The following is a 57,188-nucleotide window of genomic DNA, read 5'->3' on the forward strand; positions in this document are numbered from 1 at the left end:
ATCGGCGCAGCCGGTCGTGCACCGGTTGCGTGGCCGCACCGCATGCCGGGCAGGCGAGCCTGCTGGTGTGGCAGCCGATCTCGAAGTCGATACGCCGCTTGGCGGTGTCGAGCCTGACGTCATCGACGACCCACGGCGGCTGCAAGCCCAGCGCGCTGGTGAACAGAGCTTCTACGGCAATGCCCATGGACTCATCCTCCTGATCAAACACGCCTCGTGGACATGTGCACAGGCCGGCCAGCGGCCTGCACACATGCCCACCGGGCTCGACGACCAGGAGTCATTGTGACTGTTGGGTTCCACACGAAATGACGAAGAGCCTCCAACGGGCGCTTACGCGCACCATTTGCAGTGATACATGAATAACGGAGTTTTTACCGCATGGCAAGCCCGAACCGGGCCTCGTTGCGGTGTCCCCGCGTTTTCCGTCCCGCTCGACTGACAGCAACGCCGCCGTTGCCACCAGCCGGCCACCCCCGTGGGCCGGTCGAAACCAGCGTCGCAATCATATACTGCGCGCCCTGGTTTCTTGCAATCGGTCATGCCCATGCCCCGTCTGCCCCGCCTGCTGCGCTGGTTCCTCATCGCCTGTCTGGCACTGGCTGTCGCGGGTATGGCGGCACTGGGCACGATGGCGTATCTGATCAGCGCACGCCTGCCAGACGTGCAGAGCCTGCGTACCGTCGAACTACAGGAGCCGCTGTACGTCTATGCCCGCGACGGCGGCTTGATCGGCCTGTTCGGCGAGATGCGGCGCTACCCGGTGCGCCTGGAGCAGGTGCCGCTGCGCGTGCGGCAGGCCTTTCTGGCCGCCGAGGACGCCAACTTCTACGAACACCACGGGGTCGATTTCACCGGCGTGGCCCGGGCGGTCTGGCTGCTGCTCAAGACCGGTGGCCGGGAACGAGTGCCGGGCGGCTCCACCATCACCCAGCAGGTGGCCAAGCAATTCTTTCTGAGCTCCGAATACAGCTTTCGCCGCAAGTTCGCCGAGATGCTGCTGGCGATGAAGATGGAGCGCGAGCTGAGCAAGGATGAGATCTTCGAGCTGTATCTGAACAAGAGCTTCTTCGGCAACCGCGCCTACGGGATCGCCGCTGCCGCCGAGTATTACTACGGCAAGACCCTGGACCAGCTCAGCCTGGACGAGGCCGCCACGCTGGCCGGCATCCCCAAGTTCCCGTCCAGTGGCAACCCGATCAGCAATCCGGAGCGCGCGCGCCTGCGGCGCGACAACTACATCCTGCCGCGCATGGCCGAGCTGGGGTTCATCAGCCGGGCGGAGCTGGACGCCGCCCGTCAGGTGCCGATGCACGCCGCGCCACACGAGCCGCGGGTCGCGGTGTACGCCCCATACGTGGCCGAGATGGTGCGCCAGCAGATGGTGGAACGCTTCGGTGGCGACGTGCTCAACAAGGGCTACCGGGTGACCACCACCCTTGACCCGGTGCTGCAGGCCGCTGCCGATCGCGCCGTCGTGGACGGACTGCGGGTGTATGACCGCCGCCACGGCTGGCGTCGGCCCGAGCAGAGCGTGCAAATCCCGGACGGCGCCGATGCGCAGACGATTGGCCGCCTGCTGCGTGCGATTCCGGCGCAGAACGGGCTGCTGCCGGCAGTCGTCACCGACACCAGCGGCGGCGTCCTGAAGGTTGTTCTGGCGGATGGTCAGGCGTTGACCCTGGGCGGCAACGCCCTGGCCTGGACCGGCAAACCGGCCGCCCAGTTGGCCAAGCGTGGCGACGTGATCCGGGTTCGCATGGTGACGCCGGCCTCCGCCACCGCACCAGCGCAATGGGAACTCGACCAGATCCCGCGCGCCCAGGCCGCGCTGGTGTCCCTGGACGCCGATACCGGCGCCATCCGGGCACTGGTCGGCGGCTACAGCTTCGCCGGCAACAAGTTCAACCGCGTCACCCAGGCCCGCCGCCAGCCCGGTTCCAGCTTCAAACCGTTCCTGTATGCTGCCGCGTTCGAGCGCGGCTTCAACCCGGCCTCGATCGTGCTGGATGCGCCGGTCGTGTTCCAGGACCGCAAGGGCCATGAGTGGCGGCCACAGAACGATACCGGCGATTTCGCCGGACCGATGCGTCTGCGCGAGGCGCTGGTGCAATCGCGCAACCTGGTGTCGGTGCGGCTGCTGGACGCCATCGGCGTGGACTATGCGCGCCGCTACATCAGCCATTTCGGCTTCGATGAGGCCAGCCTGCCGCCCAACCTGTCGATGGCGCTGGGCAGCGCATCGCTGACACCGCTGTCGATTGCCCGGGGCTACACCACTTTTGCCAACGGCGGCTATCTGGTGACGCCCTGGGTGATCGACAGCGTGCGCGACCGCAACGGCCATGTGCTGTACCAGGCCCAGCCTGCCGTGGCCTGCCTGACCTGCGCCGCCACCGCAGTCCCCGCTGGCGTGACCCCTCAGGCGCCAGCGGGCCAGGTCGATGGCTTCGACCTCAGCCCGGTCGGCGCCCCCGCGGCCGCCACCTCGACGCCCGCCCCTGCTGCCGGACCTACGGCCGGGAATGCTGGCGCTGCACCTGCCGGCACCACGCTGGCACCGCGGGCGATTGACCCCCGGGTGGCCTGGCAGCTGGCCTCGATGATGCGCGACGTCGTCCGGCGCGGCACCGCCACCGCCGCCCGCGTGCTCAACCGCGAGGACGTCGGCGGCAAGACCGGCTCCACCAACGACCACCGCGATGCCTGGTTTTCCGGCTTCGGCGGCCCCTACGTCACCACCGTCTGGGTTGGCCGCGATGATTTCCAGTCGCTGGGCTACCGCGAATATGGAGGCAAGGCGGCGCTGCCGATCTGGATCAGCTACATGCAGGTTGCCCTGAAGGACCAGCCGCTGCGCCTGCCCGATCCGCCCGCGGGCATGGTCCAGGTGGTGGTGGCTGCCAATGGCCGGTTGTTGCCACCCGGCAGCGAGGGCGGCATCGTCGAATGGATCAAGGCCGAAGACCTGCAGCGCATGCAGGAAGAGGCCCTGACCGAACCGACACCGGACACCCAGGATCCGGCCGAAGAAGAAAAAACCTTCGAGATCTTTTAAAGGAATCCCCGAAGGATTGAAGATTCCTGTCGACCCCGGACGGCTCATACGCATCAAGCGCGCCCAGCGGATGACGCGGCCCGACCCACTCGGGTAGAGTCAACGCAGACCACCGTGGAGGTTGCACCGATGCCGCCCCACCGACCGCCCACGCGCAGCGCCGCCCATGCCCGCACCCATGCCCTGACCCGGGTGCGCGAGCGCCGCCAGCATCTGGCCGCCGAGGCAGCCAGAGTGATGGTGGAAAGCGGCATCCGTGATTTCCAGCTGGCCAAGCGCAAGGCCGCCCAGCGGCTGGGCATCGTCGAAGACGCCGCGCTGCCGGACAATCGCGAAATCGAACAGGCCCTGCGCGAATACCAGCGGCTCTTCCTGGGCGAGCGTCAGCAGCAGGCGCTGCGCCGCCGGCGTGACGCCGCACTGCCGGCGCTGGAGTTCTTTGCGCCGTTTCAGCCCAGGCTGGCTGGGCCGGTCTGGGACGGCACCGCCGACGCCCACTCACCAGTGCTCTTGCATCTGCACAGCGACGACCCCGATGCGGTGTCGTGCTGGCTGAGCGAGCACGCCATCCCCGCGCGCCCATGCCAGCAAAGGCTACGCCTGGACCGCGAACGCGAAGGCGAGTTCCCGGCCTGGCGGTTTGTCGCCGACGGTCTGGAGTTTGATCTTTGCGTGCTGCCGCTGGATTGCCTGCGCCAGGCGCCACTGTCGGCCATCGACGGCCGCCCGATGCGCCGCGGCTCGGCCCGGCAGCTGCGCGAGCTGCTGCTGGCCGAGGACATCGCCCTGCACGAGGCCAGCCGGCACGGTCGCTGAGTGCCGTACGGCAAACGCCCCGCACGCGGCGGGGCGTCGACTGCCTTTAGTTGCTGCGTGGAAACGCCGTTTAGCGCTGCTCGACCGGCACGTAATCGCGCACGCCGTGGCCGACATAGAGCTGGCGCGGACGGCCAATCCGCGACCCCGGGGTTTCGTGCTGCTCGATCCAGTGCGCAATCCAGCCGGCGGTGCGGGCGATGGCAAACATCACCGTGAACATCTCGGTGGGGATCTTCAGCGCCTTGTAGATGATGCCCGAGTAGAAATCGACGTTCGGGTACAACTTGCGCTCAATGAAGTACTCGTCCTTGAGCGCGGCTTCCTCCAGCCGCATCGCCACTTCCAGCAGTGGGTCGTTGATCCCCAGCTCGGCCAGCACCTTGTGGCACATCTCGCGGATGATCTTGGCGCGCGGATCGAAGTTCTTGTACACCCGGTGACCGAAGCCCATCAGGCGGAAGTTGTCGTTCTTGTCCTTGGCACGCCGCACCGCCTTGTCGACCTGATCCGGAGTGCCGATTTCTTCCAGCATCTTGAGCACCGCCTCGTTGGCGCCACCGTGTGCCGGGCCCCACAGCGCGGTGATGCCGGCCGCGATCGAGGCATACGGATTGGCGCCGGTCGAACCGACCAGACGCACGGTGGAAGTGGAGGCATTCTGCTCGTGGTCGGCGTGCAGGATGAACAGCAGATCCAGCGCCTTGGCCGCGACCGGATTGAGGTTGAGCGGCTCGCTGGGCACCTCGAACATCATGTGCAGGAAGCGGCTGACGTATTCGAGGTTGTTGCGCGGATAGCGGAATGGCCAGCCGATCGAATAGCGGTAACAGGCGGCCGCGATGGTCGGCATCTTGGCGATCAGGCGAATCGCCGCCATCTTCCGGTCGGCCGGATCGTCCACATCCAGCTTGTCGTGATAGAACGCCGACAGCGAGGCCACCGCCGCCGCCAGCATGGCCATCGGGTGCGCGTCGTGATGGAAGCCCTGGAAGAAGTTCTTCAGGGACTCATGCATCATCGTGTGGTGGGTGATCTGGTCCTCGAAGGCGGCAAACTGCTCGCGCGTCGGCAGCTCGCCGTTCAGCAGCAGGTAGGCCACCTCCAAGAAGCTGGATTTTTCCGCCAGCTGCTCAATCGGATAGCCGCGGTAGAGCAGCACGCCAGCATCACCATCGATGAAGGTGATGGCGCTGCGGGTGCTGGCGGTGGCGCCGAAGCCCGGATCGAAGGTGAAGCAACCGGACTCCTTCGGCAGCGTGGCAATGTCCACGCAGGGCTGGCCCAGGGTGGGACGGAGCACGGGCAGATCGAAGGTCTTACCGCCGGCGCTCAAACTGATCTTGTCGAACTCGGACATGGCGCAACTCCAGTGTGGGGATGCAGGCACCACAGGCATCGCCTGCCATGCGCCTGCGCATGTGAAACAATGATTATCGCACAGCCTTTTGCAGGCCAACGCTGATCTGGATCACGCTGCGCGCAGCGAACACACCCCCGCCCCGCGCGCGATCACCCGACACCACCTAGCAAAACGGCCACCGCAGGGGTGGCCGTTTCCGGTACAGCAGACAGGCGCAACGCCTGCACGCTTACTTCTGGTAACGCTTGCGGAACTTGTCTACGCGACCCGTGGTATCGACGATCTTGTGCTGGCCGGTGTAGAACGGATGCGAGGAGGACGAGACTTCCAGCTTGTACAGCGGATATTCCTTACCGTCTTCCCACTTGATCGTCTCCTTGGTGGCGATGGTCGAGCGGGTCAGGATCTTGAAATCCGAGGTCACGTCCTGGAAGACGACTTCGCGATATTCGGGGTGGATGCCGGCTTTCATGGGCAGACTCTGGAAACGGAAGCGGGAAAGAGCCGGGTATTCTAGTGACTCCCCGAGCAGGATGCAATGACACCCTGCACTGGGCGCGGACGCCCCTTGTGCTCAGCCGCGCAAGGCGGACTCCAGCATGGCCTCGAACCGGGCTTGCTGATAGCGCAGCAGGATATCCACGTTGTCGGGCAGCCCGGTCTGCCGGTTCCAGTCCACCACGGTGGCGCCCCGGGTGTGCAGCCCGGCCACCTCCACCGCCAGCGGCCGCGTGACCGATTCCAGCACACCCTGCGGTTGCAGCGCCCGTGCCATTGCCAGCGCATCGGCAGCGTGCCAGTGCTCGCCGCGCCCAGCCCGCGACCAGGCCCGGGTATGGGCGGAAATGGCGGCATAGAACCGGGCCCGCGGCGAATCCACCGCCAGCCAGCGTTCCACTGCCACATGTGGCACGCCATGCGCCAGCACCGCCTCCCAGTCCACCAGCTCGATGCGCGAAAAGCTGGTGAACACCACATGCGCCGCCTCCGGGTCGAAGGCGATGTTGAACTCGGCTGCCGGCGTGATGTTGCCGTGGGCGGTGACCGCCGCACCCATCACCACGCAACGCGCCACCCGCTGCGGCAGGCTCGGGTCGAGCTTGAGTGCCAGCGCCAGGTTGGTCAGTGGCCCCAACGCCACCAGCAGCAGCCGCCCAGCGTACTGGTGCGACAGTCGCAGGATGGCCAGCGCGGCATGTTCGGCCTCGGCCTGGCGCGCCGCCGGGGCATACCCGGTATCACCAAACCCATCGCGACCATGTACGTAGGCCGCATCCCGGGCGGGATGCACCAGCGGGGCGTCAGCACCGGCAAAGACCGGAACGTCCACCGCGCAGACTTCGCACAGCTTGAGGGCATTGGCCACGGTGTGGCGCAGACCGACGTTGCCGGCGGCAATGGTCAGCCCGACCACCTGATGACGCGGGTCGGCAAAGGCCATCAACAATGCCAGCGCGTCGTCCACGCCGGGGTCGGTATCGATGAGCAGCGGGATGCGGGTGTCGTCCATCGAACGATTATGCGGCGACCTGCACGCCCAACGAAACCCGCCAACAAAAACGCCCTCTCCGCAACACGCGAAGAGGGCGCATACGGCCAGATGCGCGGATTGCGTCAGCCAGCCAACCGCTTGGCCATCGCAGCGCCAAGATCACCCGGCGAACGCACGGTGGTGACCCCGGCTTTTTCCAGCGCGGCGAACTTGCCTTCGGCGGTGCCGGAGCCGCCGGAGGCGATCGCACCGGCGTGCCCCATCCGCTTGCCCTTCGGCGCCGAGGCACCAGCGATGAAGGCGACCACCGGCTTGGTGACGTGGCGGGCGATGAACTCGGCCGCTTCCTCCTCGGCACTCCCACCGATCTCGCCGACCAGGATGATGCCCTCGGTCTGCGGGTCATCCTGGAACCAGCGCAGCGCGTCGATGAAGCTGGTGCCGTTGATCGGGTCGCCGCCGATGCCAATGCAGGTGCTCTGGCCGAGGCCGGCATCGGTGGTCTGCTTGACCGCCTCATAGGTCAGGGTGCCCGAGCGCGAGACGATACCCACCTTGCCGGGCATATGGATATGGCCGGGCATGATGCCGATCTTGCACTCACCCGGCGTGATCACGCCCGGGCAGTTGGGGCCGATCAGCACGGTGTGGGGATGCGCCTTGAGCACATTCTTCACCCGCAGCATGTCCAGCACCGGGATGCCCTCGGTGATGGCCACGATGACGCGGATGCCAGCCGCCACCGCCTCCAGGATGGCGTCGGCCGCAAACGGCGGCGGCACGTAAATGACCGAGGCATCGGCCCCGGTGGCCGCCACCGCCTGCTGCACGGTATCGAACACGGGCAGGCCCAGGTGCTGGGTGCCGCCCTTGCCGGGCGTGACCCCGCCGACGACCTGGGTGCCGTAGTCCAGCATCTGCTGGGCGTGGAAGGTGCCCTGTGCGCCGGTGAAACCCTGCACGATCACCTTGGTGTGTTTGTTGACGAGAACGGACATTGCGATTTCCTTCGTGCGTGATCAGGCGGCGTTCTTGACGGCTTCCACCGCCTTCTTCGCGCCATCGTTGATGTCATCGGCGGGGATGATCGCCAGCCCCGAGCTGGCCAGCAGCGCCTTGCCGGCCTCCACGTTGGTGCCCTCCAGACGCACGATCACCGGCACCTTCACGTCCACTTCCCGGACTGCGGCGATGATGCCTTCGGCGATCATGTCGCAGCGGACGATGCCGCCAAAGATGTTGACGAAAATCGCCTTGACCTTGTCCGACGACAGGATCAGCTTGAACGCCTCGGTGACGCGCTCCTTGTTGGCGCCGCCGCCGACGTCGAGGAAGTTGGCCGGCTCACCGCCATTGAGCTTGATCACGTCCATGGTCGCCATGGCCAGACCGGCACCGTTGACCATGCAGCCGATGTTGCCGTCCATGGTGACGTAGTTGAGGTCGTGCTGGCTGGCCTTGACCTCGGTCTCGTCCTCCTGCCGGATGTCGCGCATCGCAGTCAGCTCCGGATGCCGGAAGCTGGCGTTGTCGTCAGAGTTGATCTTGCCGTCCAGCACCGCCAGGCTGCCGTCGGTGAGGATCGCCAGCGGGTTGAGCTCGATCAGCGCCAGGTCCTTGTCGTTGAACAGCTTGTACAGGCCCAGCATGATCTTGGTCAGCTGGTTCACCTGGCGGGCATCCAGCCCCAGCGCAAAGCCCAGGTTGCGGCACTCGTAGGGCTGCAGCCCCTGCACATAGTTGACGTGCAGGGTCTTGATGGCCTCCGGCTTCTCGCGGGCGACCTGCTCGATGTCCATGCCGCCTTCGGCCGAGGCGATGAAGGTGATCGACTTGCTGGCGCGATCCACCAGCACCGACAGGTACAGCTCCTTCTGGATGTCGGTGGCCTGGGTCACCAGCACCGCATCCACCGGCAGCGCCACGCCGGCCGTCTGGTAGGTGGCCATCCGGGTGCCCAGCATGGCCTTGGCATGCTCGCGCACCTCATCGTACGAGCGCGCCAGCTTCACCCCGCCGGCCTTGCCGCGCCCGCCCGCGTGGATCTGGGCCTTGACCACCCAGAAATCACCGCCGATCGCCCTGGCCGCCTCGACAGCCTCTTCCGGCGTGCGCGCCACGCGCCCGGCCGGCACTGCAATGCCGTACTCGGCAAACAACTGTTTCGCCTGATATTCGTGAAAGTTCATGGATCACCCGGGGAGAGGATGGGGACACCGCCACAGACGGACATCGTGACCGTACGCGGACGGACAGTCCGGCATTTTAGCCTGCTGCGGCGCATCATGTGCTGATCACCGGCCGGCCTGCCGCATACTGCCCGCCATGCCGACCTCCACGCCCGCCACCGACAGCCCTGATCTGCACGCCGCAATGCGCCGCGAGCTGCATTTTTTTGCCCTGTACCGGGTATTCGAGGCGTCACTGCTGTGCCTAGTGGTGTTCAGCCCAGCCGCGGCGTTGTTTGCCGAACCACGCCACCCGCGGCTGGCCATCCTGCTGGCTGCCAGCTACCTGCTGCTGGCCTGCCTGCTGTTTTTGCTGCGGCGGCGCGGCGCGATCGCGACCCAAGTCAAGGCCGGGGTGACAGCCGACATCGTGGTGACGGCACTGGCCATGCACGCCCTGCCGGAACTGGCCGCAGGCATTGCCATGATGCTGCTGTTCAATATCGGTGCCGCCGCCCTGCTGCTGCCACTGCGCAGCGGGCTGATCGCGGCCGCCGGCGCCGGGCTGGCGCTGGCCGTGGAGTTTGTCGTCAGCACCCTGGCCGACACCCCGCAACGCCCACTGGCGGAAGTGCCGATGTTCGCCATGGGCTATCTGGCCATCGCCACCCTGACCAGCCTGCTGGGGCGCCAGCTCCGCGCCAGCGAAGCCCTGGCCGAGCAGCGCGGCAGTCAGGCCGAAAGCATGGCCGAGGTCAACGAGTTGATCATCCGCCGCATGCGCACCGGCGTACTGCTGGTGGATGCCGACGGCGAAATCCGGCTGGCCAACGAAGCCGCCATGGCCCAGCTTGGCCAGATTGACCAGGTTGGCGAGGGCCGCCGCCTGCTGGCCACCGCCGCTCCGACGCTGGCCGCGCGTCTGCAGCGATGGCGGCGTGATGGCCAACTGGATGCCACCCCGCTGCAACTGGCCCCGGGCCTGCCGGAGGTGTTGCCGCGCTTTGCCCGCCTGCTGGCCGACAGCGAGCAGGTGCTGATTTTTCTCGACGATGTCGAGCTGGCCTCGCGGCGCGCCGAAAGCCTGACCCTGGCCACCCTGGGCCGGTTTTCCGCCAGTCTGGCGCACGAGATCCGCAACCCGCTGGCGGCGATCAGCTATGCCACCCAGTTGCTGGAGGAATCGCGCGACATTCCCGACGCCGACCGCCGCCTGCTGGAGATCATCCACCAGCAAACCCAGCGCATGAACGCCATCATCGAAAACGTGCTGGCGCTGGCCCGGCGCGAACGCGCCCAGCCGGAGCCGGTGGAACTGACCGGCTTTGCCCGCCAGTTCGTGGCCGACTACCGGCAGAGCCACCCGCTGCACGACGACCAGCTGGAGGCCATGTGCCCGCCGCAGCCGGTGCATTGCCAGGTCGATCGCCGGCAGCTGCAGCAAGTGATCACCGTGCTGGTGGACAACGCGCTCACCTATGGCCGCTTTCCCGACGCGCCGGCGCGGGTGGCCCTGCGCGTCCACCAGGACGCCCGCGGCCAGCCGCTGCTGGATGTGCTCGACCACGGCCCCGGCATTCCCGAGGCGGTGGCCAGCCAGCTGTTCCGGCCCTTCTTCACTACCTCCGCCCACGGCACCGGCTTAGGGCTATACATCGCCCGTGAGCTATGCCTGGCCAACCAGGCCGACCTCACCTACGTGCCGCTGCCAGCCGGTGGCGCCTGTTTCCGGGTGCATCTGGCCCGCGCCCGCACCATCCAGACCACCTGACCATGATCACTGCCGTAGCGCGTCAGGCTTGGACGCGCCGCGGCAAGCGGGTATCGTGATCAGGCCATGAGCGCCCCGACCCGCACCTCCCCTGCCGCCGTCCTGCTCGTGGACGACGAGCCCGATATCCGCGAACTGCTGGTCCTCACCCTGGGCCGGATGGGTTTGCGCTGCGAAACCGCCGCCTCACTCGCGGACGCCCGCGCCCAGCTCAAGCGCCAGTCGTTCGCACTGTGCCTGACCGACATGCGCCTACCGGATGGCTCCGGTATCGAGCTGGTGCACGAAATCACCCAGCACTACCCAGCCACCCCGGTGGCCATGATCACCGCGTATGGCAACCAGGAAGCCGCAGTGGAGGCACTCAAGGCCGGCGCGTTTGACTTCGTCAGCAAACCGGTGGACCTGACCGTCCTGCGCGGACTGATCCAGCACGCGCTGAAACTGGCCCCACCGCCCGCCAGTGGCACCGGCCAGGCGGCAGCCGCCCCCTCGGCCGCGTCACGCCTGCTAGGCCGCTCACCAGCGATGGAGGCGCTACGCACCACCCTGGCCAAGGTCGCCCGCAGCCAGGCCCCGGTCTACATCAGTGGCGAATCGGGCAGCGGCAAGGAACTGGTGGCCCGCACCATCCACGCCGAAAGCGCACGCGCCAGCGGGCCGTTCGTGCCGGTCAACTGCGGGGCGATCCCGGCCGAGCTGATGGAAAGCGAGTTTTTTGGCCACAAGAAAGGCAGCTTCACCGGCGCTCACGCCGATAAAACCGGCCTGTTTCAAGCGGCACAGGGTGGCACCTTGTTCCTGGATGAAATCGCCGAACTGCCACTCCCGATGCAGGTCAAGCTCCTGCGCGCCATCCAGGAAAAATCGGTGCGTCCGGTGGGCGCCCATACCGAAGTCCCGGTGGACGTGCGCATCCTGTCGGCCACCCACAAGAACCTCGCGGCCCTGGTGGAGGAAGGCAAGTTCCGCCACGACCTGTACTACCGCATCAACGTGATCGAACTGCGGGTGCCGCCCTTGCGTGAGCGCCGCGAGGACCTGCCGCTGCTGATCGATGCGATCCTCACCCGGCTGGCCGGCGCCCAGGGCCGGCCGCGCCCCATGCTGCACGCCGACGCGATGGAAGCCCTGGCACGCTACCCCTTCCCCGGCAACGTGCGCGAACTGGAAAACATCCTGGAACGCGCCTTCGCCCTGGCCGACGACGACGGCATCCGCGCCGCCGACCTGCGCCTGCCGGAGCCCCGCCCCGCCGCCCCCCTGCCGCCGCAGGCCGCAGTCGCCGCCGCCACCCTCGACCCCAGCCAGATCGACCCGCGCCAATCCGCCAGCAGCGCCCTGCCCAGCTTCATCGAGGAAATCGAACGCAAGGCCATCGAGCAGGCGCTGATCGACAACCGCTACAACAAAACCAAGGCCGCCGCGCAGCTGGGCATCACCTTCCGCGCCCTGCGCTACAAGCTCAAGAAACTGGGCATCGACTGACCCGGCCACCCGCGCCCAACCACGTGACGCACACCACGCCCAGGGCGAACCATGACGCAGAACGTCAACAATTGACGCAAAACGTCGTAAACTTCCGCCGCGCCCGCCGCCACATTCCGTGCCAGCGGTCGCAATTCCGCAGCGAGCATCGCTCTGGCCGGTTTTGGCACAGATCCTGCGTTATCGTTGTCGCACGTGCAGCCCACCCGGCCCGGGACCGGTACCGGCGGATCAGGCGGCACGTGAACCACCCATCCACACACCCTAGGATCGCCATGACCGTGATGTAAGCAGCGGAGCAGACCCGGCCGATGGCATTCCTCGACGCGCACCCCGGCCTTGGCTATCCCGCCGCGGCCGGGCTTGGCCTGCTGGTGGGCAGTTTTCTCAATGTCGTGATCCTGCGCCTGCCGCGCCGGCTGGAGTGGCAGTGGAAGCGCGACGCCCGGGACATCCTGGAGATTCCCGAGCTGTACGAGCCGCCACCGCCCGGCGTGGTGGTCGAGCGTTCGCACTGCCCGCAGTGCGGCCATCAGCTGGCCTGGTACGAGAACATCCCGCTGCTGTCGTGGCTGGCCTTGCGCGGCAAATGCCGTCACTGCAAGACGCCGATCTCGCTGCAGTACCCGCTGGTGGAACTGCTCACCGGGCTGCTGTTTCTGGTCTGCGTCTGGCGCTTTGGGTTCGGCTGGAAAGGCTTTGGGGCGCTGCTGCTGACCAGCTACCTGATCGCGTTAGCCGGGATCGACCTGCGCACCCGGCTGTTGCCGGATACGCTCACCCTGCCCCTGCTCTGGCTGGGGCTGGTGGCGGCGGTCGAACATCTGTACGTCCCGCTCAAACCGGCGGTGCTGGGTGCGATGGCCGGCTACCTGAGCCTATGGTCGGTGTACTGGGTGTTCAAGCAGCTCACTGGCAAGGAAGGCATGGGCCACGGCGACTTCAAGCTGCTGGCCGCCATCGGTGCCTGGACCGGGCTGGCCGGCGTGCTGCCGACCATTCTGCTGTCGTCCCTGCTGGGGGCGCTGATCGGCACCCTCTGGCTGACCCTGAAGGGCCGTGACAAGGCCACGCCCATCCCGTTTGGGCCCTATCTGGCGGTTGCGGGCTGGATCAGTTTCATGTGGGGCAAGGATCTGGTGCAGTGGTACCTGCACTGGGCTGGGATGGCATAAGGGCCACACCGCCCTCCTCGATCAACCCACCCAGCCTGCCACCACGAACAAGGCCAACACGGCCAGCCACAGCAGCAGCATGCGCCAGATCAGGTTCATCGCCTCGCGCAGCTCCGGCAGCGGCCCGAACACGTCCTTCAGCGCCGCACCCTCGGGAATCCCCGCCGCGGTGTAATCGGCCACTTCCTCGGCAATGTCGGTGCGCACGCTGGCGCGGGCGGCCGCCGCCAGCACGCCCAGCCCCAGGCCGAACGCGTCGGGCGTTCGCCAGGCATTGACCACGCTGGAAAAGTCCCCAACCACGGCCAACGCCAGGGTCATCAGTTGCGCGACCGGCCAATCCAGCAGCGCCAACAGACGGACGGCGGCCGGCTGGAATGGCAGCGGCGGCTCCGATGCGTCCCCTTCCGCCGCCAGCGCCGTCAACCGGTACAGCAGGGCACCGGCCGGACCCAGCAGGCTGAACCAGAACAGCACCCCGAACCAGCGCCGCAATGCACTGCGGAACACCGCCTCGATGCAGCCGGCGCCGTCCTGCACGGTTGCCTGCGCAGACGGCCACAGGCGCTGCACCGCCGCCCGGCAACTCGCCTCATCGGGTGCCGCCAGCACCGCTTCGACATCACGATCCAGATCGCGCGGCCCCCAGCACAGAAACAGCACCACGATTCCCAACCCAAGCGCCGGCAGCCCCCACGCCAGCGGTCGCAGTGCAACTTGCACCGCCGTCAGCAGCAAGACCGGCGCGGCGATCGCCACCACCGCCTGCATGCCCGCAGGCAACGCAGCGGCCACCGTGCGGAACCAGCGATGGATCCCGCCATACCGGCGCACCGCGGCGGCCAGCCCCGGCGCAAGATGACCCAGGAACAGGGCGACGACGACGGCAAGCAAGGTGGTGGCCATGCCGGCAGTCTACGGCAAGGCCACCCCCTTGGCCCACGTCGGGGCCGAGTCGCGTGTCACGCCGTGGCTGACACCCGGCGATCCAGCCAAGTCTGGATGAGGTAGCGGGCGATCGACAGCGGTGGTGGCAATACGATGCCTTCGCCAGGCTGATCAGCCTGCCGCCAATCGCGCGCGAGCGCCGCCCGCACAGCCTCGACATCGAACCAGGCCGCCGCTTCCAGCTCCTGACCGGGGTGCGGCGTGTCCGGCTCGGCCTCGGCGATGAAGCCCAGCATCAGCGCGCCCGGGAACGGCCACGGCTGCGACCCCAGATAGCGGGCGGTCTGCACACGCACGCGCACTCCGGTTTCTTCCCGCACCTCCCGCACCACGGTCTGCTCCAGCGTTTCCCCAGGTTCGACGAACCCGGCCAGCACCGACCAGCGTCGCTGCGGCCAGCCGGCCTGCCGTGCCAGCAGCAGACGCGGCCCATCCGTGATGGCCGCAATCACTGCCTGATCGGTCCGCGGGTAGTGATCACTGCCGCACTGCTCGCAGCGCCCCAGCCAACCGGCACGGATAAACCGCAAGGCGCCCCCGCAACGCGGACAGAACCGGTATTGGCGGTGCCAGTGCTGCAACGCCCGCGCCTGGGCGAACAGGGTGGCCTGCCAGGCCGGCCACTGCAGGGCGGCCTGCCGCAGATCCAGGCGCGGCGTCTGCGTCTGTGCCGCTTCGGTCAAGAACCAGGCCCGCCCCGCGCCCAGCCCCAGAAACGTGCAGCCCTCCGGCCCCGCCCCATAGTCAGCGCCACTCCACACGTGCAGACCGCCGTGCGTATCCAGCGGGGCCAGACCGTCCGGATCAAGCACGATCACCCCCGCCGCCGGCCACAGCGCCGCCAGTGCCACCGGGTCATCCCGGAGATGATCGGCGCGATCCAGTGCGCCCTCGACATAGGCGTAGGGACACCCGTCGGCCGCCACCACGGCCATGGTCACACCGTGAAACTGCTGCCGCAGCCGCAAGTGGTCTTGGCGTTGGGATTGCGGATCACGAACTGGGCGCCGGCCAGCGACTCGCTGTAATCGACCTCGGCCCCGATCAGGTATTGCAGGCTGAGCGGATCGACCAGCAACGTGGCACCATCGGTGACGATGGCCAGGTCATCCTCGTTCTGCCCCTCGTCAAACTCGAAGCCATACTGGAACCCGGAACAGCCGCCCCCCTGGATGTACACCCGCAGCTTCAGCGCAGGGTTGCCCTCCTCGGCAATCAACTCCCGCACCTTGGCGGCGGCGGCAGGCGTGAAGCGCAAAGGAACGGGCGCGGAGGCGTGACCCGAATCAGGCGTGTAGGTGGGCAGTTGCATGCTGCAAGCATGGGGCGTGACCGCGCCGGTTTCAACCCGCGCGCCCATATCGCCTCATCTGCATCCGCCCGCCCTGCCGCCGCTGCGTTTATATTCTTGCTGTGAACGGCCTCACACGCCGCTGTTTTGCGCCACAATCACAGGTTATGGACGCCTTTTTCTTCTTGACCGCACGCCTCACCCGCGCCGTCACCCGCCCGCGGGAGGCCCTGACATGAGCACCGTACAGGACCCCACTGCCAGCGATGGCCTGCCCTACCGCGTGCTGATCGTCGAGGACGATCGCAGCCAGGCTGTCTTTGCCGAGGCCATCCTGCGCGGCGCCAGCATGCAGGTGGAAGTGGTGGCCGTGCCCGAACGGGTGCTGGAAGCGGTGGAGCGCTTCAATCCGGATCTCATCCTGATGGATCTGCACCTGCCTGGCATCAGCGGCACCCAGCTGACTGAACAGATCCGCGAGATTCCGCGCTTCCTGCATACCCCGGTGGTGTTTCTGACCGGCGACCAAGACCCTGACCGCCAGCTGGAAGTGCTGGAACACGGCGGTGACGACTTCATCCTGAAACCAGTTCGGCCGCGCCACCTGGTGGTGGCGGTGCAGAGCCGGATCCGGCGCGCGCGGGCGCTGCAGGCGACCTTGCCGGCCGCCACCGGATCCGACCGTCACCCGGTGACTGACCTGTACCTGCGCACGACATTGCTACAGATTCTGGCGGCACAACTGGCCAGTGGCGCCGGCGGCGGTGCACTGCTGATCGAAATGGGCAACGCCACCGCCTTGCGTAACCGTTACGGATACGCTGCGTTCGAGTCCCTGATGAACGAAGCCGGTCGCTTCCTGGCCACTCTGATCGGTGACCACCCCGCCACCCGCCTCGGTGACAACGTCTTTCTGGTGGCCGCCAAGGGGCTGGATCGGGACGCGCTGGAACAGTTTGCCCGCCGCCTGCGCGACGGCATCGGGTATCACGACTTCCAGGTCGAAGGCGAGCAGCTACGCCTGCGCTGCACCATCGGCTATGCCAGTTACGAACATGGCTTTGCCGATGCCGGCGCGGTTCTGGCAGCGGCGGAAGAGGCCGCTCGGGAAGCGCATGCGTCACCGTCCGGCATTGCGGCCTATACGCCACCCGACACCACCGCCGACAGCCAGCTGGTGCAGGAGCTGCGCGCCGCGTTGGCGCCGAATGGGCAAGGCCTGTACCTGGCCTTCCAGCCGATCGTGGCGGTGGCCGGCGGTGAAGAGGCTCAGTTCCAGGTCCTGCTGCGCATGAATGGTGCCGACGGCAACGTCCGCAGGGCGGCGGAATTTCTCCCGGCCGCTCAGGCCAGTGGCCTGATGCCGGCACTGGATCGCTGGGTGATGACGCATGCCCTTGATCTGCTGCAAAAGCGCCGCGAAGAAGGCCGGCCGATGCGCCTGTTCGTCTCGCAGTCGCCGCAGACCTTGGGCGAAGACAGCTATGCCGATTGGCTGAAAGACGCCCTGAGATCGCGTCAGGTGGACGGCACATCACTGGTGATCGATGTTCGCCTGGAAGATGCCATCGTCCATGTGCTGCTGCTGCAACGCTTCTGCGAACAGATGATCCCGCTGGGCGTCCAGTTCTGCCTCAGCCAGTTCCGTGACAACGAGGATTCCAAACAGCTGCTGCGGGAGTTACCACTGGGGTATCTGCGCCTGTCTGCCGAGTTTTCCCGGCACCCGCTGCCGCGCGAACTGCGTGACGAAATGAAAACCGTGATCGACATGGCCCACCGGCAGGCCTTGATGGTGATCGGCCAGGCCATCGAAGACCCGCAGGCCGCCTCCACCCTCTGGCTGGCCGGGATCGATTTCATCCAGGGCAATCTGGTGCAACATCCTGACCAGACCCTGGAGTTTGACTTCCAGAGCGCCACCCTGTGACCACAGAGACCGGCTATACGCGTCCCCTGGCCTACGCCCGCTGGCTGGCACCGGGCGCAGCGACAGGCGTCATCATTGCGCTGAGCCTGGCGCAACTGGGGGTTGCGGGGCCGTGGCCGCTGATCGCGCTTTTGCTCGCACTGCTGGCGCTACTCGGCGTAGGAATCCTCGTGCACACCCTGCGCACCCGCGAAACGGCGCTGGGCGAACAGGCCGAACTGGTGCAACGTCACGCCGAAGAAATCAGCCTGCTGCAGCGCGAGATCGACCGCCACACCCGGCTCGAACAGGAACTGACCCGCGCCAAGCAGGCCGCCGAAGCGGCGGCCATGGCCAAAGGCGAATTCCTGGCCACGATGAGCCACGAGATCCGCACCCCGCTCAACGGCATCATCCCGATGCTGGATCTGCTCGCCAGTTCGCGGTTGAGTCCGGACCAGCAGGAAATCCTCAAAACCGCCATCACCTCTGCCCAGCAACTGCTGCGGATCGTCGACGACATCCTCGATTACTCCAAACTGGAAGCCGACCGGCTGGAGCTGGAAACCACCAACTTCAATCTGCGCGAACTGCTGCAGAGCGTGATCACCCTGATGGAGCGCTCGGCCGAGGCCAAGGGCCTGCATCTTGCGCTCTACATCGACCCAGCCGTGCGGCTGCCGGTGCGCGGCGATCCGGTTCGTCTGCGCCAGGTGCTGACCAACCTGGTCAGCAACGCCATCAAGTTCACCGATCGCGGCAGCATTACCGTCACCGTCAAGCGGATCGGCGAAACCCCCGCCCAGCATCTGCTGCGCTTTGAGGTGCAGGACACCGGGATCGGCATCGAACCGGCGGTTCGCGACAAGCTGTTCCAGCCATTCAGTCAGGCCGACGCCTCCACTACCCGGCTGTATGGCGGCACCGGCCTGGGCCTGGCGATTTCGCATCGCATCGTGGCCTTGATGGGGGGGCGGATCGGCGTGGAATCGCAGCCCGGGCTGGGCTCGACCTTCTGGTTCGAGATCCCGCTGCTCAAAGTGACCGGCGACATGCCGGCCCAGCTGCAAGAGCTGCACGGTGGCCGGGTACTGCTGATCACCACCGACCCCAAGCTACGGGCGCGCCTGACCATGCTGCTGCCCAACTGGGGTCTGCGCATCACCACGGCGGAAAACACCCATGATGCCCTGGAACGCCTGCGTCAGGCCCATGCCCAAGGCGAACCCTGGGCGTATTCGTTGGTGCTGGCCGATCTTTCCAGCATGCGCAGCACCGCCGTCTCCCTGGCCCGCAACCTGGAGCGCCGCGAGCTTTATGGCGACGTCCGGCTGATCTATCTGCGCGGCGACGACGTCACCTCGCTGGAACTGCCGATGGGGGCCACCCTGATCCCGCGCAACCTCGCAGATGCCGACCTGCGTGCTGCGTTGTCGGCCTCCGGCGCGGCCTGGGCACACCAGGATCCACACCCGGCACCCCCATCGCCCCAGGCGCCGGCTCCGACTGCGCCCGACCAACCCAAGTCGCAGCCCAAACCACAGCAGCCGGCGCGCATCCTGCTGGTGGAGGACAACCCGGTCAACCTGATGGTGGCCCAACGTCTGCTGCAAGTGCTTGGTGCCCAGTGCGACACCGCCGGCAATGGTCAAGTCGCACTGGAAAAACTGCAGACCAACGAATACGACCTGGTCCTGATGGACTGCCAGATGCCGGTCATGGACGGGTACACCGCCACTCGCCGTTGGCGCGAGATCGAGCAGGAGCGTCAGGCTGGCCGCCGTATGCCCATCATCGCCATGACCGCCAATGCGATGGCCGGTGATCGCCAGAAATGCCTGGATGCCGGCATGGACGACTACCTCGCCAAACCGGTCACCCGGGCCGAGCTGGAGCAATGCATCGCCCGCTGGAAGGGCACCCGAATGACAGTCCCGGAGCGTCTGCCACCGCCCGCCGAACTGGCCCAGCGCACTCCCTCGGTACTGGATAGCGCCGTGCTGACCGAACTGCGCGAAGTGCTGGGCGAGGAAATCGACAAACTGATCACCGTCTATCTGGAAGATGCCCCGCGGCTGATCGCGCAGCTGGAGCGTGCCGCCGTCGAGGGCGACACCGTCGCCCTGCGGGTTGCAGCGCACACACTCAAATCATCCAGCGCCAATGTCGGCGCCGTGACGCTGTCGAATGCCGCGCGCGAGCTGGAGCACGGCGTGCGCGATGGCACCCTGACCGAGCCGGCGGCCGCTGTGGCCGGGATCGTTGCCGAATTCCAGCGCGTGCGGGCGGCACTGCAGGCGCAACTGGCAGGCGCGTAACGCCAGCGCGGCGCGCCGGCACTCACCCGAAATCACTGGGCTTGAATGGCGGATTCCGCCTGCAACTCGATCCGCACGCTGGCGGCCGACATGCGCCGCGCTCAGCCGCTGTAGCGGCAACCCGATGTGCAGGTTTCGTGCACCACGACGGCAGACAACAGCGGTAGCTGTGGCTTGAGCCGCTGCCAGATCCAGATCGCCAGATTCTCGCTGGTGGGGTTTTCCAGGCCGGGAATCTCGTTGAGATAGTGATGGTCGAGCTGCTCGTACAGCGGGCGGAACGCTGCCTTCAGGTCAGCAAAGTCCATCACCCAGCCGGTCTCGGCCCCCACCTCGCCACTGACGTGCAACTCGATCCGGAACGAGTGCCCATGCAGGCGCGCGCATTTGTGCCCGACCGGAACATTCGGCAACCGGTGGGCGGCCTCGATGGTGAACGTCTTGTAGATGTCCATGGTCGGGCCAGCCCCCGGAGCGAAGGAAAGCTTAAAGACTAGAAACCCCGCTGCTGCGGGGTTGTCAGGACTGCGCGGAAACGGTTTGGTGGCTATGGGTGGACTCGAACCACCGACCCCAGCATTATGAGTGCTGTGCTCTAACCGGCTGAGCTACATAGCCATCGAGTAGCCGAGCATTATCCCGATCCATGCACAGGCCGTCAATCGCCAGCGCCAGCGCTTGCCGACCCCGACATGGGCTGGCACAGTCACCGCATCGTACGTCTCACGGAGTCCGCATCGTGATCGATCCGGACGGCTTCCGTCCCAACGTCGGCATCGTCCTCATGCAACAGGACGGGCGTGTGTTCTGGGCGCGCCGGGTCCGGCGCGATGGCTGGCAGTTTCCCCAGGGCGGCATCCACACCGACGAGACCCCGCTCGAAGCCATGTACCGCGAGCTGCGCGAGGAGACTGGACTGCTGCCCCAGCACGTCGAAGTGCTTGGCGCAACACCCGGCTGGCTGCGCTACCGGCTGCCACCGCACGCCATCCGCACGCGCGACCGGCTGGTCTGCATCGGCCAGAAGCAGGTCTGGTTTCTGCTGCACTTCCGCGGCCAAGACAGTGACTTACGGCTCGACCTCACCGACACCCCTGAGTTCGACGCCTGGCGCTGGGTGCCGTTCTGGTACCCGCTCACGCATGTGGTGGCGTTCAAGCGCGGGGTGTATGCCCGTGCCCTGCAGCATCTGGCGCCGCTTGCCCGGATGGTGGCGGGCCCGGAAGCCGTGCCGGCACTGGCCACACCCCACGCAGATGGGCCAGGACCACGGTCACGCCAGGGCAAAACGTGAACGATTGCTGACTGATCTACAGGAACACTCCTGACTTTGTTGCGTCGCAACAAAGCGCGGTCTATGCTGCACTGCACAACCGACATCCGCCGGTTCAACCGCAGGAGATCGCCATGTTCCAGCTCAATGATTCGTTCAGCAAGGCTACCGGCCAGTTCGCCGAAGTGGCTGCCAACGTCAATCGACTGGCGCTCGCCAATGCCGAGAAGGCGTTCGGCCTGCACCTGGCCGCCCTGGAAGAAAACCTCCAGGCCACCTTCGCCTTTGCCGGCGAACTGGTGGAAGCACGCGACCTCGATGCCATGAAGACGCTTTGGCCGAAGGGTCTGCAAGTGGCCCGCGCCAATGTCGAGCGCAGCTTGGGCGCGACGCAGGAAGTGATCGCCCACACGCTCAAGACCCAGGAAGAACTCGGTGCGCTGGCCAAGCGCCAGTTCGAACTGGCAAGTGCGCAGTTCCGGGACGAGGCCGACAAGCCCGGCAAGGCCGGCGCCAAGGCCCCGAAGTAACCCGTTCCTCCGGATACACCGGACCTTCCCCCTCCGGTCCGGTGGCGTGACGCCCGGCAACCCCATTGCCGGGCGTTTTTTTGTGCGCGCATGGCTCGGTTTGCCTGCCTTTGGCGTATGTGTTGACGCCATACATGAGGAACGGCACGTTCACCCAGGCACGTTTCCGGTTACACTGGCATGCTGTGTTTTCTTCCACCCGACTGCTGCGGACGCCCGAGATGACGCCTACCTCCACCCCGCCCCGGCCTCGCCCTGCCCTGCGCTGGCTCGTGATGCTGGCCGTCGTGCTGGCTGTATTCGGCAGCGTGTTCCTGATCAAGGCCGTGTTCGCGCGCAAGACCAACGCCTTTTTCGACCACATGCCGCAACCACCGGTGGCGGTCAGCACATTTGTGGCGAAAACCGAACGCTGGGCGCCGATCGGCCAGGCGGTCGGCACGCTGGTGGCCGTCAACGGCACCGATGTCACCACCGAAGCCGGTGGCGTGGTGCGCAGCATCGAGTTCCAGGCCGGCCAGCCGGTGCAGGCCGGCACCGTACTGGTGCGCCTGAACACCGCCAACGAGGAGGCGACACTGAAGGCGCTGGAGGCCTCGGCGCAACTGGCCAAGGTGCAGGCGGAACGCTGGTTGCGGCTGGGTCACGACCAGCTGGTCTCGAGGGATGACGTCCAGCAGAAGCAGACTGCGGCCGCCACCGCCCAGGCGCAGGTCGAGGCCCAGCGGGCATTGATCGCGCAAAAAACCATCCGTGCGCCGTTCTCCGGGGTGCTGGGGCTGCGCAAAGTCAATCTCGGCCAGTACGTGGCGCCAGGCACCGCGATCGTGTCATTGCAGCAGCTCGATCCGATCTATCTGGACTTCAGTCTGCCCGAGCAGATGCTTGGCAAGCTGAGTGTAGGTATGCCGGTCACGGCCACCTCCGACCTGCTGCCGGGGCGCACCTTCACCGGCACCCTGACCGCGCTGGAACCGCAAGTCGACGTCGCCACCCGCAACTTCAAAGCGCAGGCGACCTTGCGCAACCCCGATGGCGCATTGCGCCCGGGCGGCTTCGCCCGTGTCGATTTTGGCCTGGGCCAGGCCCGCGACGTGGTGGTGATCCCGCAGACCGCCGTCAGCTTCAACCCGTATGGCAACGTGGTGTTCGTGGTGACCCGCGTGCCGCGTAAACCCGGTGAAACCGACATGCAAGGCAAACCGGTCAGCGGCGACAAGTTGATCGTGACCCAGCGCTTCATCAAGACCGGCGCCACCCGCGGCGACCTGATCGCGGTCGAACGCGGCCTGACGCCAGGCGAAACCGTGGTCACCTCCGGCCTGCTCAAACTGCGCAACGATGCCGAGGTGACCATCAACAACACGGTGCAACCGGCTGCCGACCTGCATCCGCAGGTGGACAACCGCTAACCCCTCTGGCGGCGGGCCGGCCTGTATCGGCACGCCCGCCCCCTGCGCCAGGACACCCCATGAAGTTCACGGACATCTTCATCAAGAAGCCGGTGCTGGCGATGGTCGTCAGCCTGTTCATTCTGCTGTTCGGGCTGCGCGCCTTCAGTGAACTGAACGTGCGCAAGTATCCGGAGCTGCGCAATGCGGTGATCAACGTCACCACTGTCTATTACGGTGCCGATGCCAACCTGATCCAGGGCTTCATCACCACGCCGCTGGAACGCGAGATCGCCAGCGCCGAGGGGATCGACTACATCGCCTCCACCAGCGCCGCTGGCGTCAGCACGATCCAGGCCTATGTCCGGCTGGACAAGGATCCCAACCAGGTGCTGACCCAGGTCAGCGCCAAGGTCAACAAGCTGCGTGGCCAGCTCCCCCGGCAGTCGGAAGACCCGGTGATCGACCTGCAACAGGGCGAGCAGATCGCGGCGATGTATGTCTCCTTCGCCAGCGACACCCTGGACAACAACCAGATCACCGATTACCTGGTTCGGGTGGTGCAGCCCAAGCTGGTCACCGTGCCGGGCGTACAGCGTGCTGAAATCCTGGGGGCAGGCACATTCGCCATGCGCATCTGGCTGAAGCCGGAGAAGATGGCCGCGCTCCAGGTCACTGCCAGCGATGTCAGCCGCGCCTTGCAGGCAAACAACGTGTTGGCTGCGGTGGGTTCGACCAAGGGCCAGATGGTGGCGATCGACATGACCGCCCGCACCGATCTGCGCAACGCCGACGAGTTCCGAAAACTGGTGATCCGCGAGCAAAACGGGGCGATCGTACGACTGGGTGACGTGGCCGATGTGGTGCTCGGTTCGGAAAGCTATGGCACCTCGGTCCGCATCAATGGCCAGGCGGCCACCTTCATGGGCATCTATGTGGCACCGGATGCCAACTCGCTGGATGTGATCAAGGCCGTGCGCAAACTCTGGGACAGCCAGATCGTCCCGCAACTTCCGCAAGGTATCACCGCCACCATTCCGTATGACAGCACCGAGGCGATCCAGGACGCCATCAACGAGGTGATCCGCACGCTCATCGAGGCACTGGTGATCGTGATCGTGGTGATCTACCTGTTCCTGGGCTCCCTGCGCAGCGTGTTGATCCCGGCGGTGACGATTCCGCTGTCGCTGATCGGCGGCATGTTCCTGATGCTGGTGATGGGCTTTTCGATCAACCTGCTGACCTTGCTGGCGATGGTGCTGGCGATCGGCATCGTGGTCGATGACGCGATCATCGTGCTGGAGAACATCCACCGCCATATCGAGGACGGCATGACACCGCTGGATGCGGCGATCCGCGGTGCGCGTGAGCTGGCCTGGCCGGTGGTCGCGATGACCACCACCCTGATCGCGGTGTATCTGCCGATCGGCTTCCAGGGCGGGCTGACCGGCGTGCTGTTCACCGAGTTCGCCTTCACCCTGGCTGGCGCCGTGCTGCTGTCAGGGGTGATTGCCCTGACCCTGACCCCGATGATGAGCTCGCGCATCCTCAAGGGGCACGACCAAGAACACCCGAAAGGCCGTCTCGAGGCCTGGCTGGATCGACGGTTCGAGGTCCTGCGCCACGCCTATCAGCAGCGGCTGCACGGGGCGCTGGAAACCCCAGCCGTGATCGCCGCGTTCGGCCTGATCGTGCTGGTCAGCTGCGTATTCCTGTACACCACCGCTCCCAGCGAACAGGCGCCGGTCGAGGACGAAGGCTTCATCTTCATGGTGGCCAATGCCGACCCCACCGCCACGCTGGAGTATGTCGAACGCTACACCGCAGAAATCGGCCAGATTGCCCGCAATACGCCAGAGATCCAGAACTACTTCCTGTTCAACGGCGACTTCGACGGCAGTGGCGGCGGCGCCAGCCCGATGGCGATGGGCGGCTTTGCGCTCAAGCCATGGAGCCAACGCAGCCGCACCACCAACGCCGTGCTGCAGCAGGAACTGCAACCCAAGCTTGCACAAATCACCGGCCTGAACGTGTTTGCCCTGGTGCCGCCATCGCTGCCCAGCGCCGGCGGCGGTGGCTCGGGCGGCGAGTTCATCATCGGTGGCGTCGGCCAGCTCTCGCAGCTGGCGGAGCTGGCGGATGCCGTGCTGGCCAAGGCGCGCGCCAGCGGCCGCTTCATCTTCCTGGACAAGGATCTCAAGATCGACAAGCCGCAGATCGAGGTGGTGGTCGACCGCGACAAGGCCGCCAGTCTGGGCATCGACATGGCCACCCTGGCGGCCGACATGTCGGCGATGCTGGCGGGCGGCTACACCAACCTGTTCGCGATGCAGAACCGTTCTTACCGGGTGATCGCACAGGTGCAGCGCAGCGACCGGCTCAATGCCCACGATCTCGAGCACTACTACACCCGCACCCGCGACGGCCAGCTGATCCCGCTGTCCACACTGGTCACCCTCCGGGAAACCACCCAGCCGCAGTCACTCAAGCGATTCCAGCAGCTCAATGCGGTGTCGATCACCTTCGCCCCGCGCCCGGGCGTGACCAAAGGCGAGGCGCTGACGATCCTGGAGCAAGCCGCCCGTGAGGTTCTGCCGCAGGGCTACAGCGTCGATTACGCCGGCGAGTCGCGCCAGTTCAAGCAGGAAGGCTCGGCCATGCTGCTGACCCTGGTGCTGGCCCTGCTCGTGATCTTTCTGGTGCTCTCGGCCCAGTTCGAAAGTTTCCGCGATGCGCTGATCATGCTGCTGACCGTACCGATGGCGATCAGCGGCGCCCTGCTGGCACTCAACGTCCTGGCGCTGGCCGCCAACGTGCTGCAGTTTGCCGGCATCGAAGCCTTCCCCGGCATGAGCATCAACATCTACACCCAGGTCGGCCTGGTCACATTGATTGGCGTGATCTCCAAGCACGGCATCCTGATCGTGGAGTTTGCCAACAAGCTGCAGATCGAGCGCGGCCTGTCCAAGCGCGAAGCGATCGAGGAGGCCACCGGCATCCGCCTGCGTCCGGTGCTGATGACCACTGCCGCGCTGGTGTTCGCGATGATCCCGCTGCTGCTGGCCAAGGGCCCGGGCGCAGCCTCGCGCTTCTCGATGGGTGTGGTGATCGCTGCCGGCATGACCATCGGCACGCTGTTCACTTTGTTCGTGCTGCCGGCGTTCTACCTGTATCTGGCACGCGACCATGGCCGTGACCGCAGCGCGTCCGCAGGCGCTGCAGACAGCTCGCACAGCCCCGCCGAGGCATGAGGCGATCGTGTTTGCGCCGGGCATGCCGGCGATAATGCGCCGATGAGCGACGTCATCATCGGGCTGACCGGCGGTGTGGCCTCGGGCAAAAGCCTGGCCGAGGCCTGCTTTCGTGCACTGGGGATCGTCGTGGCGGATGCCGATGCCGCCGCGCGTGACGCCCTGGCCGTGGGCAGCCCAGGCCTGGCCGAGGTGGTCGCCACATTTGGGCCGCAGGTGCTGACCCAGGACGGCCAGCTCGACCGGGCGGCGATGCGCCGCCGCATCTTCGCCGACCCGACCGCCAAAGCGCAGCTGGAAGCCATCGTCCATCCGCGGGTGCGCACGGCCCTGCATGACGCCTGCCGCAACGCCGAAAGCCCCTATGCCATCGCCTCGATTCCGCTGCTGGCCGAAAGCGGCGGCCGCAGCGCCTACCCGTGGCTGCACCGGATCCTGCTGGTGGAGGCCGATGCGGCACTGCGTCTTAAGCGCCTATGCCAGCGCGACGGGATCGACATTGATCTCGCCCAACGCATGCTGCAGGCCCAGGCCAGCCACCGCGAACGTCTGGCGATCGCCGATGACGTCCTGCGCAACGAAGGCAGCCCGGACGCCCTGGCCGCAGGCGTGGCCCGGCTGGATCGCCTCTACCGCCGTCTGGCCGCACGCTGACGCAGCGCGGCCCAGTCAACGGTGACGTGCGACATCCGCCCGCAATCTTTTGCGGGATCACTCCTCTGCCTGGGCCAGCAGCTGCTGCACCACCGGACGATCGACCGGCGGCATCGGGTACTCCGGCAGCTTGTGGAGCGGCACCCAGGCCAGCGCCTGCCCTTCGGCGCCACGCGGCTTGCCCTCGAAGCGGACTTCCCGCACGTCCAGGCGTACCCGCTTGCCGCCGTTGTCGCACTCCACGCAGGCCACCTGCGCGCCGACTTCGGCACGGATGCCCAGCTCCTCCTGCAGCTCGCGCACCAGCGCCGACTCCGGACTTTCGCCGGGTTCGATCTTGCCGCCCGGAAACTCCCACAACCCGGCCAGATCGCGGCCCTGGGTTCGCCGGGTCAACAAAATCCGTCCGCGGGCATCACGGATCACCGCCGCCACCACCTGCACCGGCGATGGCGGCACCGTGCCAGGTGCGCCCGGGGATGCGCTCATGGCGCCCTCCGGGCGATGTCACCCGCTGGTTTCCGGATTGGGTCAGGCCAACTGCCCATGGCAGTGCTTGAACTTTTTACCGCTACCACATGGGCACGGGTCGTTACGCCCGATCCGGCCGGAGGCAATGGCCCTCTGCACCTGCACATCCAGTGCTTCCTCGTCGGCGCCCAAGCCACCGGTCTCCGGATGCTGGTACTGCATCTGCCGCGCCACCGCCTCGGCACGGGCGCGCTCTTGGGCTTCGGCAGCGGCCACTTCTTCCTCGCTGCGCACACGGATCCGCGCCAGCAGCGAGATGACCTCGCGCTTGACCCGCTCCAGCAGTTCGGTGAACAGCTGGAACGCCTCGCGCTTGTATTCCTGCTTGGGCTGCTTCTGCGCATAGCCACGCAGGTGGATGCCCTGGCGCAGGTAGTCCATGCGCGCCAGATGTTCCTTCCAGTTCTGGTCGAGCACGTTGAGCATCACGTGCTTTTCCAGCATGCGCATGGTCTCGCTGCCGATCTGGGCTTCCTTCTCGGCAAACAGCGCATCCATCGCCTGCTGGACGTAGGCCTCGATCTGCGCGGCATCCAGCTCCTCGCGGCTGTTGAGCAGACCGGTCAGATCCAGCTGCAAACCGAACTCGGACGCCAGCTCCGCCTCCAGCCCCGGCAGATCCCACATCTCATCGATCGACTCCGGCGGCACATAGCGGGCCACGGTGTCGGCCACCACGTCACGACGGATGCCTTCGATATTGTCCTTGATGCTGTCGGCCTCCAGCAGCTCGTTGCGCTGCTGGTAGATCACCTTGCGCTGGTCGTTGTTGACGTCGTCGTATTCCAGCAGGTTCTTGCGAATGTCGAAGTTGTGCGCTTCGACCTTGCGCTGGGCGTTGGCGATCTGCCGGGTCACCAGTGGTGACTCGATGATGTCGTCCTCCTTCAGCCCCATGCGCTCCATCACCTTCTTCACCCAATCGGCGGCGAAGATGCGCATCAGGTTGTCTTCAAGCGACAGATAGAAGCGTGACGACCCCGGATCGCCCTGGCGACCGGAACGGCCGCGCAGCTGGTTGTCGATGCGGCGCGACTCGTGCCGTTCGGTACCGATGATGTGCAGGCCACCGGCGGCGACCACGGCTTCGTGCCGTTTCTGCCACTCCTCGCGAACCCGCGCCTTGTCTGCCTCGCTGGCATTCTCGCCAAGCGCGGCCAGTTCGGCCTCCAGCGAGCCGCCCAGCACGATGTCGGTGCCGCGACCGGCCATGTTGGTGGCGATGGTCACCGCGCCGGGACGACCCGCCTGGGCGACGATGTGGGCCTCGCGCTCGTGCTGCTTGGCATTGAGCACTTCGTGCGGAATGCCGATTTCGCGCAGCTTGGCGCTGAGCAGTTCCGACACCTCGATCGAGGTGGTGCCCACCAGCACCGGCTGCCCGCGCTTGACGCAGTCCTGGATGTCGCGGATCACGGCCCGGTACTTGCCGGCCTTGTTGAGGAAAACCATGTCCGGATGGTCCTTGCGGATCATCGGCCGATGGGTCGGGATGACCACCACTTCCAAACCGTAGATGCTCTGGAACTCGTAGGCTTCCGTGTCGGCCGTACCGGTCATGCCGGCCAGCTTCTTGTACATGCGGAACAGGTTCTGGAACGTCACCGACGCCAGCGTCTGGTTCTCACGCTGGACCGGCACACGTTCCTTGGCCTCCACCGCCTGGTGCAGACCATCCGACCAGCGCCGGCCCGGCAGGGTGCGGCCGGTGAACTCATCCACGATGATCACCTCGCCATCGCGCACGATGTAATCGACATCGCGCTGGTACAAGGCATGGGCACGCAAGGCGGCATTGAGATGGTGCACCAGGTGGATGTTGTGCGCGGCATACAGGCTCTCGTTCTCGCCCAGCAGGCCGGCCTGCCGCAGCAGCTGCTCGGCGTGTTCCTGACCGGCCTCGGACAGGTGCACCTGCTTCTGCTTTTCATCGACCCAGTAATCGCCTTCCGATTCCTCGGTCTGCTGCCGCACCAGCGCCGGCACGATGGCATCGACCTTGACGTACAGCTCGGGCGACTCATCGGCCGGCCCGGAGATGATCAGCGGCGTGCGCGCTTCGTCGATCAGGATCGAGTCCACCTCGTCGACGATGGCGTAATGCAGGCCGCGCTGGAAGCGCTCCTCCTTGGACAACGCCATGTTGTCGCGCAGATAGTCGAAGCCGATTTCGTTGTTGGTGGCATAGGTAATGTCGCAGGCATACGCCGAGGCCTTGTCTGCATGCGGCATGCCCGGATACACCACACCCACGCTCAGGCCCAGCCAGTTGTACAGGCGGCCCATCTGGCTGGCATCGCGGCGGGCCAGATAATCATTGACCGTGACCACGTGCACGCCCTTGCCTTCCAGGGCATTGAGATACACCGGCAGGGTGGCGGTCAGGGTCTTGCCTTCGCCGGTGCGCATCTCGGCGATCTTGCCGTCGTGCAGCACCATGCCGCCGATCAGCTGGACATCGAAATGGCGCATTCCAAACACGCGCACACTGGCCTCGCGGCAGACCGCAAAGGCTTCCGGCAGCAGCCGATCGAGCGACTCGCCATTGGCCAGGCGCTGCTTGAACTCGGCGGTCTTGGCCTTCAGCGCCTCGTCCGAGAGCGCCTGCATCTGCGGCTCCAGCGCGTTGATTTTTTTAACGACGGCACCGTACTGCTTGAGCAGCCGTTCGTTACGGCTGCCGAAAATGCGGGTAAGCAAACTATTGAGCATGGGTCAGGAAATCCCTGCGGGATGCGCGCCGCTGGCGCGACATCGTGAAAATGGGCGGCAACTGCCCGAACACGGCATGCCGCCGCTCGGGAACGCGAAAGTGTAGCCGGTGACGGCCTGCCGCGCTGGCCGGCCCGACCGGATCAGCCCCAGGCCGGCCCGTGCCGGGCCAGCCCGGCATAGTGTCCCAGCCAGCGCCGTAGCGGCGTTGGCGCGCGATGCCTTGAGCCTGCACGCCCGCGCGGGCGCGCCCCCCAGACCGGCGCGGCCAGGACGAACGCGGCCACCTGCCGCCAGCGGGCCGCGCCCACCTCGGTGCGGCCGGTTGCCCAGGCCCGCACGCCGGAGGCAGCACCGCCGAGGCCCGCCATCGCCAGCCGCTGCGTCTCGACCGCTGCGCCTGCCAGTCCCCCTCGCAGCGCCAGCCCACACAGCATGCCCGCGCCCAAGACCAGGGCCAGCAGCGCCCAGGGGTGGCGCAACGCCAGCCCCTGCACGAGCGCGTGCGTCGGGGTATCGTGTCGGCTGGTTGCCCGTTCTCTCACACCGGATCCCTGCGCATGTCTGCGTCCCGCCCCCTTTCCCCGTCCGCCACCCTGCCGAAGCAGGCGCTGGACACACTGCTGGACGGCAGCGCTGGGGACATCCTGCGCCGCGCCTGTTGGCTGCAAACGCTCGACCAGATGCTGCGCCCCCTGCTGCCGACCGGAGCGGCCGGCCATGTGCGGCTGGCCAATGTCCGCGACCGCAGGCTGATTCTGACGGCCGATTCCGCCGCCTGGCATACCCGGTTACGGCTGGCGACACCTGCGTTGCTTGAGGCGGCCAGGACGCTGGGGCTGGATGTGGATGCCATCGACATCCGCGTCATCGCGCCCACGACCACCGCGCCAGCCAGCACACCGCGCCGGGGCGTACCGGCAGGATTGCAGGCGGCGCTGGCGCTGCTGCGCGAGGCGGCGGACGCGCCCGCCGGCCATGACCAAGAACCGCGTTGAGCGGGCACGGCCTGGGTCACGCGATCAGGCCAACGCAGGGGCCGGAGCATATCCCAGGGCAGGCATTTGCTCGGGGTCGGTGAACACGACCTGCTCCCACGCCCCCGCCTCGGCCAGCAGCGCCCGCACCAGCCGGTTGTTCAGCGCATGCCCGGACTTGTATCCCTCATAGGCACCCAGGATCGGATGCCCGGCCAGGTACAGATCGCCGACTGCATCCAGGATCTTGTGCCGGACGAACTCATCGGCATAGCGCAACCCGTCATCGTTCAACACCCGGTAGTCGTCGAGCACGATGGCATTGTCCATCGACCCGCCCAGCCCCAGGTTGCGCTCGCGCATGTATTCCAGATCACGCATGAAGCCAAACGTGCGGGCACGGCTGACCTCGCGCACATAGGCGTCAGTCGAGAACTCCAGCCGCACATGAGAAAGCGTGTCCGGGATCGCCGGATGGTCGAACTGCACCGTGAAATCGAGCCGGAACCCGTCGTGGGGCGTGAACCGGGCGAACTTGTCGCCGTCGCGCACCTCCACCGGCGAGCGGATCCGAATAAAACGTTTGGGGGCGTTTTGCTCGATGATCCCGGCCGATTCCAGCAGAAACACGAACGGGCCGGCCGAGCCGTCCATGATCGGGACTTCCGGCGCCGTCAGCTCGACGTAGGCATTATCGATCCCTAGTCCGGCCAGCGCCGACAGCAGGTGTTCAACCGTCTGCACCCGCACCCCGTCGCGGGCCAGCCCGGTGCAAAGCGTGGTCTCGGCCACCAGATCGGCGCGCGCGGGAAGCTCGACGACCGGCTCCAGATCGACCCGCCGGAACACGATGCCGGTATCGATCGGCGCCGGGCGCAGGGTGAGAAACACCTTCTCGCCGCCATGCAGGCCGACGCCGGTGGCGCGAATGACATTTTTGAGGGTACGCTGACGCAGCATCATTGCACTGTAGCACGCACCAGGCTGAACCTGAACGTAAACACTGTGTTGCAGCACGCCGCCACCAGGGGCGTGCGATTGACCGATGCTCGCCCACTGCTACGGCTGACGCGCTTCGAAGAGTCCCGTCGGCCAAGCCTGCCGCCCCGCTGACCTCAACGCAGCACGACAAGCCTCGGCACGGCATCCACCCCGCAGTGCACGATGGCGTTTTGCTGCAACGCGCGGCCCCAGGCACTGGCGGCCTCCCGCGTCAGCCCAAGCACCAGAAAACTCGGCTCCGCTGGCCAGCCATTGTCCGGATGCTGGCCCACGCCTTCGAAAAACACCCACCCCTGCCGGGCGAGGTCCGCCGCGAGCGCCGCATGGCGCCGGGCGTTTTCTTCCGCCCCGATGGCCTGGCTGTACGGGTTGCAGGCCGTGATGAAGGCACTGCAGGACACCCCCATGCGCTGGTGCAGCGCCGCCAGCGGCGGGCTGGCGCTGTCGATGCGCAGCACAAACGGCGTCGGGCCGTAAACGCAGTAATGCGTCTCACGATAGGCCCGCAGTAGCTCAGCATCGAGCACGGATGATTCCAGATGCAAAAAGACCCCTGCTCAGGAAGACATACCTGCTTGGCGCCTCCAGCGCGCCCCACTCAACGCACTATCCGCTGACCTGCTCCATCTGGACGCACGTGGGCTGGGCAGCGGCTCCATGCGGCATGCGCGCGCATGCTATCACCCTCCGACGACACCGCAGACCGCCATCGCCCACGGCCAATCGAGGGGAGCAAGACCTGCGCCGCCTTGCATATCGCGACCAAAGAAATGGCCGGCCCAAGGCGGACCGGCCAAGGCCCGGCCAGGCGGCACGCCTGGCCAGGGAATCGGACATGACGGGCGCCCGGATTCAGGCGCCCTGACCTCACTGCATCATTCAGTCGGCCTGCCGGCGCAGGAACGCCGGAATCTCCAGATATTCATCCTTGGACAGATCGTTGATCGCCGTCGTCGTACCGACGTTGTTGCGCAGGGTGCTCGACAGGCTGGACGGTGGCTGGCGATAGCCCTCGTCCGCCACGGCGTCGATCGGCAGACCGGTGGTGCCATCGCGCCTGAGCTGGGTGTTGATCAGCTGGATCGACGGCCGACGCAGCGGCTCCTGTGGCGTTTCGAAGCGATGGCTGCGGGTCGTCTCGACCGGACTCTGACGCACGGCGGCGCGGCTGAGGCCGGTCGCCACCACGGTGACCTTGACCTCGTCCTGCATCGCCGGATCCAGCGAGGTCCCGATGATGACGGTCGCATCCTCGGAGGCAAACTCGTTGATCACACGGCCGATCTCGTCGAACTCGGCCATGGTCAGGTCAGGGCCGGAGGTGATGTTGACCAGCACGCCGTTGGCGCCATGCAGGTTGACGTCATCCAGCAGCGGGTTGCGGATCGCTGCCTCTGCCGCGGCCTGCGCGCGGTCATCGCCGCGGGCGACGCCGGTGCCCATCATGGCCAGGCCCATCTCGCTCATCACCGTGCGCACGTCGGCGAAGTCCACGTTGATCAGGCCGGGGCTGACGATCAGGTCGGCGATCCCCTGCACGGCGCCTTGCAGCACGTCATTGGCAGCGCGGAACGCCTGGATCATGGTGGCATTGCGGCCGAGCACGGTGATCAGCTTTTCGTTGGGGATGGTGATCAGCGAGTCGCAGTGCTGACTCAGTTCCTCGATGCCCTTCTGGGCCACCTGCATGCGGCGACGCCCCTCGAACGGGAACGGCTTGGTCACCACCGCCACGGTCAGGATGCCAAGCTCCTTGGCCAGCTGCGCCACCACCGGCGCCGCGCCGGTGCCCGTGCCACCGCCCATGCCGGCGGTGATGAACACCATGTCGGCGCCCTGCAGCACCTCCATGATGGCGTCGCGGTCTTCCAGCGCCGCCTGCCGGCCGACCTCGGGATTGGCCCCCGCGCCCAGCCCCTTGGTGACATTGCTGCCCAGGGTGAGCTGGATGCTGGCACCGCAGTTCTTGATGGCCTGTGAGTCGGTGTTGGCGGTGATGAACTCCACCCCCTCGACCCCGCTGTTGACCATGTGTGCAACCGCATTCCCACCGCCGCCGCCGACGCCGATGACCTTGATGACGGCATTGGGTGCCACCTGATTGATCAGTTCGAAATGTGCCATGTCCGTGTCCTTTGTCTTGTTGTCGATGTCTTGCCAGTTACCAGACCGCTGCTTGCCTGCGATGACCCCGCCTGCGCGGAGTCGCCGTCAGAACTCACCGCGGAACCACTTCAACGCCTTGCCCAACACCCCACCCACCTTGGCGGTGGGCAGCGTGGCGCGCTTCTTCGGGCTTTCCATGCGCGCCCCCATCAGCAGCAGACCGACCCCGGTGGCATGCACCGGGTTGCCCACCACCTCACCAAGCCCGCCGACATACTGCGGAATGCCGATCCGCACCGGCATTTGCAGGATTTCCTCGGCCAGCTCGACCACACCTTCCATCTTTGCGGCACCACCAGTCAGCACCATGCCGGCGCGCACCCGCTGTTCGAAACCGGAGCGGCGCAGCTCGGCCTGCACCAGCTCGAAGATCTCTTCGTAGCGGGCCTGCACGGCCTGCGCCAGTGAATGCCGGGGCATCCGACGCGGCGGGCGGTCGCCCACGCTTTCCACCTGGATGCTTTCCTCGGCGCGCGCCAACTGCGCCAGCGCACAGGCGTATTTGACCTTGATCTCCTCCGCGTACGGCGTCGGGGTGCGCAGCATGTGCGCGATGTCTTCGGTGACCTTGTCGCCGGCGATCGGCAGGCTGGCGCTATGGGCGACAGCGCCACCGACGAAGACTTCGATATCGGTGGTGCCAGCCCCCATGTCCACCAGCAGCACGCCGAGCTCGCGCTCATCGGCGGTCAGCACGGCCGTGCTGGACGCCAGCGCCGACAGGATCAGCTCGTCCACCTGCAAGCCACAGCGCTGCACGCATTTGGTGATGTTCTGCGCAGCCGACTGGGTGCAGGTGACCAGGTGCGCGTGCACTTCCAGCCGCACGCCGGTCATGCCAACCGGATTGCGGATGCCCTCCTGCGAGTTGTCCAGCACATACTCGCGCGGCACCGCGTGCAGGATGCGCTGATCGGACGGGATCGCCACCGCCTTGGCGGCATCCAGCACGCGATCGAGATCGGCCTGGGTCACCTCGCCTTCGCGCACCGGCGCCACGCCTTGCGAGTTGCGGCACTGGATGTGGCTGCCGGAAATCGACACGTAGGCGCTGGTGATTTCGCAGCCGGCCATCAGCTCGGCCTCTTCCACCGCGCGCTGGATCGATTCCACGGTGGTGTCGATATCGACCACCACCCCGCGGCGCATGCCGCGTGATTCGTGGGAGCCGATCCCGATCACTTCCACCGGCTCGCCCGGTGCGTATTCGCCGACCAGCGCGGTCACCTTGGAGGTGCCGATGTCGAGGCCAACGACTAAGGGTTTGTCGCCTTTCCGGTTCATGTTCTGGATGCTGTCTTCAGAGTGGGGGAAGCCGCTGGTGCCGGCGTGTCTGTCGACGTTGCCGTACCCCAGCTCAGGGCAAATCCGTTGGTGTAGCGCAGGTCTGCGCGCAGCAGCCGGCGCTGCGGGTTCTGCGCCAGCAATTGCGGCAGCAGGTCGGCAAAGCGTTGCAGGCGCGCCGGCGCGTCATTGCGACCCAGCACCACCTGGGTGCCGTCGGCCAGGGTGAGCGACCAGCTACCGCGCCGATCGATCGCCACGCCCTGCACGCCACCGACCTTGGCCAGCACCTCACGTGCCTGGTTGTACAGCGCCACCACGTCCGGTACGCGCCCCGGCGGGCCATCCAGCAGCGGCAGCCCGGCGGGCACCTGCGCACGCCCCGGCGGGAACAGCTGGCCATGCTCGGACAGCAGCAGACCATTGCCCCAGCGTGCAAATGGCCGGTACTCGCGGATCCGCAGTTCCAGCACATCCGGCCACTGCTTGCGTACCTGCACCTGCTCCACCCACGGCAGCTGCCGGACGGCGGCCTGCACCTGATCCAGCGGCACTGCAAAAAACCCGTGTCGCGCATACGGCAGCACGGTGGCGCGCAGCTGAGCCTGATCCACGTACCTCAACTCACCCTGCACACGCAGCGTGCGCAGCGGGAAGCGGTCGGTCAGCCACCAGCCATCCACCACGCCGACCACCGGCAAGGCCACGGTGACCAGAGCCAGCAACCACAGCAGCAGGCGCGTCATCGCACTCACAGGGTCTGCTCCAGAATGCGCCAGCACAGTTCTTCAAACCCGATGCCCAGCTGGGCGGCGGCCTTGGGCACCAGCGAATGACTGGTCATGCCAGGGGCGGTATTGACCTCGAGCAGATACAGCCGGCCATCGGCGCGTGCGCGCATCACATCGACCCGGCCCCAGCCGCTGCAGCCGGCAGCGCGGAATGCTGCCAGTGCAAGCGTGCGAATCGCCTCCTCGTCGGTACCCTCCAGCCCTGGGCAGAGGTATTGGGTGTCCTCGGCAACGTACTTGGCGTTGTAGTCGTACCAGCCGCCTTTGGGCACGATGCGGATCGACGGCAGCGCGACATCACCGAGGATGCCCACGGTCAGCTCATCGCCCACGACCATCTGTTCCATCAACATTTCGCCGCCGTAGGCGCGCGCCACGGCAATGGCGGTGTCGATATCGGCCTCGGTCTGCACCCGCGCCACACCCACGCTGGAGCCTTCGCACGACGGCTTGACGAACACCGGCAACCCAAGCCGGAAGACCGCCGCACGCAGATCGTCGCCTGGCGCCAGCCGCACGAACTCGGGCGTTGGCAGCCCGGATGCCATCCACACCTGCTTGGTGCGGATCTTGTCCATGGTCAGCGCGCTGCCCAGCACACCGGAGCCGGTGTAGGGAATCGCAAACGCCTCCAGCAGTCCTTGCAACACGCCGTCCTCGCCACCACCGCGATTGCCGTGCAGGACGTTGAACACGCGGTCGATGCGTTCGCCCTGCACCAGCGCCTGCCGCAGGGCGTCGATGCCATCCAGGGGATGCGCGTCGATCCCGCGGGCGCGCAGCGCGTCCAGCACGTTGCGGCCGGATTCCAGCGATACCGCGCGTTCACTGCTGCTGCCGCCCAGCAGCACCACCACCCGACCAAACGCGGCCGGGTCGCGCACGCGCAGCGGCGTCACCGTCACGGTCATGCGCCACCTCCTGCCAGCCCGGTGCGTGCGAGCTGCTGCGCCACGGCGCCGATGTCACCGGCGCCCATCATCAGCAGCAGGTCGCCATCGCGCAGGACTCCAGGCAACGCCGCGGTAAGCTCCGCCGCACTGCCCACCATCACCGGATCGACCCGACCACGGGTGCGGATCGAGCGTGCCAGTGACTTGGCATCGGCCCCCGCAATCGGCGCCTCGCCGGCCGGGTACACCTCGGTCAGCAGCAGGGCATCGACTCCCGACAGCACCGCCGCGAACTCATCGAACAGATCGCGCGTGCGGGTGTAGCGGTGCGGCTGGAAAGCCACCACCAGGCGCCGTTCCGGCCAGCCGCCACGCGCCGCCTCGAATACCGCTGCCAGCTCGCGCGGGTGGTGACCATAGTCATCGACCAGGATCACCTCGCCCCCCTCAGGCAGCGCGAGCGTGGCCAGCTGGTTGAAGCGCCGGCCGATGCCCTGGAAGTTTTCCAGAGCCCGTGCCATCGCGTCATTGGAAACGCCCAGCTGCCAACCAATGGCGGCCGCGGCCAGCGCATTCTGGACGTTGTGCCGCCCCGGCAGCGCCAGCGTGCAAGCGGTGCGGCTGCCATCCGGCAGGCACAGCGTGAACTGCATGCGGGCACCCTGCTGACGCACGTCGGCTGCGCGCACGTCGGCCTCCGGCGACAGCCCGTAGGTGATGACATGCCGGGGCATGTCGCGCGCCAGCTGCGCTACTTCCGGATCGTCGATGCACAGCACGGCCAGCCCGTAGAACGGCAAGCGGTGCAGGAACTCGGCAAATGCCTGCCGAACTCGCTGGAAATCGCCGCCATAGTTCTCCAGATGATCGGCGTCGATGTTGGTGATCACCGCCACCACCGGATTCAGACGCAAAAAGCTGCCGTCGCTCTCGTCGGCCTCGGCCACCAGCCAGTCGCCCTTGCCCAGTCGCGCATTGGCGCCGGCTGCCAGCAGCTTGCCGCCGATCACGAAGGTCGGGTCCAGCCCACCCTCGCCCAGCACGCTGGCCACCAGTGAAGTGGTGGTGGTCTTGCCGTGGGTGCCGGCCACTGCCACCCCGCGCTTGAAGCGCATCAGCTCGGCCAGCATCTCCGCGCGCGGCACCACCGGAATGCGCTGCGCACGCGCTTCCAGCAGCTCCGGGTTGTCGGGGCGGATGGCACTGGACACCACCACGCACTCGGCGTCCAGCACATTGGCCGAGGCGTGTCCTTTGTAGATGGTGATGCCCAACGAGGCCAGCCGACGGGTGACGGCATTGTCGGCCTGATCGGAGCCGCTGACCTGGTAGCCCAGCGTGCTCAGCACCTCGGCGATGCCACTCATGCCGACCCCGCCGATGCCGACGAAATGCACGCGCGGCAGGCTGCGTGCCGGGTTGTCGAGTTGCCGGAGATGGAAGCGGTGAAGGCTCATGTCGAAGACGTCCTGGACAGCACATCAAGCGTGACGTCGGCCACGCGGGCGGCGGCATCCGGCCGCGCCAGTGCGCGCGCCGCCTGCGCCATCGCCAGCCGTTGTCTCGGGTCAGCGGCCAGCCCGGCCAACACCGGCCGCAGCTGCTCCGCCAGCGTCGGCGATTGCGGCAGCAGACGCGCCGCGCCACGCTCGACCAGATACTCGGCATTGCGGGTCTGGTGGTCATCCACCGCCTGTGGGAATGGCACCAGCACGCTGCCGACACCGGCTGCACACAGTTCGGCCAAGGTCAGCGCACCGGCGCGGCAGACCACCAGATCGGCCCAGCCGTAGGCTGCGGCCATGTCGGTGATGAACGGCTCCACGCGCGCAGCCACACCTGCATCGGCATAGGCGTTGCGCGCCTCATCCAGCAGTTTCTCGCCGGCCTGGTGCCAGACCTCCACTGCCAGACCGGCCGCGGCCAACGCCCGTGGCACTGCATCGTTGAGGGCGCGCGCACCCTGGCTGCCGCCCAGCACCAGCAGGCGCATCGGGCCGGCATGGTCGAGACCACGCTGCTCGGGCGGCGGCAGCGCAGCGATCGCGGCGCGCACCGGGTTACCCACGTGCAACTCATTCGCAAAGGTCTGCGGGAAGCCGACCAGCACCCGCGCCGCCAGCCGGGCCAACACGCGGTTGGTCAGACCGGGCGCACGGTTCTGCTCATGCACCAGCAGCGGAATGCCCAACAGACGTGCGGCAATCCCACCCGGGCCTGCGGCATAGCCGCCGAAGCTGATCACGGCTGCCGGCCGACGCGTGCGCAGCACACGGACGGCCTCGCGCACCGCACGCAGGATGCGCCACGGCGCGCCCAGCAGCGTCCGCACGCCTTTGCCACGCACACCGGCGATGCTGAGGGTGTCGATGGCAATGCCAGCCGGTGGGACCAGCCGTGTCTCCATGCCACCAGCGGCCCCCAGCCAGCACACTTCAACACCGCGATCGCGCAACGCCTGCGCCACCGCAAGGCCAGGAAAAATATGGCCGCCGGTTCCCCCGGCCATCACCATCACACGTGCGTGGGGCGTGCTCATCGTGCCCTCCGCAAGGCGGCCTGCGCCGGGGTTTCCGTCCGTGTCCGGGCGGCAGATGCTGCCTGTGTCCGCACCGGCGTCGATGCCATGTCCGAGCGTGCCGGCCCCACTGCGGGCATGACCGCTGCCGTCGCCCCTGTCGCCTTGCGCCGGGCCACCTGACGAACCGCGCGCTCGTATTCCCAGGACACCCGCAGCAGCAGCCCCATCGCCGCGCAGGTCATCACCACGCTGGAGCCGCCATAGGACACCAGCGGCAGGGTCAGGCCCTTGGTCGGCAGGATGCCGAGGTTGACCCCCATCGAAATAAAGCTCTGCACACCCATCCACAGGGCGATGCCAAACGCCAGATAGCCGGAGAAGTGGCGCCGCATCTCCACACACTTCATCCCCAGCCACAACGCGCGCCCGACCAGCAGCGCATACAGCGCGATCACCAGCGTCACTCCGACCAGGCCAAGCTCTTCGGCGATCACCGAAAAAATGAAGTCGGTATGCGCCATCGGCAGGTAGGACAGCTTCTGCACCGAACCGCCCAGTCCGACCCCGAACCACTCGCCTCGCCCGATCGCCATCAACGCATTACTGAGCTGATAGCCGGCGCCGAGCTGATCCTGCCAGGGGTCCATGAACGAGACGAACCGCCGCACCCGGTACGGCTCGAAAATGACCAGCGCCACAAACCCGGGGATCAGCACCAGCACCGGCGCAATCAGGCGCGAGATCGGCGCCCCCCCAAGCAGCAGCATGCATAGGGTGATCCCAACCAGCAGCGTCGATGACCCGAAGTCGGGCTGCAGCAACAACAGCAGCACCAACACCCCCACCACCCCGACCGGCTTGAGCATGGCGTACCAGATCTCCGCCACTTCTTCGCTGTAGCGCTTGAGGTAGCTGGCCAGCCAGATCAGGTAGAACACCTTGACCATCTCCACCACCTGGAAGCTGGCCGGGCCCAGGTTGAGCCAGCGGCGGGCGCCGTTGATGGTCTTGCCCACGTGCGGAATCCACAGCACCAGCAGGGCGACCACACACGCTCCCAGCAGCCACAGGCTGAGCTGTTCGATCTGCTTGAGCTCGGTGCGCATCAACACCAGTGCCAGCCCGATACCCGCACCGACATACAACAGATGCCGGCTCAGGAAGTACCAGTGACCGACGTTCTGCCCGGCGCCGGCAATGGCCGCCGAGCCGACCATCACCACGCCCAGGCAGACCAGGGCCACCACCGCGCCGAGCAGCCACGGATCAAACCGCCCGCCGATTTCGTCGAGGCGGGTGGCCTGTGCTGCGCCGTCGTACATCAGCGTCGCCATCAGCGCACCTTCAACGTGGCAAGACCGACCAGCACCAGCACCACGCTGATGATCCAGAAGCGCACGATCACCCGCGGCTCCGGCCAGCCCTTGAGTTCGAAGTGGTGGTGAATCGGCGCCATCCGGAACACACGTTTGCCGGTGAGTTTGAAGCTGGCCACCTGGATCATCACCGACAACGTTTCGATGACGAAGATGCCGCCCATCAACACCAGCACCAGTTCCTGCCGCACGATCACGGCGATGGTGCCCAGCACCGCACCCAGCGCCAGCGCACCGATGTCACCCATGAACACCATCGCCGGATAGGTGTTGAACCACAGAAAGCCCAGCCCGGCACCCGCGATGGCGGTGCAGATGATGATCAACTCACCGGCCCCAGGCACCCGTGGAATCTGCAGGTAGTGGGCAAAGGTGGCATTGCCCGAGGCATAGGCGAACACGCCCAGACCACAGGCCACCAGCACGGTCGGCATGATCGCCAACCCATCCAGCCCGTCGGTGAGATTGACCGCATTGGAAAAGCCGACGATCCACAGATACGCGATCGCCACGAAGCCGACACCGGCCAGCGGCAGCGCCACCGATTTGAACAGCGGCAGGTAGAACGTCGTGGCCGCCGCCACATCGGCATTCGCATACAGATAAATCCCGGCGGCAAGGCCCAGCAGTGACTGCAGTGCGTATTTGGTCCGCGAACGCATGCCGTTGGGGTCACGCTTGACGATCTTGATCCAGTCATCCACCCAGCCGATCGCGCCAAACCCCAGCATCACCGCCAGCACCACCCACACGTACTTGTTGCGCAAGTCCGCCCAGAGCAGCACCGACGCCGCGATCGACAGCAGGATCAAGGCACCGCCCATGGTCGGCGTGCCGGCCTTGGAGAAATGCGACTGCGGGCCGTCCTGACGAATCGGCTGACCGCCACTCTTGAGCCCGGCCAGGTAGCGGATCATCCCCGGCCCCCACCACAGCGCCAGCCCCAAGGCGGTCAACGCCGCCAGGATGGCGCGGAAGGTGAGGTAGTTGAACAGGCTCACATGCCCATGCAAGAGCCAGCGCGCGAGTTCATACAGCATGTTCGGTGTCCTCCCCGGTGCGCCCGGCATCCCATGCCAGCAGCCCGGCCACGATTCGATCCATCGCGCTGCCGCGCGACCCTTTCACCAGCACCTGCACGCCCGGATGCAGCGCCTCGCACAGCGCCTGCAACAACGCCTCGTGGCTGGCAAACTGCGCCGCCCCGGCGCCGAACGCGGTGGCCGCGTGCGCGCTCAACGGCCCCAGCGTGAACAGCCGGGCGATCCCGGCCGCGCGGGCCTGAGCCCCTGCCTCGGCATGCAGCGCCACTTCCTCGCTGCCCAACTCGCGCATGTCGCCCAGCACCAGCCAGGACGCTTGGGCACTCTCCGCCAGCGTGTCGATGGCGGCTTTGAGCGACCCTGGGTTGGCGTTGTAGCTGTCGTCGATCACCGTGATGCCACCCCGCAGGCGATGCAACGCCAGCCGGCCGGCGACGCGCGGGCTGTGCTCCAGCCCGGCCCGGATCTGTTCGGCAGTGGCGCCGACCGCCCACGCCATCGCCGCTGCCGCCAGTGCATTGCGCACGTTGTGACGACCTGCCAGCGGCAGCGCCACTTCGATTTCGGCCTGCGGCAGACACAGGGTGAAACGGGCACCGTCCAGGCCGGCCCGGATGTCGCGAGCGGTGACCTCGGCGCTGGCGTCCAGACCAAAGCGGATCACCCGCCGCCCGTGCAGGCGCTCGTGGAAATACAGCGCAAACGCGTCGTCGGCATTGATCACCGCCACCCCGTCGCTCGGCAGTGCCTCATAGATGGCGCCCTTGGTCTGGGCGACCCCGAGCAGGCTGCCCATGCGCTCCAAGTGGGCGGCGCCGACGTTGTTGACCAGCGCCACCCGCGGGCGGGCGATGGCGCACAGGTAGGCGATATCGCCGGGCTTGCCGGCGCCCATTTCGTACACCGCAAAACGGGCGTCGTCAGGCGCCTCCAGCACGGCCAGCGGCAAACCGATCTCGTTGTTGCGGTTGCCGGGATTGGCATAGGCCGGCCCCAGCGTCTGCAGAATCGAGGCCAGCAGGGTCTTGACGGTGGTCTTGCCATTGCTGCCGGTCACCGCCAGCACCTGGGTGTCGCGTTCGGCCTGCACGGCGGCAGCCAACCGGCCCAGGGCCAACTGGGTGTCGTCCACCACCACCTGCGGCAGTGCCTGCGGGAGCGGCCTGTCGACCATCGCCGCCACGCACCCACCTGTGGCGGCTGCCGCCACATGGTCGTGCCCGTCGAAGCGTTCGCCCTTGAGCGCCACGAACAGGGCCTGCCCACCAGGCAGTGCGCGGGTATCGGTGGCGACCGCATCGACGTGGCAATCATCGCCATACAGCCGACCGGCAGTGACCTGGGCAATCCAGGCGAGCGAACGCGGTTTCATGCCTGCACCTCCTGCGCACGCTGCTGCAGGCACTGGCGGGCGACCTCGATATCCGAAAACGGATGCCGCACCCCGGCGATCTCCTGGTACGGCTCATGCCCCTTGCCGGCGATCAGCACCACATCCTCGGTGCCGGCGTCCGCGATCGCCGCAGCAATCGCAGCGGCCCGATCACGCTGCACCCGCACCCGGGCCCGGTCAGAAATGCCAGCCAGGATGCCGGCCACGATCGCCTCACCATCCTCGCCACGCGGGTTGTCGTCGGTGACGATGATCGCATCGGCCAGTTGCGCGGCGATTTCACCCATCTGCGGGCGTTTGCCGGTATCGCGCTCACCGCCGCAACCGAACACGCACAGCAAGCGCCCGGCGGTGTGCGCACGCAGTGAGGTCAGGGCCTGCTCCAGCGCATCGGGGGTGTGGGCGTAATCCACCACCACCAGTGGCAAGCCACCCTCGCCGCCCAACCGATGCATCCGGCCATCCACCGGCGCCAGCCGGGACAGCGTCTCGGCGATCAATGCCGGGGCCATGTCGAGCGCAAACAGGGTCGTGGCGACACCCAGCAGGTTGTCCACGTTGAAGCGTCCCAGCAACGGCGAGCGCACCGGGTGCGCCTGTCCACCGGCGTGCAGCATGAATGCGATGCCATGGGCATCCAGCACCAGGTCTTCCGCCCGCACGCTGGCACCGGCGGCCCCGCGCGAAGAAAAGCCCAGCGCCCGCACCTTGCCCTGCACGGCCGCAAACAGTTCGCGCCCGAAGGCATCGTCCAAGTTGACCGCCGCTGCGCGCAGGCCCGGCCAGTCGAACAGCTTGGCCTTGGCCGCGCCGTAACGCGCCATGTCGCCGTGGTAGTCGAGGTGATCGCGGGTGAGGTTGGTGAACACCGCCACATCGAAATGCACGCCGTCCACCCGGCCCTGATCGAGCGCGTGCGAGGACACTTCCATCGCCACCGCCGCAGCACCTTCGTCGCGCAGCTCCGCCAGCAGCGCGTGCAGGCGCAACACCAGCGGGGTGGTAAAGCCGGTCGGCACCGTGCGCGGCCAGATGCCGGCGCCCAGCGTGCCCACCGTGCCCGCTTTTTGTCCGCGCAGGGTCCAGGCCTGGGCCAGCAGCTGCACGGTCGAGGTTTTGCCGTTGGTTCCGGTCACGCCGACCGTCGTCATCGCCGCACTGGGATGGCCATGGAAGGTATCGGCCAGCGCGCCCATGCGGGCGCGCAGCTGCGGTACCGGAATCGCGTCCGCCGGCACCGGCACACCGGGCGGCGCGGGCGGCTCGAACAGCACCGCCGCAGCCCCCGCCGCCCGCGCGGCTTCGGCGTAATGCAAGCCGTGCGCGCCAAATCCTTCGACTGCGACGAACGCATCGCCTGGCTTGACCTCACGGCTGTCCTGCACCAGACCGGTGATGGCAAGCTCGGCGGCCAGCCCCTGCAACTCTGGCAGCAGCTCGCCCAAGAGCATCTGGCGCACGGCGCGATTACCACTCATGGCGTCCCTCCCGAGCGGGCCACACCCGCGGCAGACGCCGACTGCGCCACACCAGCCGCGGGCTGCCGCCGGGCCTCGGCGGCCTGCTGTGCGGCCAGCCACGACGGCAGATCATCCGGCGGCACGTCCATCAGCCGCAGCGCGCCTTCCATGACATTGCGGAACACCGGCGCCGAGACCACACCGCCGTAATACCCCTTGCGGGTCGGGTCGGGGTCGTTGATCGCCACCACCATGGCAAAGCGCGGGTGATCCACCGGCACCAGACCAGCGAAATAGCCGATATACCGGCGCGAATAGCCACCGGCACTGGCCTTGCGCGAGGTGCCGGTCTTGCCCGCCACGTGATAGCCCAGGATCGCCGCCTGGGTGGCGGTGCCGCCCGGCTCGGTCACGGTCTGCATCATCTGCAACACCTGCGCGGCGATCTTGGGATCCAGCACCCGCCGCGGCGGATTGTGCTGATCCTTGACGAAACTGGGCTGGTGCAACAGCCCGCCATTCCCGAGCGCTGCATACGCCACTGCGATCTGCAGCGGGGTGACGCTCAGGCCATAGCCGTAACTCATGGTCTGCTTGCTGGTGCCGCTCCAGCGGTCGGGAGTGGGGAACAACCCGGCCGCCTCGCCTGGGAAGCCACTGCCGGTGCTGCGGCCATAGCCAAACCGGCGCAGGAAGCTGTCGAACTGGGCATTGCTCAGCCGACGCGCGATCAGCGCGGCACCGACGTTGGAGCTCTTGCGGATCACCCCGGTGGTGTCCAGCACGCCGTAGTTATGGGTATCGGTGGTGCGGTACTTGCCGTTCGGGATCCAGCCCGGATTGGTGTCAAACAGCGTGGTCGGGGTGATCACCCCGGCCTCCAGCGCCGCCGCGACCGTGATCGGCTTCATGGTCGAGCCCGGCTCCATCAGGTCGGTGACCGCGCGGTTGCGGTGCGCATCGCGTGGGCTGCTGCCCACCGCATTCGGATTGAAGGTGGGCAGGTTGGCCATCGCCAGCACTTCCCCCGTTGCCACGTCCAGCACCACGGCCGAACCGCTGCTGGCGCCGGTTTCGGCAATGGCGTTGCGCAGCTCCCGATAGGTCAGGTACTGGATGCGCCGGTCGATGCTCAACACCAGGTCGTGCCCGGGTTGCGCCGGCCGCACCAGATCAACGTTTTCGACGATCCGCCCCTTGTTGTCGCGGATCACCCGCTTGATCCCGGGCGTCCCCCGCAGCCAATCGTCGAAGGCCAGCTCCAGCCCCTCCTGGCCACGATCGTCGATATTGGTGAAGCCCAGCACATGCGCCAGCATTTCCCCCTGCGGATAGAACCGCCGGTACTCGCGCTGGCTGGCCACGCCGGGAATGTCCAGCGCCAGGATCCGCGCCGCCTCGTCCGGATTGATGCGGCGCTTCAAATAAACAAACTCGCGATCGGCGCGCGCGCTCAGGCGGCTGGCCAGCTCATCCAGCGGCATACCCAGCGCCTGCGCCAGCTGCGGCAGCCGCTCCGGCGCTTTCAGCAACTCTTTGGGATTGGCCCAGATCGACTCCACCGGGGTGGAAATGGCCAGCGGCTCGCCGTTGCGGTCGGTGATCATGCCGCGGGTGGCAGGGATGGGGATGTCACGCAGGAAGCGGGCATCGCCCTGGCGCCGGTAGAACGCCTGGTCCACCACCTGCAGGTTGAACGCCCGCGCCAGCAGCGCCAGCGAGCACAGCACCAGCACGATGGCGACAAACTTCAGCCGCCCGTGCAGACTGCCCCGCGATATCGTGGGTATCGTGCGCGGATGGCGCGGACCGTTGCCCGCCTGACGCTGCCGTTGTCTGCCGAACCGGATCATCGCTGCACCACCACGATGTCTTCGCTGCGCGGGAACACCATGCCCAGACGGGTCCGCGCCACCTGATCGACACGGTTGCTCTCGGCCCAGGTGGCCTGTTCCAGCTGCAGCCGGCTGAACTCGATATTGAGCTCGTCGCGCTGCTTCTCCAGCCGGGTCAGCTCGATGAATGCCTCACGATGTGCGTGCCGATCGCGCACGATCAGTAGCGCGGTGACCACATTGGCCAGCACCAGGGCGGCAATGACAAACCCGCGCATCATGCCGCCACCTCCAGCTTCTCGGCCACGCGCAGCACTGCGCTGCGGGCACGCGGATTGGCGGCCAGCTCGGCCTCGCCCGCCTTTTGCGCACCGCCCACCAGACGCAGACGCGGCACGAAAGGCACCGCTTCCGGCAGCCGCCGACGAACCGGCGGCGCCTTGGCCTGCGCCACCATGAACTGTTTGACGATGCGGTCTTCCAGTGAGTGGAAGCTGATCACCACCAGCCGGCCGCCGGGCTTGAGCCGATCGACAGCCGCCGCCAGCCCGGCCTCAAGATCAGCCAGCTCGCGGTTGATGTGAATGCGGATCGCCTGGAAGCTGCGCGTAGCCGGATGGATGCGGCCATCGCCACGTGGCAACACCGAGGCGATCACACTGGCGAGCTGCGCCGTGCGCAGCAGCGGCGCCTGTCGGCGTTGCGCCACGATCGCCCGCGCAATCCGCCGGCTGTGGCGTTCTTCACCATACCGCCAGAGCACGTCGGCAATCTCGGCCTCGCTGGCGCGCGCCAGCCAGTCGGCCGCGCTTTCACCCGCGCCCGGATCCATCCGCATATCCAGCGGACCATCCCGGGTGAAGGAAAACCCGCGCTCGGCCACATCCAACTGCGGCGAGGACACCCCCAGATCGAACAGCACGCCATCCAACCCCGGCGCGGTGTCCTCCCACGCCGCCAACGTGGCAAAGCTGCCCTGACGCCAGCGCAGTCGCGCATCGGCAGCCGCCAGCCGCCTGGCTTCTTCGATTGCCTCCGGGTCCTTGTCCATCACCAGCAGGCACCCTTGCGGCCCCAGCCGCTGCAACACGCCGCGTGCGTGTCCACCACGCCCGAACGTGCCATCCAGATAGCGTCCATCCCCTTTCACCGCCAGACCGTCCATGACCTCGGCAAACATCACCGGGAGGTGGGCGGACGCGTTGCCCGCGCCACCGCCCATCACAACGGCAGACCCAGCACGTCGTCGTCCATGTCCTCGTCACCGAGCACCTGATGGACTTGACTCAGATGTGCCTGCTCGCTGCGCAGCTCGAACTTGTCGCCACTGCCCTGCAACACCGCCTTGCGCTCGATGCCGACCGCCGCGCGATGGCTGGCCGGCAGCGAGATCCGGCCATTGCTATCCGGCTCCACGAAGGTGGCCGCGCCGACCAGCTTGAACTGCAGGATGCGATTGGCGCGCTTGGCCTTGGGCAGCGCGTTCACCTTGCGCCGCAACTCCTCCCAGACATGGAAGGGGTAGATGTAGAGCGCATCGGTGTCGAACGGGCTGTAGGTCACCACCAGACGGTTGCCGCACTCGCGCGCGACCAGCTCCCGGTAGGCGGTCGGAATCGCCAGCCGGCCCTTGTCGTCGATCGTGATGGCGGTCTCGCCGTGAAACATTGCCTGTTGCCTGCCCCGTCTGCCGCGGAGTTCATCCCGAGAAAACCACTTTTTCCCCGGGTTTCCCACGGAACCCCACGATAACAGGCAATCCACAACTGTCAACACCTTTGTGCAGGAAATTTCCCAAGCCCGGTCAATGACTTGCGCAAGACTTCAAGAAGTTGTTCAAGGTTTATCCACAAGCTTATGTTCCGGCTCATGTTTTCAAAATCGCGCCCAGCGCCCCTACCGAACCGGGCAGGACGACTGACGCCAACACACCGAATGCTGCGGCGCAACAAAACGACCTGTGCACAGCCGGCACAATGCCGCCATGTGCCTGGTCGCACTCGCCCTCCACATCCACCCGCGCTGGCCACTGGTCTTGCTGGGCAATCGCGATGAGGCCCATGCCCGCCCCACGGCACCGCTCGCCGCCTGGCCGGACACGCCGATCCTGGCCGGCCGGGATCTGCAGGCGGGCGGCACCTGGCTGGGACTGGACCGGTCTGGTCGGGTCGCGGTGGTCACCAATGTGCGGCAGGGCTTGCCGCCACCGCACACCGGCCCGTCCCGCGGCATGCTCCCGGTCGGGTTTTTGTCGAGCCAGCAGCGCCCGCAGGATTTCGCCGATGCACTGGCACCGCACGCCAACCGCTATGCCCCGTTCAATCTGCTGGTGGCCGATCGCACATCCTGCCTGTACCTCGGCAACCACCCGGACTTCCACACGCGTCCGCTTCTGGCAGGCATCCACGGCTTTTCCAACGGGCCGCTGGACGCCGACTGGCCCAAAGTGCGCCGCCTGCGCGCCACCCTGACCCAGTGGGCCCGTGGCGGCGACGAAACGCTTGCGCCGCTATGGCAGGCCTTGGCCGATCCGACACCTGCCGAAGACGATCTGCTGCCCGATACAGGCGTCGGCCTGACGCTGGAACGGCAACTCTCGCCCGCCTTCATCCGCGGCGCCCACTACGGCACCCGCGCCAGCACAGTGGTGCTGATGGAACAGGATGGCCGGGCGACGATCATCGAACGCCGGTTCGGCCCCGAGGGCGTGTTCGCAGGCGAAACCCGGCTGGAAACCGCCGACTGACCGGCCCACTCACCCCATGCCCGCACCCCCGCTGCCGCAGTCGCGTCCGTTTCTGTTCATCGCCGTCGGCGGTGTTGCCAGTGCCATTCACTGGCTTGTCGCCGTGGCACTGGTCGAGCGCCTCGCCTTCCACCCTCTGGCAGCGAATGGGGTTGGCTGGCTGACCGCGTTCGGGGTTTCATTCGCAGGTCACCATTGCCTCACCTTCCGCGGTCACAGTGTCCCTGTGCATCATGCGGCCGGGCGATTCTTTCTGCTTTCGGCACTGGGCTTTGCCATCAATGAAGCGACCTATGCGCTAGCCCTGAAGCTCAGTGATCTGGGCTATGCCGTGCTGCTGGGCATCGTACTGATCCTGGTCGCCGCACTGACCTGGCTTGTGAGCCGGTTCTGGGTGTTCCGTGACATCGGCAACGAAGAGAAACCCTGACATCTCCGCACTTGGAGATTCCGATCGGCCACGGCGGGGGCAAGCGAGATCGCATTGCGCATCACGCATCGCACATCAGCGCGAAAAAGCGGCGGAGCCGGCCGATAAGCCGGGTTCTGTCGGCGCTTGCGCGCCGCGGCAGTCATTCCTCTCGACGCAGCGTCACCGCTACGTTCAAGCAACCTACCCGGAGACTCGGCGGGCCGCCTCATCGTCTCCCTATTTGGTCTTGCTCCCGGTGGGGTTTGCCGTGCCGGTCTGTTACCAGACTCGCGGTGCGCTCTTACCGCACCATTTCACCCTTGCCGGCCTGCTTGCGCAGGCTTAGGCGGTATCTTTCTGTTGCACTTTCCGTCGGCTCGCGCCGCCCAGGTGTTACCTGGCACCGTGCCCTGTGGAGCCCGGACTTTCCTCGGCATCCTGAAAGGATGACGCGACTGCCTAGCCGACTCCGCCGCGGTCATCTTACGTGTTTCACCCTCTCCATGCGCAGCCCGAAGGCTTGCCGCAAGGCGGGTGTTCATTCACCGCCATACAACGCCTTGCGCGGGGCGCCGGACAGTTCGGCGGCCAGCTTCGCCGCCGTCGAAGGCGGTAGATGCTCCTTGAGCCTGGCGTACAGGCGCCGGCCTTCCGCCACCTTGGCGTCCGCCGCCTCGCCGGCCCCCTGCACCAGCACCACGAACTCGCCCTTGCGCTGATCGGCGTCCGTCTCGACCCGGGCCTGAAGGGTGGCCAGATCGCCATCGAGCACGGTCTCGAACAGCTTGGTCAGCTCGCGCGCCAGCACCGCCGGACGTTCACCGCCGAATGCGGCCACCATGTCGGCCAGGGTCTCGACAATACGGTGCGAGGCTTCGTAGAAGATCAGCGTGCGTGGCTCGCCCGCCAGCGCCTGCAGACGCTCCCGCCGGGCCGACGCCTTGGCCGGCAGGAAGCCCTCGAACACGAACCGGTCGCTGGCCAGACCAGCCACGCTCAAAGCCGCCACCAACGCGCTCGGCCCCGGCACCGGGCTGACCTTCACGCCCGCCGCGCGGGCGGCACGCACCAGCCGGTAGCCTGGATCGGACACCAGCGGCGTGCCGGCGTCACTCACCAGCGCCAGCGAATCCCCCGCCCGCAAACGCGCCACCAGCCGCTGGGCAAGCGCCTCCTCGTTGTGCTCGTGCAGGGCAAGCAGCGGGGTGGCGATGCCGAACTGCGCCAACAGCTGGCCGCTGCGGCGGGTATCCTCGGCGCAGATGGCGGCGACGCTGCGCAGTGTGTCGAGTGCGCGCGGGCTGATGTCGCCGAGATTGCCGATGGGCGTGGCGACCACGTACAGCGTTCCGGAAGTCTGCATGCCTGCCTTGGATGAGGGCGCGGGCTAGAATCCTAGCCGGTTCCCCCTGCGAGCGCCCACGCCTGTGGCCCTGATCCGATTTGCGAGTCTTGTCCTGCTGCTGGCGCTGGCCGGCTGCACCACCGTCGCCCCGAAAGCGCCGCCTCCGCCGCCCTACGCCGCCGCCACCGTGCAGGCGCAAACCCTGGCCGCCGGTCACGCAGCGCTGACCGGCCCGGCGCGCCGCGACAACGCCGAGGCCATCCTGCAGCTGTTGGCCGGCCTGGACGACGCCACCCTGACCCGTGACGCCGCCCGCCTGTCGGCCAACGACCCGCTGTACCCCTTCGTCGCCCGCGTGCTGCAACAGCGCGGACTGCCGCTGCCGCACCCGCTCAGCCAGAGCGAGTTCCGTTTCGGCGCGGCCGACCGCCCGCCAGCGGCCAGCGACGGCTGGCGCCCGCCGCTGCGGGTGGCGGTTCTGCTGCCTTTGACCGGGCCACAGGCGCCGGCAGCCGCAGCGGTTCGTGACGGCTACCTGGCCGGCTACTACAACAGCAACCGGCCCAGGCCACAGGTGCGCTTCTACGACACCACCGGCGGGGTGCGCGCGGCCCTGGCACGCGCCGCCGCCGACGGCAACGATGCCGCCGTCGGCCCACTGATCCGCGAAGACGTGGATGCGGTGTTCGCCGATACCCCGCCGCTGCCCCTGCTGGCCCTCAACCGTGGCGAGCACATGCCGCCGGAAGGCAGCGCGGCCTTCTCGCTCTCGCCGGAAGACGAAGGGGTCAGCCTGGCCGAAGCGCTGCTCGAAGGCCACTACCGGCACGTGCTGCTGATCGTCGGCGACGATGACGCCCAACGTCGCACGGCGGCCACCGCCCAGGCCCGGCTGCAACAGCGCAATGTGCAGGTGAGCCGACTGGCCTATGCGCCGGCAATGACCGATTCCCTGACCAGCGCGGCCCAGCAGGCGCACCCGGATGCCGTGCTGCTGCTGCTCAAAGGCGCGCAGGCGCGTGTCGTGGTGCCGCAGCTGGCGCTGGCCAATCTAGCCGGGCTGCCGCGTTATGCCGGCTCGCAGATCACCCAGGGCACCGGCAACCCCACCCAGGATGCCGCACTGGACGGCACCCTGTTCCCGACCGAGCCGTGGCTGGCGCAGCGCATCCCCAGCCTGCCGACGCAGCGCGAAGCGGCGGCCCGGGTGGACACCGCACAGGGGCCAGCGGCCCGGTTGTTCGCCTTCGGGCTGGATGCCTGGCAACTGACCGGCATGCTGGAATCCCTGGCACGGCAGCCGCAGACCACCCTGACCGGGGCCACCGGCCGGCTCAGCCTGGACGCGTTTGGCATGGTCGTCCGTCGCCCCGGCTGGTCGCGCTTTTCCGGCGGCGTACCGGTTCCCGTCACCGATGCCACGCCCTGAACCCGACCGACGCGGCCGTGGGGCCGCGGTGGAGGCCGCGGCCCTGGCCTTTTTGCAGGGGCACGGGCTGCGCCTGCTGGCGCGCAACGCCCAGGCCCGTGGCGGCGAGCTGGATCTGGTGATGGACGAGGCCGGCACGGTGGTGTTCGTGGAAGTGCGCTACCGCGCCGGCACGGCCTTCGGTGGCGGCCTGGCGTCGGTGGATGCCGGCAAGCGGCGCCGCCTGATCCTGGCCGCCCAGAGCTTCCTTGCCCGGCATCCGCAGCACGCAGACGCCCCGTGCCGGTTCGACGTGATTGCCGCCAGTGGCGACCCGGCCGCGCCGGTGCTGGACTGGCAGCGCGATGCCTTCCGCGCTGACGAAGGGTGATGCCATGCCGCTGCCCACCGCCCTGATCGACACACTGTCCGCCGTGCTGGGGGACGGCTGGCGCACCGACCTGGACAGCCGCACCGCCCACGCCAGCGACGACTCCCGCCGTCAGCAGTTGCCCGCTGCCGTGGCGCTGCCGCAGACACGCCAGCAGGTGCAGGCACTGGTGCGCGCCTGCCGTGCGCACGGCGTGCCGCTGGTGGCACGCGGCGCCGGCACCGGCACCACCGGCGCTGCGGTTCCGGTGGATGGCAGCATCGCGGTGTCGTTTGCCCGCATGAACCGCATCCTCGATGTCCGCACCGCCGACCGCTGCGCGGTGGTGGAACCCGGCGTCCTGAACGGCGCGCTACAGGCGGCGCTGGCCCCGCACGGCCTGTTCTGGCCACCGGACCCGTCCAGTGCCGACAGCTGCACGGTCGGCGGCAATCTCGCCACCAATGCCGGCGGCCCGCGCGCGGTGAAATACGGCGCCACCCGCGACAACGTGCTGGGGCTGGTTGCCGTCACCGGCACCGGCGACCTGATCCGCGCCGGCGGCGCCTACACTAAGGCCTCCGCCGGCTACGACCTGACCCGGCTCCTGATCGGCAGCGAAGGCACCCTGGCGCTGATCGTGGAAGCCACGCTGAAGCTGGCGCCGCGTCCGCAGGCACAGGCCACGGTGCGCGCCTTCTACCGCGATGCCACCTGCGCCGCGGCGGCGGTTTCGCGGCTGATGGCCCAGCCGGCCGTGCCGGCAGTGCTGGAGTTCATGGATGGGCGCAGCCTGGGCCTGCTGCGCCGCCACGGCATTGATCTGCCCGAGGCCGGTGCCCTCCTGCTGATCGACGCCGAAGGCAGCGACGAAACCCTGCCCGACGCCTTGGCCGCCTTCGGGCACGCCGCCGAGGGCGACGGCCTGCTGGACCTGGACGTCGCCACCGATGGCGCCGCGCGCGAGCGCCTGTGGGCGGCGCGGCGTGCGCTGTCGCCGGCACTGCGCAGCATCGCTCCCGGCAAGATCAACGAGGACGTGGTGGTGCCGGTCTCGCGCATCCCCGATCTGGTGGCTGGTGTGGAGGCATTGGCCGATGCCTACGCGCTGACCATCGTGGTCTTCGGCCACGCCGGTAACGGCAACCTGCACGTCAACCTGCTCTATCACCCCGACGATGCCGATGAAACCGCCCGCGCACACGCCGCGCTGCCGCGCGTGTTCGAACTGGCGCTGGCGCTGGGCGGCACCCTGTCCGGCGAGCACGGCATCGGCCTGTCCAAACGTGACTTCATGGCCCGTGCTTACGACCCGGCCACGCTGGCCGCGATGCACGCCATCAAGCAGGCGTTCGACCCGGACGGCATCCTCAATCCGGGCAAGCTGTTGCCGCCGCTTCAAACGAAATGCTGATACCCGCTGGCGCCCGGGCTAAGACCGGGGCAGTGCACACCGGTGCCCGGCACGATCCGACCGACCGGCGTCAGCGGCAGTGACAACTGCGCCACCAGGGCCTGCACGGCCGGGCACTTCGCCGGTGGCACGGTGAAGCACAATTCGTAGTCGTCGCCGCCCGTCGCCTGCAAGGTACGGCGGACGTCGGCATCGAAAGCGGAACGCAGGGCGTCGCTGGCCGGCAATGCGTCGATATCGATCTCCGCGCCAACCCCGCTGGCGCGGCAGATGTGGGTGAGGTCAGCCAGCAACCCGTCGGAAATGTCGATGCAGGCGCTGGCCAGCCCCCGCAGCGCCTGCCCCAGCGCCACCCGCGGGGTGGGCCGGTCGAGCCGGTCGCGCAGGGCCGGCGTCATCGGCGCACCGGCCTGCCAGTGCCGTAGCGCGCCCGCGGCATCGCCCAGGGTGCCACTGATCCAGACCTCGTCGCCGATGCGGGCGCCATCGCGGCGCAGGGCCGCGCCTGCCGGCACGAACCCGTGTGCGGTGATCGACACCGACAGCGGCCCGCGGGTGGTATCGCCACCGACCAGCGCCACGCCGTGCTGCGCTGCGAGGGCAAGAAAGCCATCGCAGAAGCCATCCACGAACGCGGTATCGGCCCGCGGCAACGTCAGCGACAACGTGCACCAGGCGGGTTCTGCACCCATCGCGGCCAGGTCGGACAGATTCACCGCCAGCGCCTTCCAGCCAATGTCGGCCGGCGCCGTTTCCGGGGGGAAATGCACGCCCGCGTTGAGCGTGTCCATGGTCACCGCCAGCAGTTGGCCCGGCGGCGGTGCCAGCAATGCGCCGTCGTCGCCGATGCCCAGCACCACGTCGTCGCGCAAGACGACGCGCTGGCGGATGCGGGCGATCAGGTCGAACTCGGCCATGCGCGATGCGGTGCAGGCCGTTCCCGTGCGGGCGGGAACGGCAGGATTACTTTTTGGCTTCCACGCCGCGCAGCGCGGCGGCGGCCTTGTCCAGCACGCCGTTGACGTAGGTGTGGCCGTGCTCGGCACCGAACCGTTTGGTGGCGTCGATGGCTTCGTTGATCACGACCCGGTACGGCACATCCGGACGGTGCAGCAGCTCGTAACCGGCAATCCGCAGCGCCGCACGTTCGACCAGATCGACCTCGTCGATGCTGCGATCCAGGTGCGGGGCCAGCGCCGCATCAATCGCCTGCACATGGCGCAGCACGCCGCGGATCAGGTCTTCGAAATATTCCAAGTCGGCCTGTTCGTGCGCCTGCTCGTGTGCGAACTGGGCCAGCAGGGCGCGCTCGTCCGGGCGGCTGACCTGCCAGGCATAGATCGCCTGCAGAGCGCGCCTGCGGGCACGCGCGCGCAGGACGGGATCGATGCCATCGGGACGACGTCGGAATTTCATGCACGAACCTCCTGCAGGGCGCGGCAGAGATCGGCCATCTCGATGGCTGCCAGCGCTGCCTCTTCGCCCTTGTTGCCATGGCTGCCGCCGGCGCGGGCCAGGGCATCCTCAAACCGCTCCACCGCCAGCACGCCGTTGAGCACCGGCACGCCACTGGTCAACGCCACCTGCATCAGCCCCTGCGCGGCGCCGTCCGCAACCTGCTCGTAATGGCGGGTGTCACCGCGCACCACGCAGCCCAAGGCGATGATGGCGGCATGACGACCGCCCTGCGCCAGGATGCGCGCGGCCACCGGCAACTCCCAGGCGCCCGGCACCCGCACCACGTCGATCGCCTCCTCCGCCACGCCATTGGCCAGCAGGGTGGCACGCGCCGAGGTCACCAGCGCATCGACGATGCGTGGGTTCCAGCGGCTGGCCAGGATGGCAAAACGCGCCTGCGGCGGCGGGCGCAGCTGACCTTCGAAATGGGACATCGGCATCGGCCATGAATCGGGCTGGCAAGTTTACCGCGCCGGCATCGCCACGTAGTCCACCACCTGCAACCCGTACCCGGCCAGACCGACCTGACGGCGCGGCGTCCCCAGCACACGCAGGCGATGCACGCCCAGGTCAGCGAGGATCTGCGAACCGGCACCGGTGCGTCGCCATTCCGCCAGCACACCGGCGCGGGTGGGTGCCGGCGCTGGCTGGGCGCGGATGCGCGCCAGTACCGCCTCTGGATCGAAGGAATCCGCCAGCAGCACCAGCACGCCGCGCCCCTCCTCGGCGATCAGCGCCAGCACGTCGCCCACCAGCGGCCCGAAATCGGCGCGCCGCCAATGCAGGGCATCGGCCAGCGGATTCTGCGTCTGCACGCGCACCAGTACCGGCGCATCCCCGGCCACTTCGCCGCGGACCAGCGCAAAATGCAGGCCGTGACTGACGCGATCGCGGTAGGTGTGCAGCAGGAACGGGCCGTGATCGGTCTCAATAGCGCGACTGTCAATGCGCTCGACCGTGTGCTCGGTTTCCAGCCGGTAGCGGATCAGGTCTTCGATCGAACCGATCTTCAACCCATGCTCGCGTGCGAACACTTCCAGCTGCGGCCGGCGCGCCATGCTGCCATCGGGGTTGAGGATTTCCACCAGCACCCCGGCCGGCTCGAACCCGGCCAGCCGGGCCAGATCGCTGGCCGCTTCGGTGTGACCGGCGCGT

50 protein-coding genes, 1 tRNA gene, 1 other RNA gene and 2 pseudogenes (1 of these 54 running past the window's edge) are annotated in these 57,188 nt (G+C 67.3%); 18 read left to right on the forward strand and 36 right to left on the reverse strand.

Translation table 11 applies throughout. The annotated features are described in order from the left end of the window. Positions 1-187: pseudogene (locus BUA29_RS00640) on the reverse strand (ISL3 family transposase); the annotation flags it as partial. A 360-nt stretch (positions 188-547) separates the two neighbouring features. Here BUA29_RS00640 and BUA29_RS00645 point away from each other — a divergent pair. After that, positions 548-3,058: a penicillin-binding protein 1A gene (locus tag BUA29_RS00645; RefSeq protein ID WP_072754712.1), complete on the forward strand. Its 2,511-nt coding sequence runs from the start codon at positions 548-550 to the stop codon at positions 3,056-3,058. A 129-nt stretch (positions 3,059-3,187) separates the two neighbouring features. Continuing rightward, entirely contained in the window at positions 3,188-3,874 is a 687-nt protein-coding gene (locus BUA29_RS00650) for a hypothetical protein (protein WP_072754713.1), read from the forward strand. Positions 3,875-3,944: 70 nt separating this feature from the next. On the opposite strand, the gene BUA29_RS00655 is transcribed toward BUA29_RS00650, so the two are convergent. From BUA29_RS00655 to sucC, 5 genes are all read right to left on the reverse strand, one after another. Next, positions 3,945-5,234, reverse strand: coding sequence for a citrate synthase (locus BUA29_RS00655; RefSeq protein ID WP_072754714.1), 1,290 nt, complete (start codon positions 5,232-5,234; stop codon positions 3,945-3,947). A 232-nt stretch (positions 5,235-5,466) separates the two neighbouring features. After that, positions 5,467-5,709, reverse strand: coding sequence for a type B 50S ribosomal protein L31 (locus BUA29_RS00660; RefSeq protein ID WP_072754715.1), 243 nt, complete (start codon positions 5,707-5,709; stop codon positions 5,467-5,469). Positions 5,710-5,811: 102 nt separating this feature from the next. After that, on the reverse strand, positions 5,812-6,747 hold the full coding sequence (locus BUA29_RS00665) for a nucleoside hydrolase (protein ID WP_072754716.1): 936 nt from the start codon (positions 6,745-6,747) through the stop codon (positions 5,812-5,814). A gap of 104 nt (positions 6,748-6,851) precedes the next feature. Then, complete coding sequence (gene sucD, locus BUA29_RS00670) at positions 6,852-7,727, reverse strand: succinate--CoA ligase subunit alpha (protein WP_072754717.1); 876 nt, start codon at positions 7,725-7,727, stop codon at positions 6,852-6,854. A gap of 21 nt (positions 7,728-7,748) precedes the next feature. Beyond that, the gene (gene sucC / locus BUA29_RS00675; RefSeq protein ID WP_072754718.1) at positions 7,749-8,918 is read right to left on the reverse strand and encodes an ADP-forming succinate--CoA ligase subunit beta; all 1,170 of its coding nucleotides are present in this window, start codon (positions 8,916-8,918) and stop codon (positions 7,749-7,751) included. 136 nt (positions 8,919-9,054) lie between these two features. Between sucC and BUA29_RS00680 the strand changes: the two genes are divergently transcribed. From BUA29_RS00680 to BUA29_RS00690, 3 genes are all read left to right on the forward strand, one after another. Next, positions 9,055-10,668: a sensor histidine kinase gene (locus BUA29_RS00680; RefSeq protein WP_072754719.1), complete on the forward strand. Its 1,614-nt coding sequence runs from the start codon at positions 9,055-9,057 to the stop codon at positions 10,666-10,668. A gap of 66 nt (positions 10,669-10,734) precedes the next feature. Continuing rightward, on the forward strand, positions 10,735-12,156 hold the full coding sequence (locus tag BUA29_RS00685; RefSeq protein ID WP_072754720.1) for a sigma-54-dependent transcriptional regulator: 1,422 nt from the start codon (positions 10,735-10,737) through the stop codon (positions 12,154-12,156). Positions 12,157-12,467: 311 nt separating this feature from the next. Beyond that, entirely contained in the window at positions 12,468-13,331 is an 864-nt protein-coding gene (locus BUA29_RS00690; protein WP_072754721.1) for a prepilin peptidase, read from the forward strand. A gap of 21 nt (positions 13,332-13,352) precedes the next feature. Here the strand turns inward: BUA29_RS00690 and BUA29_RS00695 are convergent, their stop codons facing one another. From BUA29_RS00695 to erpA, 3 genes are read right to left on the reverse strand one after another with little or no spacing between them, the layout of a single operon-like run. Then, a complete protein-coding gene (locus tag BUA29_RS00695) occupies positions 13,353-14,237 on the reverse strand; it encodes a hypothetical protein (protein WP_072754722.1) in 885 nt (294 codons plus the stop codon). Between the two features lie 56 nt (positions 14,238-14,293). Continuing rightward, positions 14,294-15,214: an NAD(+) diphosphatase gene (gene nudC, locus BUA29_RS00700; protein WP_072754723.1), complete on the reverse strand. Its 921-nt coding sequence runs from the start codon at positions 15,212-15,214 to the stop codon at positions 14,294-14,296. A gap of 2 nt (positions 15,215-15,216) precedes the next feature. Beyond that, positions 15,217-15,591, reverse strand: coding sequence for an iron-sulfur cluster insertion protein ErpA (gene erpA, locus BUA29_RS00705; RefSeq protein WP_072754724.1), 375 nt, complete (start codon positions 15,589-15,591; stop codon positions 15,217-15,219). A 214-nt stretch (positions 15,592-15,805) separates the two neighbouring features. Here erpA and BUA29_RS00710 point away from each other — a divergent pair, with 214 nt between their 5' ends. Beyond that, positions 15,806-17,500 (forward strand): EAL domain-containing protein, encoded by a 1,695-nt coding sequence (locus tag BUA29_RS00710; RefSeq protein WP_072754725.1) that lies wholly within the window; start codon positions 15,806-15,808, stop codon positions 17,498-17,500. 44 nt (positions 17,501-17,544) lie between these two features. Continuing rightward, positions 17,545-19,797 (forward strand): ATP-binding protein, encoded by a 2,253-nt coding sequence (locus BUA29_RS00715; protein ID WP_072754799.1) that lies wholly within the window; start codon positions 17,545-17,547, stop codon positions 19,795-19,797. A gap of 101 nt (positions 19,798-19,898) precedes the next feature. Here the strand turns inward: BUA29_RS00715 and queD are convergent, their stop codons facing one another. After that, positions 19,899-20,252, reverse strand: a complete 354-nt coding sequence (gene queD, locus BUA29_RS00720) for a 6-carboxytetrahydropterin synthase QueD (protein ID WP_072754726.1) — start codon at positions 20,250-20,252, stop codon at positions 19,899-19,901. Positions 20,253-20,338: 86 nt separating this feature from the next. Continuing rightward, positions 20,339-20,415 (reverse strand) — tRNA-Met (locus BUA29_RS00725). Positions 20,416-20,536: 121 nt separating this feature from the next. On the opposite strand from BUA29_RS00725, the gene BUA29_RS00730 reads away from it, so the two are divergent. The 5 genes from BUA29_RS00730 to coaE all read left to right on the forward strand — a co-directional run bounded on the left by BUA29_RS00730 (position 20,537) and on the right by coaE (position 26,896). After that, on the forward strand, positions 20,537-21,091 hold the full coding sequence (locus tag BUA29_RS00730) for an RNA pyrophosphohydrolase (protein ID WP_072754727.1): 555 nt from the start codon (positions 20,537-20,539) through the stop codon (positions 21,089-21,091). 113 nt (positions 21,092-21,204) lie between these two features. Next, positions 21,205-21,600 carry a phasin family protein gene (locus BUA29_RS00735; protein ID WP_072754728.1) on the forward strand — a complete coding sequence of 132 codons (396 nt, stop codon included), beginning with the start codon at positions 21,205-21,207 and terminating at the stop codon, positions 21,598-21,600. A gap of 221 nt (positions 21,601-21,821) precedes the next feature. Then, a complete protein-coding gene (locus tag BUA29_RS00740; RefSeq protein WP_072754729.1) occupies positions 21,822-23,012 on the forward strand; it encodes an efflux RND transporter periplasmic adaptor subunit in 1,191 nt (396 codons plus the stop codon). Between the two features lie 59 nt (positions 23,013-23,071). Then, positions 23,072-26,242, forward strand: a complete 3,171-nt coding sequence (locus BUA29_RS00745) for an efflux RND transporter permease subunit (protein WP_072754730.1) — start codon at positions 23,072-23,074, stop codon at positions 26,240-26,242. Positions 26,243-26,284: 42 nt separating this feature from the next. Beyond that, positions 26,285-26,896: a dephospho-CoA kinase gene (gene coaE / locus BUA29_RS00750; protein ID WP_072754731.1), complete on the forward strand. Its 612-nt coding sequence runs from the start codon at positions 26,285-26,287 to the stop codon at positions 26,894-26,896. Positions 26,897-26,974: 78 nt separating this feature from the next. Here the strand turns inward: coaE and mutT are convergent. The 3 genes and pseudogenes from mutT to BUA29_RS00765 all read right to left on the reverse strand — a co-directional run. Next, a pseudogene (gene mutT, locus BUA29_RS00755) lies at positions 26,975-27,355 on the reverse strand (8-oxo-dGTP diphosphatase MutT); the annotation flags it as partial. Positions 27,356-27,427: 72 nt separating this feature from the next. Then, positions 27,428-30,139 carry a preprotein translocase subunit SecA gene (gene secA / locus BUA29_RS00760; RefSeq protein ID WP_072754733.1) on the reverse strand — a complete coding sequence of 904 codons (2,712 nt, stop codon included), beginning with the start codon at positions 30,137-30,139 and terminating at the stop codon, positions 27,428-27,430. Between the two features lie 143 nt (positions 30,140-30,282). Continuing rightward, positions 30,283-30,684 carry a hypothetical protein gene (locus tag BUA29_RS00765; protein ID WP_143148755.1) on the reverse strand — a complete coding sequence of 134 codons (402 nt, stop codon included), beginning with the start codon at positions 30,682-30,684 and terminating at the stop codon, positions 30,283-30,285. A gap of 15 nt (positions 30,685-30,699) precedes the next feature. On the opposite strand from BUA29_RS00765, the gene BUA29_RS00770 reads away from it, so the two are divergent. Next, a complete protein-coding gene (locus tag BUA29_RS00770; protein ID WP_072754735.1) occupies positions 30,700-31,137 on the forward strand; it encodes a DciA family protein in 438 nt (145 codons plus the stop codon). 24 nt (positions 31,138-31,161) lie between these two features. Here the strand turns inward: BUA29_RS00770 and lpxC are convergent, their stop codons facing one another. The 16 genes from lpxC to BUA29_RS00850 all read right to left on the reverse strand — a co-directional run bounded on the left by lpxC (position 31,162) and on the right by BUA29_RS00850 (position 48,548). Continuing rightward, positions 31,162-32,076: a UDP-3-O-acyl-N-acetylglucosamine deacetylase gene (gene lpxC, locus BUA29_RS00775; RefSeq protein ID WP_072754800.1), complete on the reverse strand. Its 915-nt coding sequence runs from the start codon at positions 32,074-32,076 to the stop codon at positions 31,162-31,164. A gap of 155 nt (positions 32,077-32,231) precedes the next feature. Continuing rightward, complete coding sequence (locus BUA29_RS00780; protein WP_218587140.1) at positions 32,232-32,645, reverse strand: DUF3293 domain-containing protein; 414 nt, start codon at positions 32,643-32,645, stop codon at positions 32,232-32,234. Positions 32,646-32,997: 352 nt separating this feature from the next. Beyond that, entirely contained in the window at positions 32,998-34,242 is a 1,245-nt protein-coding gene (gene ftsZ / locus BUA29_RS00785) for a cell division protein FtsZ (RefSeq protein WP_072754736.1), read from the reverse strand. An 87-nt stretch (positions 34,243-34,329) separates the two neighbouring features. After that, positions 34,330-35,568, reverse strand: coding sequence for a cell division protein FtsA (ftsA, locus tag BUA29_RS00790; RefSeq protein ID WP_072754737.1), 1,239 nt, complete (start codon positions 35,566-35,568; stop codon positions 34,330-34,332). Continuing rightward, positions 35,565-36,314, reverse strand: a complete 750-nt coding sequence (locus BUA29_RS00795; protein ID WP_245770469.1) for a cell division protein FtsQ/DivIB — start codon at positions 36,312-36,314, stop codon at positions 35,565-35,567. Before BUA29_RS00795 ends, ftsA begins: the two co-directional genes overlap by 4 nt. A gap of 5 nt (positions 36,315-36,319) precedes the next feature. Further along, complete coding sequence (locus tag BUA29_RS00800) at positions 36,320-37,270, reverse strand: D-alanine--D-alanine ligase (protein ID WP_072754739.1); 951 nt, start codon at positions 37,268-37,270, stop codon at positions 36,320-36,322. Further along, positions 37,267-38,709 (reverse strand): UDP-N-acetylmuramate--L-alanine ligase, encoded by a 1,443-nt coding sequence (murC, locus tag BUA29_RS00805; RefSeq protein ID WP_072754740.1) that lies wholly within the window; start codon positions 38,707-38,709, stop codon positions 37,267-37,269. The genes BUA29_RS00800 and murC overlap by 4 nt, the downstream gene beginning before the upstream one ends. Continuing rightward, positions 38,706-39,791, reverse strand: a complete 1,086-nt coding sequence (gene murG / locus BUA29_RS00810) for an undecaprenyldiphospho-muramoylpentapeptide beta-N-acetylglucosaminyltransferase (protein WP_072754741.1) — start codon at positions 39,789-39,791, stop codon at positions 38,706-38,708. Before murG ends, murC begins: the two co-directional genes overlap by 4 nt. Further along, a complete protein-coding gene (ftsW, locus tag BUA29_RS00815) occupies positions 39,788-41,095 on the reverse strand; it encodes a putative lipid II flippase FtsW (RefSeq protein ID WP_072754802.1) in 1,308 nt (435 codons plus the stop codon). The genes murG and ftsW overlap by 4 nt, the downstream gene beginning before the upstream one ends. A gap of 11 nt (positions 41,096-41,106) precedes the next feature. Next, positions 41,107-42,189, reverse strand: a complete 1,083-nt coding sequence (mraY, locus tag BUA29_RS00820) for a phospho-N-acetylmuramoyl-pentapeptide-transferase (RefSeq protein WP_072754742.1) — start codon at positions 42,187-42,189, stop codon at positions 41,107-41,109. Next, entirely contained in the window at positions 42,179-43,564 is a 1,386-nt protein-coding gene (locus tag BUA29_RS00825; protein WP_072754743.1) for a UDP-N-acetylmuramoyl-tripeptide--D-alanyl-D-alanine ligase, read from the reverse strand. Before BUA29_RS00825 ends, mraY begins: the two co-directional genes overlap by 11 nt. Beyond that, positions 43,561-45,036: a UDP-N-acetylmuramoyl-L-alanyl-D-glutamate--2,6-diaminopimelate ligase gene (locus tag BUA29_RS00830; protein ID WP_072754744.1), complete on the reverse strand. Its 1,476-nt coding sequence runs from the start codon at positions 45,034-45,036 to the stop codon at positions 43,561-43,563. The genes BUA29_RS00825 and BUA29_RS00830 overlap by 4 nt, the downstream gene beginning before the upstream one ends. 23 nt (positions 45,037-45,059) lie before the next feature. Then, complete coding sequence (locus tag BUA29_RS00835) at positions 45,060-46,898, reverse strand: peptidoglycan D,D-transpeptidase FtsI family protein (RefSeq protein WP_072754745.1); 1,839 nt, start codon at positions 46,896-46,898, stop codon at positions 45,060-45,062. Beyond that, positions 46,895-47,158 carry a cell division protein FtsL gene (ftsL, locus tag BUA29_RS00840; RefSeq protein WP_072754803.1) on the reverse strand — a complete coding sequence of 88 codons (264 nt, stop codon included), beginning with the start codon at positions 47,156-47,158 and terminating at the stop codon, positions 46,895-46,897. Before ftsL ends, BUA29_RS00835 begins: the two co-directional genes overlap by 4 nt. Then, complete coding sequence (rsmH, locus tag BUA29_RS00845; RefSeq protein ID WP_072754746.1) at positions 47,158-48,102, reverse strand: 16S rRNA (cytosine(1402)-N(4))-methyltransferase RsmH; 945 nt, start codon at positions 48,100-48,102, stop codon at positions 47,158-47,160. Before rsmH ends, ftsL begins: the two co-directional genes overlap by 1 nt. Next, positions 48,102-48,548, reverse strand: coding sequence for a division/cell wall cluster transcriptional repressor MraZ (locus tag BUA29_RS00850; protein WP_072754747.1), 447 nt, complete (start codon positions 48,546-48,548; stop codon positions 48,102-48,104). The genes rsmH and BUA29_RS00850 overlap by 1 nt, the downstream gene beginning before the upstream one ends. Before the next feature lie 316 nt (positions 48,549-48,864). Between BUA29_RS00850 and BUA29_RS00855 the strand changes: the two genes are divergently transcribed. Continuing rightward, positions 48,865-49,626, forward strand: a complete 762-nt coding sequence (locus BUA29_RS00855) for an NRDE family protein (RefSeq protein WP_072754748.1) — start codon at positions 48,865-48,867, stop codon at positions 49,624-49,626. A 16-nt stretch (positions 49,627-49,642) separates the two neighbouring features. Continuing rightward, positions 49,643-50,056: a GtrA family protein gene (locus tag BUA29_RS00860; protein WP_072754749.1), complete on the forward strand. Its 414-nt coding sequence runs from the start codon at positions 49,643-49,645 to the stop codon at positions 50,054-50,056. 89 nt (positions 50,057-50,145) lie between these two features. Here BUA29_RS00860 and rnpB read toward each other — a convergent pair. Both rnpB and rsmI read right to left on the reverse strand, forming a co-directional pair. Then, positions 50,146-50,509: RNase P RNA component class A (rnpB, locus tag BUA29_RS00865), an RNA gene on the reverse strand. 67 nt (positions 50,510-50,576) lie between these two features. Next, entirely contained in the window at positions 50,577-51,401 is an 825-nt protein-coding gene (gene rsmI, locus BUA29_RS00870) for a 16S rRNA (cytidine(1402)-2'-O)-methyltransferase (RefSeq protein WP_072754750.1), read from the reverse strand. 64 nt (positions 51,402-51,465) lie between these two features. Between rsmI and BUA29_RS00875 the strand changes: the two genes are divergently transcribed. Genes BUA29_RS00875 through BUA29_RS00885 form a run of 3 tightly spaced genes read left to right on the forward strand, consistent with a single transcriptional unit; the run spans position 51,466 to position 54,575 of the window. Further along, positions 51,466-52,812 (forward strand): penicillin-binding protein activator, encoded by a 1,347-nt coding sequence (locus tag BUA29_RS00875; protein ID WP_072754751.1) that lies wholly within the window; start codon positions 51,466-51,468, stop codon positions 52,810-52,812. Beyond that, positions 52,799-53,182 (forward strand): YraN family protein, encoded by a 384-nt coding sequence (locus BUA29_RS00880; RefSeq protein WP_072754752.1) that lies wholly within the window; start codon positions 52,799-52,801, stop codon positions 53,180-53,182. Before BUA29_RS00875 ends, BUA29_RS00880 begins: the two co-directional genes overlap by 14 nt. Before the next feature lie 4 nt (positions 53,183-53,186). Then, entirely contained in the window at positions 53,187-54,575 is a 1,389-nt protein-coding gene (locus BUA29_RS00885) for an FAD-binding oxidoreductase (RefSeq protein WP_072754753.1), read from the forward strand. Here the strand turns inward: BUA29_RS00885 and thiL are convergent. The 4 genes in view from thiL to ribB are tightly spaced (at most 46 nt apart) and all read right to left on the reverse strand, a layout consistent with a single transcriptional unit that may run on beyond the window. Beyond that, positions 54,560-55,492: a thiamine-phosphate kinase gene (gene thiL, locus BUA29_RS00890; RefSeq protein ID WP_072754754.1), complete on the reverse strand. Its 933-nt coding sequence runs from the start codon at positions 55,490-55,492 to the stop codon at positions 54,560-54,562. The two genes, BUA29_RS00885 and thiL, sit on opposite strands and share 16 nt — an antisense overlap. A gap of 46 nt (positions 55,493-55,538) precedes the next feature. Further along, positions 55,539-56,018, reverse strand: coding sequence for a transcription antitermination factor NusB (gene nusB / locus BUA29_RS00895; protein ID WP_072754755.1), 480 nt, complete (start codon positions 56,016-56,018; stop codon positions 55,539-55,541). Further along, positions 55,988-56,467, reverse strand: a complete 480-nt coding sequence (gene ribH, locus BUA29_RS00900) for a 6,7-dimethyl-8-ribityllumazine synthase (protein WP_072754804.1) — start codon at positions 56,465-56,467, stop codon at positions 55,988-55,990. The genes nusB and ribH overlap by 31 nt, the downstream gene beginning before the upstream one ends. Before the next feature lie 30 nt (positions 56,468-56,497). Beyond that, positions 56,498-57,188, reverse strand: the 3' portion of a protein-coding gene (gene ribB / locus BUA29_RS00905) for a 3,4-dihydroxy-2-butanone-4-phosphate synthase (RefSeq protein WP_072754756.1). It continues 416 nt past the right edge of the window; the window shows 691 of its 1,107 coding nt (coding positions 417-1,107); its start codon lies beyond the right edge, outside the window — the gene reads right to left on this strand; its stop codon occupies positions 56,498-56,500.

Source organism: Thermomonas hydrothermalis (assembly GCF_900129205.1).
In the GTDB taxonomy this organism is placed as follows: domain Bacteria; phylum Pseudomonadota; class Gammaproteobacteria; order Xanthomonadales; family Xanthomonadaceae; genus Thermomonas; species Thermomonas hydrothermalis.

Coding starts and splice junctions, on each gene's coding strand:
- BUA29_RS00645 (WP_072754712.1), top strand. CDS start 548: ATGCCCCGTCTGCCCCGCCTGCTGCGCTGGTTCCTCATCGCCTGTCTG.
- BUA29_RS00650 (WP_072754713.1), top strand. CDS start 3,188: ATGCCGCCCCACCGACCGCCCACGCGCAGCGCCGCCCATGCCCGCACC.
- BUA29_RS00655 (WP_072754714.1), bottom strand. CDS start 5,234: ATGTCCGAGTTCGACAAGATCAGTTTGAGCGCCGGCGGTAAGACCTTC.
- BUA29_RS00660 (WP_072754715.1), bottom strand. CDS start 5,709: ATGAAAGCCGGCATCCACCCCGAATATCGCGAAGTCGTCTTCCAGGAC.
- BUA29_RS00665 (WP_072754716.1), bottom strand. CDS start 6,747: ATGGACGACACCCGCATCCCGCTGCTCATCGATACCGACCCCGGCGTG.
- sucD (WP_072754717.1), bottom strand. CDS start 7,727: ATGTCCGTTCTCGTCAACAAACACACCAAGGTGATCGTGCAGGGTTTC.
- sucC (WP_072754718.1), bottom strand. CDS start 8,918: ATGAACTTTCACGAATATCAGGCGAAACAGTTGTTTGCCGAGTACGGC.
- BUA29_RS00680 (WP_072754719.1), top strand. CDS start 9,055: ATGCCGACCTCCACGCCCGCCACCGACAGCCCTGATCTGCACGCCGCA.
- BUA29_RS00685 (WP_072754720.1), top strand. CDS start 10,735: ATGAGCGCCCCGACCCGCACCTCCCCTGCCGCCGTCCTGCTCGTGGAC.
- BUA29_RS00690 (WP_072754721.1), top strand. CDS start 12,468: ATGGCATTCCTCGACGCGCACCCCGGCCTTGGCTATCCCGCCGCGGCC.
- BUA29_RS00695 (WP_072754722.1), bottom strand. CDS start 14,237: ATGGCCACCACCTTGCTTGCCGTCGTCGTCGCCCTGTTCCTGGGTCAT.
- nudC (WP_072754723.1), bottom strand. CDS start 15,214: ATGGCCGTGGTGGCGGCCGACGGGTGTCCCTACGCCTATGTCGAGGGC.
- erpA (WP_072754724.1), bottom strand. CDS start 15,591: ATGCAACTGCCCACCTACACGCCTGATTCGGGTCACGCCTCCGCGCCC.
- BUA29_RS00710 (WP_072754725.1), top strand. CDS start 15,806: ATGAGCACCGTACAGGACCCCACTGCCAGCGATGGCCTGCCCTACCGC.
- queD (WP_072754726.1), bottom strand. CDS start 20,252: ATGGACATCTACAAGACGTTCACCATCGAGGCCGCCCACCGGTTGCCG.
- BUA29_RS00735 (WP_072754728.1), top strand. CDS start 21,205: ATGTTCCAGCTCAATGATTCGTTCAGCAAGGCTACCGGCCAGTTCGCC.
- BUA29_RS00740 (WP_072754729.1), top strand. CDS start 21,822: ATGACGCCTACCTCCACCCCGCCCCGGCCTCGCCCTGCCCTGCGCTGG.
- BUA29_RS00745 (WP_072754730.1), top strand. CDS start 23,072: ATGAAGTTCACGGACATCTTCATCAAGAAGCCGGTGCTGGCGATGGTC.
- coaE (WP_072754731.1), top strand. CDS start 26,285: ATGAGCGACGTCATCATCGGGCTGACCGGCGGTGTGGCCTCGGGCAAA.
- secA (WP_072754733.1), bottom strand. CDS start 30,139: ATGCTCAATAGTTTGCTTACCCGCATTTTCGGCAGCCGTAACGAACGG.
- BUA29_RS00770 (WP_072754735.1), top strand. CDS start 30,700: ATGTCTGCGTCCCGCCCCCTTTCCCCGTCCGCCACCCTGCCGAAGCAG.
- lpxC (WP_072754800.1), bottom strand. CDS start 32,076: ATGCTGCGTCAGCGTACCCTCAAAAATGTCATTCGCGCCACCGGCGTC.
- ftsZ (WP_072754736.1), bottom strand. CDS start 34,242: ATGGCACATTTCGAACTGATCAATCAGGTGGCACCCAATGCCGTCATC.
- ftsA (WP_072754737.1), bottom strand. CDS start 35,568: ATGAACCGGAAAGGCGACAAACCCTTAGTCGTTGGCCTCGACATCGGC.
- BUA29_RS00795 (WP_245770469.1), bottom strand. CDS start 36,314: ATGACGCGCCTGCTGCTGTGGTTGCTGGCTCTGGTCACCGTGGCCTTG.
- BUA29_RS00800 (WP_072754739.1), bottom strand. CDS start 37,270: ATGACCGTGACGGTGACGCCGCTGCGCGTGCGCGACCCGGCCGCGTTT.
- murC (WP_072754740.1), bottom strand. CDS start 38,709: ATGAGCCTTCACCGCTTCCATCTCCGGCAACTCGACAACCCGGCACGC.
- murG (WP_072754741.1), bottom strand. CDS start 39,791: ATGAGCACGCCCCACGCACGTGTGATGGTGATGGCCGGGGGAACCGGC.
- ftsW (WP_072754802.1), bottom strand. CDS start 41,095: ATGTACGACGGCGCAGCACAGGCCACCCGCCTCGACGAAATCGGCGGG.
- mraY (WP_072754742.1), bottom strand. CDS start 42,189: ATGCTGTATGAACTCGCGCGCTGGCTCTTGCATGGGCATGTGAGCCTG.
- BUA29_RS00825 (WP_072754743.1), bottom strand. CDS start 43,564: ATGAAACCGCGTTCGCTCGCCTGGATTGCCCAGGTCACTGCCGGTCGG.
- BUA29_RS00830 (WP_072754744.1), bottom strand. CDS start 45,036: ATGCTCTTGGGCGAGCTGCTGCCAGAGTTGCAGGGGCTGGCCGCCGAG.
- BUA29_RS00835 (WP_072754745.1), bottom strand. CDS start 46,898: ATGATCCGGTTCGGCAGACAACGGCAGCGTCAGGCGGGCAACGGTCCG.
- ftsL (WP_072754803.1), bottom strand. CDS start 47,158: ATGCGCGGGTTTGTCATTGCCGCCCTGGTGCTGGCCAATGTGGTCACC.
- rsmH (WP_072754746.1), bottom strand. CDS start 48,102: ATGGGCGGTGGCGCGGGCAACGCGTCCGCCCACCTCCCGGTGATGTTT.
- BUA29_RS00850 (WP_072754747.1), bottom strand. CDS start 48,548: ATGTTTCACGGCGAGACCGCCATCACGATCGACGACAAGGGCCGGCTG.
- BUA29_RS00855 (WP_072754748.1), top strand. CDS start 48,865: ATGTGCCTGGTCGCACTCGCCCTCCACATCCACCCGCGCTGGCCACTG.
- BUA29_RS00860 (WP_072754749.1), top strand. CDS start 49,643: ATGCCCGCACCCCCGCTGCCGCAGTCGCGTCCGTTTCTGTTCATCGCC.
- rsmI (WP_072754750.1), bottom strand. CDS start 51,401: ATGCAGACTTCCGGAACGCTGTACGTGGTCGCCACGCCCATCGGCAAT.
- BUA29_RS00880 (WP_072754752.1), top strand. CDS start 52,799: ATGCCACGCCCTGAACCCGACCGACGCGGCCGTGGGGCCGCGGTGGAG.
- BUA29_RS00885 (WP_072754753.1), top strand. CDS start 53,187: ATGCCGCTGCCCACCGCCCTGATCGACACACTGTCCGCCGTGCTGGGG.
- thiL (WP_072754754.1), bottom strand. CDS start 55,492: ATGGCCGAGTTCGACCTGATCGCCCGCATCCGCCAGCGCGTCGTCTTG.
- ribH (WP_072754804.1), bottom strand. CDS start 56,467: ATGTCCCATTTCGAAGGTCAGCTGCGCCCGCCGCCGCAGGCGCGTTTT.